The following is a 56581-nucleotide window of genomic DNA, read 5'->3' as shown; positions in this document are numbered from 1 at the left end:
AGGTGCCCGGAGCGTCCGAGTTCGCCTACCCGATCGCCACGCTGGAAGAGGCGCAGCGGCTGCGGCCGGTCCTGGACACCGCGTACGCGACGGCCGCGGTGACGGTGGTCGGAGCGGGGATGCTCGGCATCGAGGCCGCCGCCGAGCTGGCGGAGGTGGGCCGTACCGTGACCCTGGTGTGCGGCGGGGTGCTCGGCCCTTACCTGCATCCTCGGGTTCGACGCTCGGTGGCGAGGCGGCTGGCCAAGCTCGGTGTGACCGTGCTGGAAGGCCCCGGCACCAAGGTGACGGCGGTCACGGGTGATGCCGTGCGGCTCGGTGACGGCCGCGAGCTGCCGAGCGCGGTGACCATCTGGACCGCCGGATTCGGCGTGCCGGACCTGGCCGCCCGCAGCGGACTGGGCACCGATGCCCTGGGCCGCCTGCTCACCGACGAGACGCTGACCAGCGTGGACGACGTGCGCATCATCGCGGCCGGGGACTCGGCGGCACCGTCGGACCTGCCGCTACGGATGAGCTGCCAGTCCGCGGGCCCGCTGGGCGCGCACGCCGCCGACACGGTGCTGGCCCGGATCGCGGGTGAGCAACCCGCATTGATCAACGTGGGGTTCTTCGGCCTGTGCGTCAGCCTGGGGAGCCGGGCCGCCACCGTACAGCTCGCCTCCAGGGACGACACCGCCAATGGATTCTCCCTCGGTGGCCGCCTCGGCGCGAAGATCAAGCACAGCAGTTACACGGGCCTGGTGAAGCATCTGGCGGACGAGGGCCGCAAGCCCGGTTCGTACACCTGGGCGTTCAAGGACGGCAAACGCCAGCGGTCGGTGCGGGCCAAGCACGGCCAGGCACCGGCCGCCGCCGAACGAGCGGTCTAGCCGGGCACCCGTGGCCGACCGACCATCAACGGGTCCTGACCGCATGTCGTGCCACAGCGCCACCAGTCGCAGAGCCGCCAACGAAAGGGGCCGTGCTGTGGAGGCACGTTTGAAGATCGTCGGCAACCAGGGCCGGCCACGCGGCGAAGGGGCCGAGGCATGAGCGGCCAGCCCGCCAACACCGCGACCGAGGCGTTCGTCGCCCACCGCAACCTGCTGTTCACCGTCGCCTACGAGATGCTCGGATCGGCGGCCGACGCCGAGGACGTCCTGCAGGAGACCTGGCTGCGGTGGGTCCAGGTCGACCTGGAGCGGGTGCGCGACCAGCGCGCCTACCTGGTACGGATCACCACCCGCCAGTCACTCAACCAGCTGCGCGCCATGAGGCATCGCAGGGAGTCCTATCTCGGCTCCTGGCTGCCCGAGCCGCTGCTCACCGCGCCGGACGTGGCCGAGGACGTCGAGCTCGCCGAGAGCGTGTCGATGGCGATGATGCTCCTCCTGGAAAGGCTCTCGCCGACCGAGCGGGCGGTGTTCGTGCTGCGCGAGGTGTTCGACGTCGACTACGACGAGATCGCCGAGGCCGTCGGCAAGAGCCCCGCGGCCGTCCGCCAGATCGCCCACCGCGCCCGCCGGCACGTCGAAACGCACCGTCCCCGCCAGGCGGCCTCCCCGAGCCAGACCCGGGCGGCTGTGAAGGCGCTCCAGCGGGCACTTGAGGCCAGGGACCTGCAGGGCCTGCTCGACGTTCTCGCCCCGCGGGTGGTCCTGGTCAGCGACGGCGGCGGCGTCAAGCAGGCCCCGCTGCGACCGGTCATCGGCGCCGCGAAGGTGGCCCGCTTCCACCTCGGCGGTTCCGGCAAGACCGAAGGCGCGATCACCTGTGCCCCCACCGTGGTCAACGGCAATCCGGCACTCCTGGTCCGCCTGGACGGCGAGCTGGAAGGCGTCCTGGCGGTCCAGGTCGAGGAGGCCCGCATCACCGGCCTGTACTTCGTCCGCAACCCCCAGAAGCTGACCCACCTGGGATCCGAGACCCCGCTCACCCTGCGATGACCGGGCCGGAGCATCGCGATCATGCGATCGCGGCGGTCGCGGCGCCCGCGCGAAGGCATCAGCTCATCGACACAGGCGCGTACCGGCCCGGTCCCCGCCCACGTAAGGCACACCACCGTTCTGTTCGAGGAGTAGGAAATGGCCGCTCGGGCCTCGCTTGCAGCCGACGCACCACCGTCCCCCTGGCCGGCGGTGGCCAGGGCGGTCGTATTGCTCACGGCGATCATCAGTGTGCTGCTCACCGCCTTCGCCTGGCCGTCGGTGCGGTCGTCGGTGCACGATGTGCCGATCGCCGTCGCCGGGCCCGACGCCGCGGTCGAGCAGGTCACCGCCGCCCTCGGCCAGCGCCTGCCGGGCGGCTTCGCGATCACCGAGGTCGCCGACACCGCCGCCGCCCAACGGTTGATCCGCGACCGTGAGGTGTACGGGGCGATCGACGTCAGCTCCGGCACCCCACAGGTCATCACCGCCTCCGCCGCCAGCACGGCGGTCGCCCAGACCCTGCAGAGCGTCGCGACAGCGCTCGGCCAGGGCACCGGCACCACGGCCGCCGCCCGCGACCTCGTCCCCCTGCCGGCCGACGACCCACGCGGCGCCGGCCTGGCCGCCGCAGCCCTGCCCCTGGTCATGGGCGGCCTACTCGCCGCGCTGCTGCTGACCCGGCTCATCCGCGGCACCGCCCGCCGGATCACCGGCGCGCTCGCCTTCGCCATGACCGGCGGCCTGGCCATAGCGGCGATCCTGCAGTTCTGGCTCGGCTCGCTCGACGGTTCCTACCTGGCCAACACCGGCGCCATCGCCCTGACCATCGCGGCCACGTCCCTGAGCATCCTCGGGCTGGAGTCACTGCTCGGGTACGCCGGCCTGGGTCTCGGCGCCGCCATCATGATGCTCATCGGCAATCCCCTGTCAGGCACCTCGACCGCACCCGAGATGCTGCCCGGCTGGTCCGGCGCGCTCGGCCAGTTGCTGCCGCCCGGGGCGGGGGGCCGGTTGCTGCGCTCCGCCGCCTTCTTCGACGGCCGCGGCGCCACCCACTCCCTCGTCGTCCTGGTGACCTGGCTCACGCTCGGCGTGATGCTGTGTCTGGCCGGTGACCTGCGCACCCGCCGTACCGCCGCCGTCGCGGACACCACCGCACGACCGACCGCGCCGAGGCCATGAACGGACAGCGGAGAGGCAGGCTTTAGACTCCACGCGCTTGACTGCGAGAGTGAGGCCGTGAGGGGGCGATGTGGCAGGTGACGGCGGCAGCTCTCGCAGAGCGCGGCGCGTCGACTTCGGCACGACGATGTTGTTCGGCGCGGTGTATGCCGGCGCGTTGTTTCTCGTGGTGACGGGCTTCGCCGTGGAACCGAGCGGCTGCGGGGGGGCGCTTCCGGCCTTCGTGTTCGGGTGAGGCGTACTGGCGCATCGGCATCGGCTTCGGTCTCGTCGCGGTGGCACCTTTGCTTCACAAAGTCGTGCCGGATGTTCCGTTCGAGCAGGGTGTCGGCCGAACGGCTGGTGTCGCCGCCCTGCTCCTGGGCGCAGCGGGTGGTGTCGCCCTGGCCGTGATGGCATTTCGCTTGGCGGGTTGAGACGTTCGGATCACCGCGCGGCGGCGGTGAGGCGAGGGGACCGGCCGGGTGCGGTGGGGCGGTGGCGGTGCCGCTCCCCTGATCGCCGCCGCGCCGCCGCGGCCCGGCCGGTCCCGTGCCCCCGCGTCCGCCGGCGGGCGCGCCCGGTCCCCCCTCGTCCCCGGTTCCGGCCGGTGCCCCTGGCGGGGGTGAACCGCTCGGACATCCCGGCGGCCCTCCCGCGGACGCGGAGCACGGCGATGCGGGTCATCGCCGTGCTCCGGACACGGACGGGGGGCGCCGCCGGTTCAGCCGGTCAGCCGAGGATCTTGGCGAGGAACTGGCCGGTGTGGCTGGCCTCGACCTTCGCCACGTCCTCGGGGGTGCCCTGGGCGACGACGGTGCCGCCGCGCGAGCCGCCCTCGGGGCCCATGTCGACGATCCAGTCGGCGGTCTTGATGACGTCGAGGTTGTGCTCGATGACCAGGACCGTGTTGCCCTTGTCGACCAGGCCGTTCAGCACGCCGAGCAGCCGCCGGATGTCCTCGAAGTGCAGGCCGGTGGTCGGCTCGTCCAGCACGTAGATGGTGCGGCCGGTGGAGCGCTTCTGCAGCTCGGCGGCGAGCTTCACGCGCTGGGCCTCGCCGCCCGACAGGGTCGGGGCGGGCTGGCCGAGGCGGACGTAGCCGAGGCCGACGTCGTTGAGGGTCTTCAGGTGCCGGTGGATCGCGGTGACCGGCTCGAAGAACACGGTGGCCTCCTCGATCGGCATGTCGAGGACCTCGGCGATCGTCTTGCCCTTGTAGTGGACCTCCAGGGTCTCCCGGTTGTAGCGGGCGCCGTGGCACACCTCGCACGGGACGTAGACGTCCGGCAGGAAGTTCATCTCGATCTTGATGGTGCCGTCGCCCGCGCAGTTCTCGCAGCGGCCGCCCTTGATGTTGAACGAGAACCGGCCCGGCTGGTAGCCGCGCACCTTCGCCTCGGTGGTCTGGGCGAACAGCTTGCGGATGTGGTCGAACACGCCGGTGTAGGTCGCCGGGTTGGACCGCGGGGTGCGGCCGATCGGCGACTGGTCGACGTGCACGACCTTGTCGAGCTGGTCGACGCCGGTGACGCGGCGGTGCTTGCCGGGCACGGTGCGGGCGCCGTTGAGCTGCTTGGCGAGGGAGTTGTAGAGGATGTCGTTGACCAGGGTGGACTTGCCGGAGCCGGACACGCCGGTCACCGCCGTGAACACGCCCAGGGGGAACGCCACGTCGACGTTGCGCAGGTTGTTCTGCTGGGCGCCCTTGACGGCGATCTCGCGGCCCTTCTGGCGCGGGCGGCGCACCTCCGGGACGGGGATCTCGCGGCGGCCCGACAGGTAGGCGCCGGTCAGCGAGCGCTCCGCCTGCATCAGCTCGTCCACGGTGCCGGACACGACGATCTCGCCGCCGTGCTCGCCGGCGCGGGGGCCGATGTCCACCACCCAGTCGGCGGCGGCGATGGTGTCCTCGTCGTGCTCGACGACGATCAGGGTGTTGCCCATGTCGCGCAGCCGCAGCAGCGTCTCCAGCAGCCGGTGGTTGTCGCGCTGGTGCAGGCCGATCGACGGCTCGTCCAGCACGTACAGCACGCCGACCAGGCCGGAGCCGATCTGGGTGGCCAGGCGGATGCGCTGGGCCTCGCCGCCGGCCAGGGTGGCCGAGGCGCGGTCCAGGGTGAGGTAGTCCAGGCCGACGTCCAGCAGGAAGCCGAGCCGGGCGTTGACCTCCTTGAGGACGCGTTCGGCGATGTGCTTCTCGCGCTCGTCCAGCTCCATCGACAGCAGGAACTTGGCGGCCTCGCCGATCGGCATGGCCGAGACCTCGGCGATCGACCTGCCGCCCATGGTGACGGCGAGGACGTAGGGCTTGAGCCGCGCGCCCTCGCAGGAGGGGCACGGGATCTCCCGCATGTAGCCCTCGAACTTCTCGCGCGTGGAGTCGCTCTCGGACTCGGAGTGCCGCCGCTGGATGAACGGGATCACGCCCTCGAAGGACGTGTAGTAGGAGCGGGTGCGGCCGTAGCGGTTCTTGTAACGGACGTGGACCTGGGTCTCGTGGCCGTTGAGGATCGCCTTGCGGGCCTTGGCGGGCAGCTTCTCCCAGGGGGTGTTCAGGTCGAAGCCCAGGGCGTCGCCGAGCGCCGACAGCAGCCGCAGGAAGTAGTCGCTGACGTGGCCGTTGGACCAGGGCTGGATCGCGCCCTCGGCGAGGGTCAGCTCGGGGTCGGGGATGACCAGCTCGGGGTCGACCTCCATACGGGTGCCGAGGCCGGTGCAGTCGGGGCAGGCGCCGTAGGGCGAGTTGAACGAGAACGAGCGCGGCTCCAGCTCGTCGAACGACAGGTCGTCGTACGGGCAGTAGAGGTGCTCGGAGTACATGCGGGTGCGGTTGGGGTCGTCCTCGGCCAGGTCGACGAAGTCGAGGACGATCGTGCCGCCGGCCAGGCCGAGGGCGGTCTCCACCGAGTCGGCCAGCCGCTGGCGGGCCGTGTCCTTGACCGACAGCCGGTCCACGACCACGGAGATGTCGTGCTTCTCCTGCTTCTTGAGCTTGGGCGGCTCGTCCAGCCGGACCGTCTGGCCGTCGACGATGGCGCGCGAGTAGCCCTTGGACTGCAGCTCGCGGAACAGCTCGACGTACTCGCCCTTGCGGCCGCGGATCACCGGCGCCAGCACCTGGAACCGGGTGCCCTGCTCCAGCTCCAGGACGCGGTCGACGATCTGCTGCGGGGCCTGGCGGCTGATCGGGCGGCCGCAGATCGGGCAGTGCGGGTGGCCGATGCGCGCGTACAGCAGGCGCAGGTAGTCGTACACCTCGGTGATGGTGCCGACGGTCGACCGGGGGTTCTTGGAGGTGGACTTCTGGTCGATCGACACCGCCGGGGACAGGCCCTCGATGAAGTCGACGTCGGGCTTGTCCATCTGCCCGAGGAACTGGCGGGCGTAGGCCGACAGCGACTCGACGTAGCGGCGCTGGCCCTCGGCGAAGATCGTGTCGAACGCCAGACTCGACTTTCCGGAGCCCGAGAGCCCGGTGAACACGATCATGGCGTCCCGCGGCAGGTCGAGCGAGACGTCCTTCAGGTTGTGCTCGCGTGCTCCACGCACGATGAGTCGGTCATGCACGGCGTCTATCCGGTTCCTCTTCTGGGCGCGGTGGGAGACCGTCGGTCTCAGGGTAACGAGGGGGTGCGACAGACTCCCCCGGGTTCATAACGACGGCGGAGGCCGCCGCATTTCTGCGGACGCCACACGCGCCTCACCAGAGGCGGCGGCTCACTCCGAAACCGTACACGTGTTCGAAGATCTGCCGCCACCGGAACGCGCGGCCACGGTTCGATCGCGCGCGGTGAACGCCTCCCGCGTCATGACCCAGACCAGGCCGCGCCCGGTTTCGCGGGGGGCCTCCACGGGCCGGTCCACGACCCGGTCGAGCCGGTAGCCGAGCTTGCGGGGCACGCCGGCGCTGGCGGTGTTGGCCTCGTCACAGCGGATCTCGGTCCGTTCGACGCCGGGCAGCGCGAACGCCCCGGCGGTGAGCGCCCCGGCGGCGGCCGTCGCCAGCCCGCGCCGGGTGTGGCCGGCGCGGACCCAGTAGCCGATCTCCCGCGTCCCGGGCTCGTCCCGCCCTATCAGCGAGGCGGCGCCGAGCATCGTCCCGCCGGGTTCGAACATGCCGTAGCAGTACCGGGAGCCCTGCTCCCATTCCCGGACGCCGCGCCGCAGGAACTCCGCCTGGCCCGCGGGGGTGGGGGGCTCGGCCGCCCAGTCCATCCACGCGTGCAGGTGGGGGAACGACTCGGTCACGGCCTCGTACACGGCCTCGAGGTCGGCCTCGGTCATCCGCCGCAGCACCACCGGCGGCGGCGCCGTCCGCGGCAGGACGATCCGTTCGGGAGGACGCGCGGTTTCGGGGTGGTCTGTTTCCATACGTGATCCTGACCGCTCCGAGCGGGGCCGGGCAAACGGATATCAGCGCGATCGCAGCCCCTCGAAGACCAGCGCCAGGGGGCGGCGGCGCAGGTCGGCGTCCCACTCCCCCGCCAGGGCCCCGGCAGGCGGCCGACAGCAGGGCCAGGACGTCGTCGGGACGGGCGTCCGGACGCCCTGACCGGCTTACCCCTCGTCGTCCAGCGCGTAGGACAGGTAGCGGTCGGCCGAGCGCTGGACCGCCGCCTTGCCGTCGGTGTAGACGACGCGCTTCCACCAGGCCCCGTAGACGCGGGTGAACGCGTACGGCTCCAGCAGGCGGAGGGCGCGGCGGACGGTGCAGGGGCGTTCGGGGATGAAGTTGGGGTAGCTGTACATGAAGCTGACCCAGTCGCGGTCCTGGACGACCTGGAGGATGTCGCCGGAGAACAGCGCTCCCCCGCCCTCCTCGCCGTCGCGCCAGTGCAGGACCTGGCCGCCGTCGAAGTGGACGCCCGCGTTGATCAGGGTGAGGCCGTCGAGGATCTCCAGGGTGTCGCCGTCCCAGAAGCGCACCGCGTCGTCGGGGCGGGCGACCCAGCGGCGGTCGGCCTCGTGCAGGTGGACCGGGGCGTCGAACGCGCGCGCCCACTCGATCATCGAGCCGTAGTAGTGCGGGTGGCTGATCGCGATCGCGTCCACGCCGCCCAGTTCGCGGACCCGCCGGACCAGGTCGTCGTCGATGTGGGTGATCATGTCCCAGAGGACGTTCCCGGCGGGGGTGCGCACCAGCAGGGCGCGCTGGCCGATGGCGGTGGGCGGGTCCGCGCCGACGCCGACCACGTCCGGGCCCTCCTCGGCGACCCTCCCCCGGTGGCCGGCGGCGCGCAGCTCCTCCAGGGTGGTCCAGCGCTGGCCGTCCCAGCCGACGTACTGCCGCTCGTCCTCGCAGATCGGGCAGTCGGGGCGCGGCGCGGCGTACTGGACCCCGCAGGTGACGCAGATCGGATGGCTCACGAGGGGAACGTTACCTCCGGCGCCTCCCGGCTTCTGGTGCGGAGGGCCGCCGTGGGCCAGGATGGAGCCTCCTGCGGGCGCGGAGGTGAACGACATGGCGGAGACCGGCATGGACGACTGGCGCAAGGTCCTCGAACACCTTGAGGCGGGAGCCGAACGGATCCTGGCCACCCTCGCGGGGCTCACCGACGCGCGGCTGCGCGAGCCGTCGGCGCTGCCGGGGTGGACGCGCGGGCACGTGGTCACCCATGTCGCGCGCAACGCCGACTCGCTGTGGAACCTGCTGGAGTGGGCGCGGACCGGCCGGGAGATCCCGCAGTACCCGAGCCTCGCGGCCCGCAACGCCGCGCTGGAGGCCGGCGCCGGGCGGGGCGTGGCCGAGCAGGCCGCCGACCTGCGGGACTCGGCGGCGCGGTTCGTCGAGCAGGCGCGCGCGCTGCCGGAGGAGGCGGCGCGGGCGCGGGTGCGGGCGATGGCGGGGTGGGAGCATCCCGCCTGGTACGCGGTCTACCGCCGGTGGCACGAGGTGGAGGCGCACCACGTGGACCTGGCGGCGGGGTACGGGCCGGCGGACTGGCCGGACGCCTACGTGCGGTGGGCGCTGCGGGAGACCCTGGACGGGCTGGTGGGGCTGCCGCCCGGCGGGCAGGGGTCGCTGGCGGGCTACCGGCTGGTGTCGACCGACTCCGGGGACGGGGTGGCGCTCGGCGACGGGCCGGAGGCGACCGGGTCGTCACGGGCGCTGCTGGCATGGCTGAGCGGCCGCTCGCGCGGCGCGGGCGTGGTGGTACGCGGCGAGGGCACCCCACCGGTACCACCGCCGTGGCCCCCGCCCGCCCGGTTCTAGGTCGTGTTGTAAAAGCCCTGGCCTACGGCGCTCGCCCGGGAGGGCTCGCTTCGCGCCGGGTCCCGGGTCCGGTCCTCGCCCCGTCCGGTCCGGCCGGGGCAGGGGGTCAGGCGGGGTCGGTCTCGTCCAGGAGGCGGCGCAGGTCCGCCGGGGACCGCACGGTGATCACGTTGCGGGTGACCGCGACGCCGCGGAACGGCTCGCCGGCCAGCAGCTGCGCGACCTTGCGGCGGCCCATGCCCGACCAGCGGCCCAGGTCCTGCTGGCACAGCGGGACGCGGATCACCACGCCGCCGCCGGGCAGGTCGGTGCCGAGCCGGTCGGCCAGCCGCAGCAGCCGCGCCGCCAGCCGGCGGGCCGGATCGTCGGGGAAGTGGCCGGTCTGCAGGTCGTCGGCGGCGCGCAGCCGGTCGGCCAGCACCTCGGCGACCGTCCACACCGACCCGGCGCAGGAGTCCAGCACCGCGCGGAACCGGTCGGCGGGCAGGCCCAGCGCCTCCACGGCGGTCAGCGCCTCGGCGTTGGCGTAGCGGACGCCGCCGTCGGCGGCCTCCAGCTCCCCCAGCACGTCGCCCGGCCCCAGCACGTCCAGGATGACGACCTCCCCGGCGCGGTCGACCCAGACCTTCACGGCGCCCGCGAACAGCACGCACACCTGGGAGGAGCGGGTGTGCTCGCGCATCAGGAACGTGCCGGGCCGGACCAGCGAGTACGACCCGGCCTCGCGCAGCGCCCCGCGGGCCCGTTCGGGCAGCCGCTCCCAGAACGTGCCGGCCATCTCTCCTCCTGCCCGGGGCGCCGAGGAGGCGGTCGTGTCCGCCTCCTCCAGTGAAGGCGGCGCGGTCGCCATCGACCGTGTAGCACGACACATCCCGCTCGGGCGGCCCCTGTGAGCCGTGTCACCGCCGGAGCCGTGTCACCGCCGGGGGTCGCCGGCCGACTCCAGCCACTGGTCGATCGCCCGGATGTGGCGGACGCAGTCGGCGGCCTCGGCGTGCTCGCCGCGCGCCAGGTCGGAGGCGCGCAGGCGGTTCAGGGCCAGGCGCTGACCCCGATGGTCGCCCATGTCGCGGCGGATGTCGATCTCGTGGCGGGAGTGCCGGACGGCCTCGTCGTGGCGGCCCAGGCGCTGGCAGGCGCGGGCCATGCTGGACAGGGCGTTGGCCTGCTCGTAGGTGTCGCCGAGCTCGGTGGTCTGCTCCAGGGCGCGGCGGCCGGTGGCGAGGGCGGCCTCGGGGTCGTCCAGGTCCAGGTGGATGGCGGCCAGGTGGACCAGGGCGGTGCCCGCGCCGTACCGGTCGCCGACCTCGTCCAGCAGCCGCAGGGCCTCGTGCTCCCACTCCAGGGCCTCGACGGGGCGGCCGCTGCGGCGCAGCACGGTGGCGAAGGTGTCGGTGCCGATGCCCTTGCCGTAGCTGTCGTTGATCTCCTCGCGCAGGCGCAGCGCCTGGCGGGCGGCGCGTTCGGCCTCCTCGTGCAGGCCGAGGCGCAGGTAGGTGCGGGCCAGGCTGCCCAGCGTCCCGGCCAGCCGGCCGCGCGCGCCGAGGCGGTGCCACAGGTCCAGGGCCTCCAGGCCGAGCACGAACGCCTCCTGGTGGCGTTCCAGACGGCGCATGACCATCGACAGGTGCTCCAGGTCGTGGGCCTCGCCGTGCTGGTCGCCGATCTCGCGGCGGATCTCCAGGGCGCGCACCAGGTGCTCGTGGGCCTCGCGGTAGCGGCCCAGCCGCCAGTGCACGATGCCGATCTGGGCGAGGGTCTCGGCCTCCTTGTGCCGGTCGCCGATCTCGCGGTGCAGCCGCAGCGCCTGCCCGCAGTAGGTGAACGCCTCGGCGAACCGGGCCGCGTCGCACATCAGCCGTCCCAGCGTGGTCAGCGTGCCCGCCTCGCCGCCGCGCCCGCCCAGCTCCTGGTAGATGCGCAGGGCCTGCCGGGCGTCGTGCAGGGCCAGGTCGCGCAGGCCCAGGTTGGCGTTGATGCGGGCCAGCTCGGTCATCGCCTGGGCGGTGCCGGGCCGGTCGCCCTCGCCCTGCCGGATGAACAGGGCCTCCAGGCCGTGGCGGGCGGCGTCGTGGAGCGTCCCGCGGCGGCGGTGCACCTGCGCCAGCGTCAGCAGGGACTCGGCGACGCCGGGCGCGTCGTCGGCCTGGCGGCGCAGGGTGAGGGCCTGGTCGGCGTGGTGCTGGGCGGCCGGGTAGTCGGCCAGGCTCAGGTAGGCGCGGGCCAGGGTCTCGTGGCCGCGCGCGATCCCGGCGACGTCGCCCAGCTCGCGGTGGGCCTCCAGCGACAGGCGGGCGTGCTCGATGGCGGTGACGTACCGGCTGAGCGCCACGTGCACGTCGGCGAGGGTGGCCAGCGCGACCGCCTCGCCGAACCGGTCGGGCGGGTCCACCGAGCGGAAGCCGCGGCGGGCCTCCTCGGCGTACCCGATGGCCTGCACGTTGCCGCCGAGCCCGGCGTAGGAGACGGCCAGGTTGTGCAGCATGACGGCGGCGGCCTGCCAGTCGCCCTCGGCGCGGGCGGCGCGCAGCCCGGCCAGGTGGATCCCGATGTTGTCCTCGGTGTAGCGGCGGAACTCCTGGAAGTCGAACAGCGCGTCGGCCAGCTCCCAGCAGGTGCGGTGCAGGCCGAGGCGCCCGGCCTGGTGGGCGGCGGCGACCAGGTTGCGGCGCTCGGTCTCGAACCACTCCAGCGCGGCGTGGCGCCCCTGGGCGGCGCGGTCGGCGGTGGTCCCGGCGTCGGCGTCGTCGAGGGTGGGGCGGCGGTGGCGGGCCAGCGCGCGGCGGGCGCGGCGGGCCTCGGCCAGGTAGTGGGCCAGCAGCCGGCGCTGGGCGGCCAGGCGGTCGTTGTCGGCGTCCTGGATGAGGCCGCGTTCGCGGGCGAAGTCGCGCAGCAGGTCGTGCATCCGGTAGCGGCCCGGCGAGACGTCCTGGACCAGGAACGCCTGCCGCAGGTCCTCCAGGCACTCGCGGGCCCCGGCGGCGTCGCGGCCGGTGAGCGCCGCCAGCGCGGCGGCGGTGAAGTCGGGGCCGGTGGCCAGCCCCAGCGCGCGGAACGCCGCCCGCCGGTCGGGGTGCAGCCCCCGGTAGGCGACCTCGAACGTCGGGCTGAGCGCGGTGTGCAGGGCGGGCGTGGCGGTGGCGGGCGTCCCGCCCTCGGGCAGCGCCGCGGCGGTGAGGGGCGTGGCGGTGAGCGGGACCGTGAGGGGGGCGCCGTTGAGGACGGGGTCGGCCGGCGCGGTGCGGTCCGGTGGCCTGCCGAACGGCACGGGCGCGAACGGCACCATGTACGACGACGTCATGTACGACGACGCCGTGTACGACGACGCCGCGGGGATGTCGCTGGTCTCCAGCTCGCGGACGGTGTCGCCGATGGGCGCGGCGGGGTCCTCGGCGAGCTTGCCCGCCATCACCGCCAGCGCCAGCGGCAGGAAGCCGCACTCCTTGGCCAGGCGCTCGACGGCCTTGCGTTCCCGGCGGACGCGGGGGTCGCCGGGGCCGAGGACGGCGGCGACCAGGGCGACGGCCTCGTCCAGCGCCATCTCGGCCAGCTCCAGGACGCGGATGTCGGCGTCGTCCAGCGAGATGGGCAGCCGCCGCTGGGTGGTGACGATCGCCAGGCCCGCGTTCAGCGCCGCCAGCAGCGGCCGCACCTGCGCGGCGTCGGCGACGTCGTCCAGGATCAGCAGCATCCGCCGGTCGGCCAGCAGCGACCGGCACTGGGCGGCCAGTTCCGCCTCGGTGCGCGGGAGCTGGTCGCCGGGCACGCCCACGCCGCGCAGCACCTGGCCCATCGCCTCGGCGGGGGCGACCGGGCCGCGGGTGCCGCGCAGGTCGGCGAAGACCACCCCGCCGGGGAACCGGTCGGCGGCCCGGTGCGCCCAGTGCAGCGCCAGCGTGGTCTTGCCGACGCCCGCCATGCCCTGGATGACCACGGCGCGGGGCATCTCGGTCTGGACGACGAGCAGGTCGAGCTTGTTGAGGCTGACGTTCCGGCCGGTGAAGAACGGCTTGTCGGCGGGCAGCCGCACCACCGCCGGGGTCGTGGCGGGCGTCCCGGCGGGCTCCAGCCGCACCGGCGACCGGGCCGCGAGCCCGGCGCGGGGGACGCGGTCCGGGACGGCCGGGTCGGGGCGGCCGGCGGCGGGCCACTCGTCGCCCCAGGGGCTGGCGGCCAGCCGCAGCGCCTCGGGGTCCAGGATCGTCAGCGGCCGGGTGCGCCCGTCGAGGATGCCGCGCGCCCGCCAGCGGCGGAACCAGCGCACCAGCGTCTCGCGGGAGATGCCCGCCCAGTTCGCCAGGTCGGCCTGGCTGAGCCGCAGCGGGATCTCGACGCCGTGGGCGGCGGTGTCCCCGAACCGGTGCGCCAGCTCCAGCAGGTGGTAGGCCAGGCGCTGCTGGTGCTCGGCGACGCGGACGGCGTGCCGCCGTCCGCCGAGGGTGCCGCTCTCGGCGACGGTGTGCATCATCGCCTCGGCGACCTGCGGGTTGGCGGCCAGCAGGCTGCCGAACTGGCGGCGGTCGATGCGCAGCACCGCCACGTGGTCCAGCGACCGCACCGACGCGCGCTGCGGGTGCCCCCACGGGGCGAGCGCGCCGACCAGGTCGCCCGGCCCGAACAGGTCGATGATCGATTCGTCGCCCTCGCTGGAGTCGACGAACTCCTTGGCCAGCGCGTTGCCGACGGTGCGGGTGCCCGCCCGGAACACCACGCACACGCCGGACGCGGCCACGCCCTGGTGGCACAGGAACCCGCCGGGCGGCACGTCGGTGCGGCGTCCCATCGCGCGCAGCGCCTGCCGGTCGGCGGGGGTGAGGCGTTCCCAGAAGCTTCCGGGCCGTACGTCGTGGTCGATCACTCCTCACCATCCGGGGGGTCGTCCGGTGCCGTCGGAGCCATGGTGAGACATCCCGGCCGGGTTGTCCGCCAGAAAGTACCCAGATGCTCTGCGTCGGGCGACCCATTCGGAGGTCCGCGCCGCGCGGCGGAGACGGCCGATGGGGAAAGATGGTGCCGTCCACGAGTGGAGGTCGACATGAGCTACACGGGACACGTCGAGGTCGGCGGCCGGCCCGACGTGCGGGAGCTGCCGGGCCTGACCGTCACGAAGGTGGCGGTCGGCCCCTACGACAACAACGCCTACATCCTGCGCTGCGCGGCCACCGGCGAACGCCTGCTGGTCGACGCCGCCAACGAGGCGCCCCGGCTGCTGGAGCTGGTCGGCGACGGCCCCCTGGCCCGGGTCGTCACCACGCACCGGCACCAGGACCACTGGATGGCGCTGGCGGAGGTGGTGCAGGCGACCGGCGCGCCCGTGGCGGCGCACCCGCACGACGCCGAGGCGCTGCCGGTGCCGGTGGCCGAGCCGGTGGAGCACGGCGACACCGTCCGGGTGGGGCGGGCGGCGCTGGAGGTGATCCACCTGCGCGGCCACACGCCCGGGTCGATCGCGCTGCTGTACGACGCGGGCGGCGAGCTGGCCGACCGCCCGCACCTGTTCACCGGGGACAGCCTGTTCCCCGGCGGGGTGGGCAACACCTGGGGCGATCCGACGCTGTTCAAGCAGCTGCTGTCGGACGTCGAGGAACGGATCTTCGACCGGCTGCCGGACGCGACCTGGTTCTATCCGGGGCACGGCGCGGACTCCACGCTGGGCCGCGAGCGTCCCGGCCTGCCCGAGTGGCGCGCCCGGGGCTGGTAGGGCTCACCGCCGGGCGCGGGCCGGGACGAGCGGCACCGCCAGCAGCGGGGTCAGCGCCGCGAACGCCCACACCGCCTCCCAGGGAGCGACCTCCAGCAGCGCCGGGACGACCAGCGGGGTGACGAACGCGGCGCCGAACAGCGTGGTGCCCGCCAGCCCGAGCGCGCTGCCGGCCCGGCCCGCGCCCGCCATGACGGCGGCCTCGGTGTAGAGGACGCCGTGCCAGGCGTTGGCCAGCAGCCCGCCGAGGGCCAGCGCGGCGACGGTCAGCGCGACGGGCGCGGAGGTGAGCACGGCCGCGCCCGCCATCGCGACCGCGGTCGCCAGCGCGATGACCCGCACCAGCGCGCGGCGGTCCCGGCCCCGGTCGCTGAGCAGCCCGGTCCCGATGCGCGCCGCGCCCCCGCCCACCTGGGCGACGATGACGGCGACACCGGCCAGCAGCGTTCCCTGGCCGCGCGCGTCGTGCAGAAAGATGCCGGTGAAGGTCAGCACGGCGAACTGCGGGACGGTCAGCAGCCCTCCGGCCAGGGCGAGCCGCCACACGTCCGGGCGGCGCAGCGGCGAGGGCCCGGCCGCGGGGCGGGCGCCGGGCGCGGCGGCCCCGCCGTCGTGCTCGTGCAGCCACCGCCAGGTCGCCGCGACGCTGAGCAGGCACAGCAGGGCGAGCGCCAGGTAGGCGGCGCGGAAGCCGTACGTTCCGGCCAGCCAGGGCACCAGCGCGACGCCGACGGCTCCCCCGGCGGGGATCGCGGCCTGGCGGACGCTCATCGCCAGCCCGCGCTCGCCGTCGGCGAACCAGGTCATCACCGCGCGCCCGGAGGCGCTGTTGACGCTGGCCCCCAGGGCTCCGAGGGCGAACACGCAGCCGGCCAGCAGCGCCGTCCCCACCCCGTCGCCGGGCGCGGCCACCGCCGCCATCAGCGCCAGCAGCGCCCCGGTCGCGGTCAGCCCGGTGATCAGCGTCCGGCGGTCCCCGAGCCGGTCGGTGAGCATCCCCCACAGCAGGTCGCAGGTCGCCACGCCCAGGCTCAGGCAGCCCAGGACCAGCCCGAGCCCGGCGGTGGACAGCCCGTAGTCGGCGCGCATGACGACACCGGCGACCGGCAGCCCGGAGAACATCGCCGAGAAGCCGGCCTGCGCGCCCACCCCCACCGCCAGTACCACCCACCGATGCCGCGACGCGCTCCGCGCCTCCCCTGCGACGAGCGTGGCCATGCGTCCCCTCCCAAAAATAACCGCCTCAGACGGTTACGAACGATGGCAGCCGTCGAAGTAACCTGTCAACTCGGTTACCATCGAGGGGTGGACTTCACCTTCGTCAGCGGCAACCTCGGCCTGGACCTCGCCGGAACGGTCGGCCAACGCCGCAACGAGCGGGTCGAGATGCTGGCCTCACCGCGGGACCTGGGCCGGTGGGTCGTCGCCGCGGGCCTGCTCGACACGCCGCCCGCCGTGACCGGGGACGACCTGCGCCACGCCGTGGCGCTCCGCGAGGCGATCTACCGCCTCGCCACGGCCGCGCGCCGCGGGGAGCCCCTCCCCGGGCCCGACCGCGAACGGCTCAACGCGGCCGCCGCTCCCCCACCGACCGGCGTGACGCTCGCCGCCGACGGCCTGGAACGGACCGGCGACCTGTCGGCGGCGCTGTCCAGCGCCGCGCGGGCCGCGATCGAGCTGCTCGGCGGCCCCCTGCGGGACCTGATCCGCGAGTGCGAGGCGGCCCCGTGCACGAGGCTGTACGTGGACGCCTCACACCGCCGCACCCGCCGCTGGTGCGACATGCGAGGCTGCGGAAACCGCGCCAAGGCCGCCGCGTTCCGCGCCCGCCACCAGCAGTGACCCCCACCTGGACGGGACCGGAGCGCACACCGGGGAGCCGGCGGCGCGGGTCTCGTTCACGCGGCCGGACGGCGCCCGGCACACGACTCCCTGCGCTCCCGCAGATGGAGCCGAGCCACACGACAGAAGGCTGACGACCAGCGCGGCAACGGATGAGATCTGGGCCCCTTCCACGCGGTCCGGGCGGATCTGACGCGTGGAGCCTCGCGTTCTCGCAGATGGGGCCGGGGTGGCCGGAGATCGTTGGTGGTGCCGGGCGGCGGGGGTGCGGCGGTGTGGTCCGCGTGTTCTCGCGGACGGGGACAGGGCTCGCGCTGCGGGGCCGATGTCCGTGTGGGGCGGCCGCGGTCATCGCGTGTCGGTGGGCGGAGGTCGCCGACCGGATCCGTGACCACGGCCGCCTTGGGCGACGGTGTGCCGTATGCCCCGGCGGGGCGGGGCATACGGGGCGGCGTTCGTTGGTAGCTGCGGCGGTTGGGTTCGGGGACGTGGGAGGATCACGCTCCGGTCGCGGTGACCGGAACGCGGGTTCCGGGCGCGGGTCCCGGCGCCGGTGCGCCGGATCGGCCCGGACGGCGGTTACCGTGGGGTCAACCGAAGATGCTGACGCCGCCGGGGCCGATGAGCAGGCCGACGACGATCAGGATGATGCCCCACAGCAGGTCGCGGCGCGCCACGAGGACGTAGACGCCCGCGATGACCAGTACGACGGCGATGATCCACAAGAGAGTAGCCATGTGCCGGTGGTCCCCCCAGAGAAAGAAGACAAACTACTCATGCGGGGATGGGCAGGAAACATCTCGGTCACGGATCCGCCAAGAACGGAACGGAGTCGCACGGATGTTCGTTGTCTCCGTCACACCGCATCAGGTCAGCCGCATCCGCTCAGACCGCGTTCGGGGCCGACACCAGGGAGATGCCATCCACAGAGCCGACCCGACCGAGACCACCAACGAACTGCGCTACCCCCGGGGAGCGCTGGTGCTCGTCGCCGGGCTGCCCGGCGCGGGCAAGAGCACCCTGCTGGACCGGCTGTACGGGCTGCGCGGCGACGAGAAGCTGCCGGTCCCGGCCGGGCCCGCACTGGTGATCGACTCGCGGCAGGCGCGCAACTGGTGGGCGCGGTTCCTGGGGCCGGTGCCGCCGCGCGCCCGCGTCCCGATCGTGCACACCACGCACGTGTGGCGCATCACGCGGGCGGTGCTGGGCGGGCGCAGCGTCGTCGCGCACACGCGCGGGACCTGGCCGCACATCCTGCGCGGCTTCGCCTGGCTGACGCGGCGGCGCGGCACGCAGGTCCACATGGTCCTGCTGGACGTGGACCCCGGGACCGCGCGCGCCGGGCAGTACGCGCGCGGCCGCATCCTCACGCCGGCGACGTTCGCGCGGCACGTGCGGCTGTGGCAGCCGATGATCGCGCGGGCCCGCGCCACCGGGACGCTGCCGCCGGCCGCCGGGGTCACGGTGCTGGACCGCGCCGCCGCCGACCGGCTGAAGGCGATCTGCTTCGACGAGGTCAGCGCAGCGTCCTGAACCAGCGCGCCGTCAGGGCCGTGCCGGTCAGGTTCGAGCCGAGGTGGCGGGACTCCTCGTAGACGCGGTCCCCCACGTCGATCACCGGGGCGCGCACGCCGCGGGCGCGGAACGCGGCCGCGAGGCGGTCGGTGTTGCCGGTGACGGCCTGCTCGTCGTCGCTGATCTTGTAGAGGCGGACCGGGACGCGCGGCGCCCAGCCCATGACGGCGGCGGCATCCTGGCGGAGGGCCGCGGCCAGCCTCCCCCCGGGGGCCCGCAGCATCTCCTGGCCGCGCGGGGTGAGCAACTCGGGCAGCGTGCCGGGCAGCCCCTGGAACATCTCCGCGCCGGGCGTGGTGCCGTCGAAGTACTTCTCGACGCGGTCGGCGTAGGGCCGGCGGAACACCTCGTCGGGCGTCCGGTAGAGGCCGTGGGTGCGGTTCCAGGAGGTCAGCAGGTAGGAGGCGTACACCACGGCGTACTTGGCGGGGATCTTCCCGCCTACAGTGGCGGGCAGCTGGGTGCCGCCGAAGTCGTAGGCACCGCTGATCGGCGCGACGGCCCGCACCCGGAACCACGGGTCGGCGCCCTCCTGCAACGCCCGCGCCAGGCCGAGCGCCGCCGAGGCGCCCTGGGAGAAGCCGGTGACCAGGACCTGGCGTTCCAGGGTGCGGCCGGTGCGCGGGGCGAAGTTCCGGGCGGCGCGCAGCATGTCCAGCGAGGCGGTCGTCTCCGACGGCACGTGCATCCACGGGTGGGCGCCGGGCCCCTTGCCGAGCCCGAGGTAGTCGGGCGCGACGGCCGCGAAGCCCGCGCCGCCGTAGGTGACGGCCGCGCCGGGGCCCCACACGTCCTTGGTGACGGACGGGGCGTCCTTCTTGTAGCTCATGGTCCCGTGCGTGTAGGAGACGGTCCGCAGGCTGCGGTCGCCGTTGCGCGGCAGGACCAGCAGCCCGCTGGCGGTGGTGGGCCGTTTCCGGACGTCGACGGTGCGGTAGACCAGCCGGTAGGCGTCCACGCCGTACCGGACGGCCTCGGCGTCGAAACCGTCGGAGGCCAGCCAGGCCCGGGTCTGCTTGGCCGACATGCTCCTGACGCGGGCGAAGGAGACGACCTCGCCCCGCGCGTCCGCCCGCGTCGCGGCGTGCGTCCGGGCGGCGGTGTCCGCGTGCGCGGCGAGCCCGCCGACCGCGCTGGCCGCCAGTCCCGCCGTGAGGACGACCACGAGGCCGCGGCGTGCGCTGAAGTTCATCAGATGCTCCTGAGATGTCCTGAGATCAACGAGCTCCAGCGTGCCGACCGGCCCGCCGGACCGGCATCGCGCGCGGCGGTGATCTCCGGGGTCCCTCTCAGGTAGCGGGCGGGACCGCCGCGGGCGCCGGTTCCACCAGCACGTCCCCCTCCTGCAGCGGGGCGGAGCAGACGTCGCAGACCAGGCGGGGGACGAACGCCCGCCCGCACCCCCGGTGCGTCGAGACGAGGGCGGGGCCGTCGGGGGCGCGGAACCAGCGCTGCCCCCAGTCGATCGCCGTCATCACCACCGGGAAGAACGCGCGCCCCTTGCCGGTCAGCCGGTACTCGTTCCAGGCGGCGCGGTCGGCGCTCGGGCGGCCCGCCAGCACCCCCAGCCCGGTGAACGCGCGCAGCCGGTCGGCGACCATCGCCGGCGGCGCGCCCATGGCCTGCTGGAACTCCCCGAACCGGCGCGCGCCCAGGAACGCCGCGCCCAGCATCACCACCGACCACCGGTTGCCGATCAACGCCATGGTCTCGGGGAACAGTCCGGCGCCGCCCGCCCCGGCGGCCCCCGAACGGCGGCGGGTCGTCGCGGCGGGCACCGAGCGCCCGTCGCCGCCGCTCGGCCCCAGGCGGCCGGCGATGTCGCGCGGCCGGACGCCCTGGCCGCACTCCGCGCAGGTCAGCAGCGGTTCCATGCGCTCGCCGCAGGCCCGGTGCCGCATCCACGGCAGGGTTTCGTGGTGCCCGGCGACCCACCGGTACTCCCACGCCCAGATCGACACCAGGACCGGCCAGAACTCCCGGCCCCGCCGCGTCAGCCGGTACTCGTACCGGGTGGGCCGCTGCCGGTAGGCGGTGCGCTCCAGCAGGCCGCTGTCGGTGAGCAGCGCCAGGCGGGCCGACAGCACCGAGTCGGAGATGGCCAGGTGCTCGCGCCAGTCCGCGTAGCGCCGCACGCCCTGGTGGGCGTGGCGCAGGATCAGCAGCGTCCACTCGTCGCCCATCAGGCCCATGGTGACGGCGATGGCGTTCCGCCCGCCGGGGGGCAGCGGGGTCGGCGTCGCCTCGTCCACCCCGCGCTCCCCCTTCACAGACCGATCGCCTCCGCGGCGGTGTCGGTGTCGCGCCAGCGCGGCAGGGCCGGGCCGGGCGCCCAGGCGGAGTGGGTTCCGCTGGAGATCCGTTCCGGGAGCCGCAGGCGGGCCACCGGGCCGTCGGTCAGCCGGGCCGCGTCGAACACCAGGCACTCGGAGGTGTCGGTGTTCATGTCCGTCGTCAGTGTAATGAGGTAGCCGTCGTCCTCGGCGGTGGAGCCCGCGCGCGGCGCCATGGCGGTCTCGCTGCCGTAGACGCCCTCGGGGAACGCGTACCGCTCGTGCGCCCCGGTGCGGGTGTCGTGCCGGACGATCCCGTCCATCAGGAACCAGCCCGGCTTCTGGGTGACGGCGTAGGTGTAGCGGTGGGGGCGTCCGCCGTGCCCCGGGTTGATCGTGCCGAACTCGGTGTACCGCTCCGCCAGGTGCTCCTCCCTCACCTGGCCGGTCGCCAGGTTCAGCCGCCACCGGTGCAGGCGGGTCTGCAGGCGTTCCAGCGCCAGGAAGCGGAACATGCGCTGGTAGACGCCCTCGCCGCGGGGGTCGGGCGGTTCGGGGCGGCCCTGGAAGAACCCGTCGAGGACGATCTCGTCGCCGTCCTCGTAGGCGTTGGCGAAGTGCAGCACGTAGGTCGGCTCGGCCTCGAACCAGCGGATCCGCGAGGCGTCGCCGCGCCGCGGCATCACGCCGAGGCGGGAGGGCAGGTCGGGGTGGAAGCGGGAGGCGTACCTGCCCCGTTCCAGCAGCTCCGGGTCCCAGAACAGCGGGAGGTCGTTGAAGATCGCGTAGTTCTCGGTGAACGCCATGTCGTGCGGCAGCCGCGCGCCCGGCAGCGGGACGTCGGTGTGGTGGACGAGGCGGTCCCGGTCGTCGACCACGCCGTACCGCAGGTGGGGGGCCTCGGTGGAGTAGCTGAAGAACAGCAGCTCGCCGGTGCGCCCGTCGGTCTTGGTGTGCGCCGAGACGCCCCAGTCGGAGGGGAAGCCGCCGCCCCAGGTCGCCTTGCCGACGGTGTCGAGGGTGAGGGGGTCGAGCCGGTAGAGGTCGCCGCACTGCCAGAAGCTCGACAGGACGTGGCCGTTGTGCACGACGACGTCGGTGCTGGAGGCGTCCTTCATGCGGGTGCGCGCGCCCCAGCCGCCTGGCCGCCGCGACAGCTCGGGACGGTCGGCGATGCCCGCCCACAGCGCCTCGCCCGCCTCCTGCTCGGCGAGGAACCCGTCGGTGCGGACGAACCGGTTGCGGTAGAACGCCCTCCCGTCGCGGAACCCCACGACGTGGACCATGCCGTCGCCGTCGAACGGGTGGTACAGGCGGATCGCCGGGTGGACGGGGTTCTCGGTGTTGCGCAGGTAGACCCCGTCGAGGTCGGCGGGGATCCCGCCCTCGACCACCGCCAGGTCGTCGGCGCGCCACTCGGTGGTCTGCGGGCGCCACGGGCCGGTGCGGTAGGGGTGGTCGTCGTCCTCGGGGAGGGTGGACAGGACCCGTCCCACGACCTCAACGTCCATCGGTGCCCTCCTCGATCTGGTGCGATCCGGGCGAGCCGCCGGCCCCGGGCGGCCCCGGGGCGCGCGGCCGGCCGGCGGTCGGTGACCAGGACGACGCCCGCGCCGCCGTCGGTCATCTGCGCGCGGTCGTAGCGCCCGGCCTCCAGGTCGGCCATCGCGGCCAGCACCGCGACGCCGCCGGACGCGCAGGCGGCCTCGTGCCGCGCGGCGGGAACGCCCCACAGGCCCGGCTCGACCGTCGCGGGCATCCCGCCGAGCCGGCCCTGGCCGGTGAACAGCCGGCCGAACGCGTTGCCGACGTGGATCACCTCGACGGCGTCCGGGCCGACGCCCGCCGCGGCCAGGGCGCCGTCCACCACCTCGCGGGTGAGGTCGGCGAACTCCAGCCCGGCCCGCGCCCGGTTGCGGGCGAAGTCGGTCTGGTGGCCGCCCAGGACCCAGATGCCGGTCCGTTCCATCGACGCCTCCCCGGTAAAGCCCGGTCTGCGATACTACAACTAACAGAGTTACCGGCCGAGGGGGCAGGACGCGCCCGCGCCGCCCGTCAGCCGACCTTGCCGATGCCGAGGGTGTTCTCGGCGGGGAGCAGGCCGCTGCCGACGGCGGCCGCCCAGACCGGCGCGATCACCTCGGTGAAGCGGTCCGCCCCCGCCTCGCCGAGGGTCTCCCACGGGCCCGCCGCCAGCGCGTCGGTGCGCTCCTCGATCCGCTGCCGCAGGGCGCGGCCCGCCTCGGTGAGCGTCCCGTCCGCCGCCAGGAGGCCGCGGGAGCGGAGGCGGTCCCCGGCCTCCTCCCACTGCCCGGGCGTCCACCCCCGGCTGTCGAAGACCTGCCTGCGGGCCGCGCCGAACGCGGCGAACGACACCAGCGCCTCGACCGGGTCCAGGCCCTCGGTGAGCAGCGACGCGACATGGCCGTCGCCCCGGTGCTCGCGCAGGATCGTGGCGGCCTGCCACAGCACCAGGTGCGGCTCGTCCGGCCAGGGGAGGTCGGCGTTGGCGGCGGCCAGGGGGCGGCCCGCGGTCGCGGCGGACTCGGCCGCGCGGCGGGCCAGCTCGGCGGCCTCCCTGACCTCGGGCGAGGCGAGGGCGTCGCCCAGCAGGGTCCGGTACGTCGCGTCGATCGCGCGCAGCCGGGACGCCAGGACGGTGCCGGGGTCGGCGACCCGCCAGGCGGCCGGGACGTGCTCGGCCACCATGGCGGGCGAGAAGCTGTAGAACGCCGCGGCCACCGCGTTCGGTCCGGCCGCGCCCAGCGGGGCGGGGCGCCAGGCGAAGTAGGAGGGCCAGCGGGTGTCGGTCGCGTAGCCGAGGGCGGCGGCCTCCGCCAGCACCTCAGGGGCGTAGTAGAGAACGGCGTGCACGGGCTCGGTCAGGTGCCACAGGTTGCGGACCCGGCTCGGCGGCAGGCTCATGGTCGACTCCTCGCTTGAACTTGTCACCGACAAGATGCCATGCCGGACCGAAACTTGTCAATGACAAGTTTCGGGTGGAGCGGAGCCGGAGGGCCTGGTGCGCGAGGAAGGCCAGGCCCGCGACCAGGTAGCAGTTGGCCACCAGCGTCAGCGGGCCGCGGAAGCCGTACTGGAGGGGGTGGCCGTTGTGCGGGGTCCACCACAGCGGGGCCAGGACGAACAGGACGTAGGCGCATCCGGCGGCCCGGCGGTGGCCGTCGCGCAGCAGCAGGAGCAGCGCCGGCATGACCCAGACCCAGTGGTGGGCCCAGGAGATCGGGGAGACCAGCAGGCCGGTCACCCCGGTCACGGTCGCGGCCGCCGGCCAGTCGCCGCGGCGCGCCCACGCCGCCGCCAGGGCCAGTCCGGCGACGGCGAGCACCACCGGCACGACGGCGAACCACTCCCCCACCCGCTCCGGGCTGCCCATGATCCGGCAGGCGGCCCCGTAGGGCGACTGGTTGCTGATGTAGGTCCTGCCGACGCGGGAGGCGTCGTAGAAGGTGTGCAGCCAGTACTGGCGGGAGGCGTCCGGCGCGACCGCGTGGGCCAGCGCCGTGCAGCCGAGGAACGCCGCGCCGGCGACCATCGCGGATGTCGTCCTGCGTGTCAGCAGGAGCATCGGGATGAAGATGGCCGGGGTCAGCTTGACGGCCGCCGCGATCCCGATGCCGATCCCCGCCGTCCTCCCCTGGGAGACGCGGTGGACGTCGGCCAGGACGAGCGCGAGAAGGAAGACGTTCACCTGCCCCTGGAACAGGGTGTGGTAGACGGGCGCGAGGAGCAGCCCGGCGGCCACGACGGCGAGGAGCACCCCTCGGGTGGGGCGGTGACCGGCCAGTTTCAGCGCGGTCGCGCAGGCGGACGCGAACGCCGCCACCGTCGACAGCTGCCAGAGCACCCGCGCGGCGGTGAGCGGCAGTTCCGACCAGGGCGCGAAGAGCAGCGCCGCGAACGGCGTGTTGGTGAACCAGAGGCCCGACCACTTCCGCAGGTAGAGCGAGGCGTCGTCGGTCAGGGCCTGGCCGCCCAGCATGTAGATGCGGAAGTCCAGCGAGTCGTACCGGACCGAGAAGACCACCACCGCCGCCAGCTCGACGGCCAGCAGCGTCTTGACGATGTTTTCCGTTCGTCGGTTCACGCCGTCGACGGTGGCGGGGAGGGCGCTCCGAAATCGTCGGGCCGTCGGCCACATTCGCGGGAGCGGGCGGTGGCCCGCGGGCGTACGCCCGCGGGCCAATACCGGGCGCCGGGGCCGCTCGTTACGATCGCGGCATGCCCGCCTCCGCCTCCCCCGCCTCCCCCTGGCCCGGCCGCCTGCGCCGGGCCGCCTGGACGCTCCTGTCCTGGTGCGGGGTCACGGCCTGCACGACCGTGATGTTCGCGACGCTGCCGCGCCACGCCGCCGTCGCCGGCATCGGCGCGTACGTCGCGCCCGCGCTGCTGATGGCGCTGCCCGTGCTGCTGTGGCGGAGGCGGCCCGAGGCGCTGGTCCCGCTGATGCTGCTCGGCTGGGTCGCGGTGGTCGCGGTGGAGGTGACGTGGCCCCTGGGCTACCTGAAGGTGGCCGCCGACGACCTGGCCGTGGCGCTGGTCGCCGCCACCCGCTCGCGGCGGGCCGCCGCCGCCCTGGCCGTGCCGACGCTCGGCGCGCACCTCACGGTCGCGGCCCTGTTCGCCCACGGCCCGGCGCTGCTCTCCACCGCCACCTCCGTCGTGCTGGCGTTCGCGGCGGCCCTGGCGACGGGACTGTCGGCGCGCCAGCGCCGCGAGCACGCCGCCGCGCTGCACGCGCAGGCCACCTCCCGGGCCGTCACCGCCGAGCGGCTGCGCATCGCCCGCGAGCTGCACGACATGGTCGCCCACAGCATCGGCGTCATCGCGATCCAGGCGGGCGTGGGCGCGCGGGTCATCGACTCCCAGCCCGCCAAGGCCCGCGACGCGCTCACCGCCATCGAGGGCACCAGCCGCGAGACCCTGGCGGGGCTGCGGCGGATGCTGGGCGCGCTGCGCCAGGCCGAGCCCGGCGAGACCGCGGCCCCCGCGCCGCTCGACCCCGTCCCCGGCCTGGCCGACCTCGACCGGCTGGCCGCCACCACCGGGAACGCCGGGGTGCGGGTGGAGGTCCGGTGGGAGGGCGGCCGGCGGGCGCTGCCCCCGGAGGTGGACGCGGCGGCGTTCCGCATCGTCCAGGAGGCGGTCGCCAACGTGGTGCGGCACGCCCGCGCCGACGAGTGCCGGGTCACCGTCGGCTACCGGGACGGGGACCTGACCATCGAGGTCGTCGACGACGGGCGGGGATCCGGCGGGGGCGAGGGCGGCTTCGGCATCGTCGGCATGCGGGAACGCGCCGGGCTGCTGCACGGCACCCTGGACGCCGGGCCGCGCCCCGAGGGCGGTTTCCGCGTGGCGGCCCGGCTGCCGGTCCCGGCGGCGGCCCGATGACGGACCCAACAACGGAGCCGGCGGACCAGACGGCGGAGATCCGGCTCGTGCTGGCCGACGACCAGCCGCTGATCCGCGCCGGGCTGCGGACGCTCATCGCCGACCAGCCCGGCCTGACGGTGGTCGGCGAGGCCGGGGACGGGGCCGAGGCGGTCCGGCTGGCCGCCGGGCTGCGGCCCGACCTCGTCGTGATGGACATCCGCATGCCCGGCATGGACGGCATCGCCGCCACCCGCCGGATCGTCGCCGCCGGCACGGCGAAGGTGCTGGTGCTCACCACGTTCGACGACGACGAGTACGTGCACGCGGCGCTGCGCGCGGGGGCGAGCGGGTTCCTGGTCAAGGACATGGCGCTGGAGGACATCCTGGGCGCCGTCCGCGTGGTCGCGGCGGGCGACGCGCTGCTGGCCCCGGCCGTCACCCGCCGCCTGATCGCCGAGTTCGTGTCCCGGTCCGCGCCCGCCCCGCCGCTGGACGGGATCACCGGGCGCGAGCGCGAGGTGCTCGCCCTGGTCGGGCGCGGCCTGTCCAACCACGAGATCGCCGCCGAGCTGACCATCAGCGTGGCGACCGCCAAGGCGCACGTCGCGCGGCTGCTGACCAAGCTGGGCGCGCGCGACCGCGTCCAGCTGGTCATCATCGCCTACGACACCGGCCTGGCCACTCCCCGGTGAGGGCGGCGCGTCGCGGAGTTCCAGGCGTTCGGGCAGCCTGAGGGCGCGCCTCCCCCACCAGCCCGCCGCCGTGCACTCGGCGACCCGTTCGGGCGGATGCAGCCTGCGTGCGTTCGCCGCCGGGGTCGGCGTCCACGCTGGCGGGGACGACGACGACCTCGTCCACGCCCGCAGCGCCGATCGCGACGTCGACGCGGTGGCCGGTCAGGTCCGCCACCGACGCGACGCCGCGCGCGATCGTCATCGGGTCGCGGACGGCGAAGGCGAGGGGGCCGAGCGTCAGGGGGATCCGCCCGGTGCGGTGCGCGACCGCCGTCGCGAGCGCGAAGACGTCGGAGGTGGCCATCTCACCGAGCCACAGCCCGGTGCGGCCGACAGGACGGGCGGTGGGGAGGGCGGCACGGCGGTGCCCTTCCGGGTGCGGACGGCCAGGTCGCACGGAACTACAATAAACGAAGTCACCCTGTCGGCCCCCTCGTCCCCTAAGGTCGGAAGAGGGAGACGATCGGCGAGAGGGGCCGCCATGGCACAGCAGGTACGCGGGGTCATCGCACCGGGCAAGGGGGAGCCGGTCCGGATCGAGACGATCACCGTTCCCGATCCGGGGCCGGGCGAGGCGGTGGTGAGGGTCCAGGCCTGCGGGGTCTGCCACACCGACCTGCACTACCGCCAGGGCGGGATCAACGACGAGTTCCCCTTCCTGCTCGGTCACGAGGCCGCCGGCACCGTGGAGAGCGTCGGCGACGGCGTCACCGAGGTCGCCCCCGGCGACTTCGTGGTCCTGAACTGGCGGGCGGTGTGCGGCCAGTGCCGGGCGTGCCGTCGCGGTCGCCCCTGGTACTGCTTCGCCACCCACAACGCCGGGCAGAAGATGACCCTTCAGGACGGCACCGAGCTGTCCCCGGCGCTGGGGATCGGCGCGTTCGCCGACAAGACCCTGGTGGCCGCCGGGCAGTGCACCAAGGTGGACCCGGCCGCGCGCCCGGAGGTGGCCGGGCTGCTGGGATGCGGGGTGATGGCCGGGCTGGGCGCGGCGATCAACACCGGCGGCGTCGGGCGCGGCGACAGCGTGGCCGTGATCGGCTGCGGCGGGGTCGGCGCGGCGGCGGTGCTGGGCGCCCGCCTGGCCGGCGCGGCGAAGATCATCGCGATCGACCTGGACGAGCGCAAGCTGGCCACCGCCCGGGGGCTGGGCGCCACCCACACCGTCGCCGCCCGCGACACCGACGTCGTCACGGCCGTCCAGGACCTGACCGGCGGGTTCGGCGCCGACGTGGTCATCGACGCGGTGGGGCTGCCGCAGACCTACAAGCAGGCGTTCTACGCCCGGGACCTGGCCGGGACGGTGGTGCTGGTCGGCGTCCCCACCCCCGACATGACCCTGGAGCTCCCCCTGCTGGACGTCTTCGGGCGCGGCGGGGCGCTGAAGTCGTCCTGGTACGGCGACTGCCTGCCCTCGCGGGACTTCCCGATGCTGATCGACCTGTACCTCCAGGGCCGCCTGGAGCTGGACGCCTTCGTCTCCGAGACCATCGCCCTCGACCAGGTGGAAGAGGCCTTCACCAAGATGCACCACGGCGACGTGCTGCGCTCGGTGGTGGTGCTGTGATGGCCCGGTCCCACGGAGTCCGCGTCGACCACCTGGTCACCTCCGGCACCTTCTCCCTGGACGGCGGCACCTGGGAGGTCGACAACAACGTCTGGATCGTCGGCGACGACGCCGAGTGCGTGGTGATCGACGCCGCCCACGACGCCGACGCCATCGCCGCCGCCGTCGGCGACCGGACCCTGCTGGCGATCGTCTCCACCCACGGGCACGACGACCACATCGACGCCGCCCCGGCCCTGTCGGCCCGCACCGGCGCCCCGGTGCTGCTGCACCCGTCGGACCTGATGCTGTGGAAGCAGAGACATCCCGAGACCTCCCCGCAGGGGGAACTGGCCGACGGCCAGGTCATCACCGTGGCCGGAACCGGCCTGACGGTGCTGCACACCCCCGGCCACTCCCCCGGCGCGGTGTGCCTGCACGCCCCCGAGCTGGGCACGGTGTTCTCCGGCGACACCCTGTTCCAGGGCGGGCCCGGCGCGACCGGACGGTCGTTCTCCGACTTCCCCACCATCATCGACTCCATCCGGCGACGGCTGCTGACCCTGCCGCCCGACACGGTGGTGCGCACCGGTCACGGCGACTCCACCACCATCGGCGCCGAAGCACCCCACCTCGACGAATGGATCGCCCGGGGCCACTGACGGCGCCCCGGGGTCACCGACGCCTCACCGCGCCGGGACCGTCCACCGGAGCCGGATGCGGCATAGTGTCCTTCGGTGCTTCCGGTGACGGGGAGGTGGGATGCGGCCCAAGGGACCGCAGGCCGCTGTCGTGACGGCATGTCTGGCCATCGCGGGATGCGGCACCGCGTCGGGGGCGCCCACCGCGAACGTCCCCCCGCCGACCGCCCCGCCCGCGCCCGCCGCCTCGACGGCCGCGCCGCTTGGGGACGCCCCCCGGGCGGCGCCGCCGGAGGCGACGCGGAGCGACCGCCCGCTCAGGATCCTCGGCAAGCGCGCCTCCTGGCGCATCACGACGTACTACACGGCGGTGCAGTCGTTCCACGGCGGACGGCCCACCGAGGTGCGCGGTTGCCCCCGGCTGCACTGCAAGTGGGGGAAGACTCCCCTCGGGAAGTACCCGGCGGACTTCCTGAAGGTGATCAAGATGGAGGGCAGCGGGCGGATCACCGAGGGCCCCACCAGGGGCCGCTACCTCAACTGGTCCTCCACCGTCGGCTGGTGGCTGGACTCCAGCACCCGCGACTCGCGCGCCAGGCCGCTGCGCGCCTGGTCGTCGGCGGCGGCCGACCGGGACGTGCTGGCGCGCGGACAGCGCTTCACCGTCGCCGACTGCGGCAGGACCGCCGGGGGCAGGCCCCTCCCGGCGAAGGTGTGCGACCGGTTCCGCTCGGCCGCCTGGACGGTCACCGACGTGTTCCGGCCCGGCTGGGGCGGCGAGCACCACGCCGACGTGTACATCGGCGAGGAGACCGGGCCGGGCTTCGCGCGTTCGCCGTACTACACGACGCTCAAGGGAGCGACGATCGGCGCGCCGTGACCCGCCCCGGACGAGCGAGGTCAGTGCTCGGCGGCGGGCTCGACGGGCTTGACCGCGCGCTCGGCGGCGGGCCCGGGAACGCCGGTCCCGGCGCGGCGTGGACCGGCCAGCCGTGTCGGGCGGGTACGGCCCCGCAGGGTGACCTCCTCGCCGAGCCACCAGTGGGCCGCCTCCTCGGCCCCGGCGGCCTCCACCACCGAGCCCGCCGCCAGCACCCGGCCCTCGGTGGACTTGGCCAGGTCGGTCAGGCGGGCGGCCTCGTTGACCGGGTCGCCGATGACGGTGTACTCGAAGCGCTCCTCGGCGCCGATGTGCCCGGCGACGGCCTCGCCCGCCGAGACGCCCACGGCGGCGCGCAGGCCGGGGACCTCGGCGCGCAGCCGTTCGGCCAGCACCCGCCCGGCGGCCAGGGCGCGGGCGGCCGAGCCGTCCAGCTCCAGCGGCGCGCCGAAGATCGCCAGTGCGGCGTCGCCCTCGAACTTGTTGATCCATCCGCCGTGCGCGCCGACGACGTCGACGACCACGGCGAAGAACTCGTTGAGCAGCTGCACGACCTCGGTGGGCGGGCGGTCGGCGGCCAGCCGGGTCGAGCCGACGATGTCCACGAACAGCACCGCCACCTCGCGCAGCTCGCCGCCCAGGTCCACGCCCTGCTCCAGGGAGACGCGGGCGGCGTCCGGGCCGACCTGGCGGTCGAACAGGTCCGCCAGCCGGTCGCGTTCGCGCAGCCCGGCGGCCATGTGGTTGAACCCGGCCTGGAGCAGCCCGATCTCGCTGGCGTCGTAGACCGGCACCCGCACGTCCAGGTCGCCGCGTTCCACGCGGGCCAGGCCGAGCCGCACCGACTCCACCGGGTCGGCGATGGCGCAGGCCGCGCCGTAGGTGACGCCGAACCCGACGACCAGGGAGGTGCCGCCGAGCGCCAGCACCGCCCCGACGAACGCGTTCAGCGACACGTCGGCGAACAGGAACGAGCCGACCGCCAGCGCCATCAGGCCCAGGATCGGCACGGCGGTGCCCAGCGCCCAGGCCAGCACCGACCGGGCGACCACGCCGGGCAGCCCGGTGCGCTGCGGCATGCGGTCGGCCAGCGTGGTGGTCAGGGCGCGGCGCAGCAGGCGTTCGGTGAGCAGGTACACGATCGCGCAGGTGGTCAGGCCGCCCAGCAGGCTCGTCAGGCCGAGGCGGACGGCCTGCAGGGTCGAGAACGGGGCGTTGACCGCCACCCAGCCGACCGTCCCGATACCCCACAGGCTGAGGTGGACCCCCATCAGCCTCAGCGGCCCGTACAGCAGCAGGGAGCGTTCGCGGCGGTCGGGCTCCTCGTGCCGTTCCACCAGGCGGCGCACCCGGCGGAAGAAGCGCTCGCCCAGCAGCAGGCCGACCGGGACGGCCGCGACCACGTAGGCCATGAAGATCCACAGGTTGAGTTCGGCGAGCCAGGGGGAGACCGGGCCGTCGGGGTTGGGCAGCAGCACGCTGAACAGCAGCACCACCAGCGCGCCGCCCAGGTTGGCCAGGCCGGTGGCGACGGTGACCAGGACCCGGGCGCGGCGGGCGATCTGGGCGCGGGTGTCGTCCGGACCGCCGTCGATCAGCCGCCACAGCAGGCGGAAGGGGTGCCGCCAACGCCGCGCGGCAGCCTTCGCCTCGTCGAGTCGCATGAGGCTGGAGACTAGCCGGTCACACCCGGTGTTCCGTACATCACATCCGATTTCCACCCGGAGTAATGAAAGGGTCACACCTGGGTCCAAACCGGTGAGCCCCCTCGCTCAGGGGCGGATCGGGTCCAGCAGCCGGTGCGGGGCGCGCAGGGCGAGGGAGACCGGGTCGTCGCGGCGGTCGCCGTCCAGGGCGGGGCCGGGGTGGATCTCCAGGTCGGTGGGGACCGGGACCTGCCCGCAGGAGGAGCACCCGCCGCCGACGCCGACCAGGCCGCCGCATCCGACGTGGCGGAACAGGCGGCAGGCCCCGGCGTCGGAGAAGTTGCGCGCCCCCCAGTCCGACAGGGCGTGCACGGCGGGCCACAGCTCCAGGCCGGTGCCGGTGAGGACGTACTCGCCGTCGCGCTTGTCCAGCACCCCGGCCTCGACCAGGGCCCCCAGCCGGGCGGTCAGCACCGCGCGGGGGATGTCCAGGTGCGCCTGGAAGTGGCTGAAGCGGCGGACCCCGTAGAACGCGTCCCTGATGATCAGCAGGGTCCAGCGCTCCCCCACGACCTCCAGCGCCCGCGCCAGGGAGCAGACCTGCCGCGTGTAGTCCTTGCCGAGTGCCATGGGCCAAGACTACCCGCGAGGTGGTTCATTCACCGAACCGAACCGTGTTAGGGTCGCCGTCGCTCTGGTTCATTCAACGAACTGAGGAGACCGGATGACGGCCACGGCGTCCCCCGACGCCCGCTCGGACGCTCCGCGAGGGGCGCGGCACGCCCGCGCCGCGCTGGTGCTGTCCAGCGCCGCGACGCTGCTGTCGGTGATGAACTACACCGCCCCCATCGCGACGCTGTCGCTCACCTCGGCGGAGCTGCGCGCGGGACCGACCGCCCAGATCTGGATCATGAGCTCGGTCAGCCTGGGCATGGCGGCGGTGATGCTGGCGATCGGCGGGCTGGCCGACGACCACGGCCGCCGCCGGGTGTTCGGGCTCGGCGCCGCCCTCATGGCGGCGGCCAGCGTGGTGTGCGCGGTCGCGCCGAACGCGACGGTGTTCGTGGCGGGCCGCCTGGCGCAGGGTGTCGCCGGGGCCGCGTTGCAGGTCACCGGCCTGGGCATGCTGGCGGTGGCGTTCCCGGCCGGACCCGGACGCGCCCGCGCCACCGGCCTGTGGGGCTCGATGCTCGGGCTCGCCATCGCGCTCGGCCCGATCGCGGCGGCCGGGATCGCCGTCGTCGACTGGCGGGGGTGGTACTGGGCGTGCGCCGTGGTGGCGGTGCCGCTGGGGCTGGCGGGGCGGTGGCTGCTGCCCGAGTCCCGCGCGGCCGTGCGGCGCGGCGCCGACCCGGTCGGCCTGGTCACGCTGACCGGCGGTGTCGCCGCGCTGCTCGCGGCCGTGACGCTGGGCCGCGACGGGTGGGGCCGTCCCCCGGTCCTGGCGCTGCTGGCCTCCGCCGCGCTGCTGCTGGCGGCGTTCGCGGTGGCCGAGGCCCGGCACCGCGCGCCGCTGCTGGACCTGCGCCTGCTGGCCCACCGGCCGTTCCTGCTGTCGGTCACGGGCGCGCTGGTCTACGGGTTCGCCATCATCGGGATCATGAGCTACCTGGCGACGGCGCTGGACGTGGCGATGGGCATGACGCCGCTGGTCGCCGCGCTGGTGCTGGCGGTCTGGTCGGGCACCTCCTGGCTGGCCGCCCTCCAGGCCCGGCGGCTGCCCGCGCGGCTGCCCGCCGGGCACCTGCTGGCCGGGGCGCTGCTGCTCAGCGCGGCCGGCGAGCTGGCGCTGCTGGGGCTCGCCCCCGAGGTGCCCTGGTGGCGGCTGGTCCCCGGCCTGCTCGTCTGCGGGATCGGCAGCGGCCTCGGCAACGCGGTGCTGGCGCGCGCCGCCGTGGACAGCGTTCCGCCGGAACGGGTCAGCATGGGCTCGGGCGCCAACAACACCGCCCGCTACATCGGCGCGGCGCTGGGCGTGACCGCCATGGTCGCCATCGTCACGACCACGGGCGGGGGCGGCCGTTCGACCGCCGAGGCCCTCACCCACGGCGCCAACGTCGCCCTCGCGGTGTCGGCGGCGCTGGCCCTGCTCGGCGCGGTCCTGGCGGTGCTGCTGCACCGCCCGGTCAGGCCAGCCTCTCGATGAACTCGGCGAGCTGGGTCAGGTTGCGGCACTCGTGCATCGGGACGAGCTCGCCGTAGCGGGAGGCCGCCGAGTCGCCGGTGTCCCACTGGGAGCGCGGCTCGGGGTTCAGCCAGTACGCGTGCCGGGCCCGGTCCACCAGGCGGCGCAGGACCGGCAGGGACAGCTCGCCGTAGTTGGACCGGGCGTCGCCGAGGATCAGCAGCGACGTCCTCGACGTGATCGCGTCGGCGTACTTCTCCTCGAAGACCTTGATGGCGTGGCCGTAGTTGGAACGGCCGGTGATCCAGACCAGGTCCGCCTCGCGCGCCATCCGGGTCATCGCGTCGGCCACGTCCACGCCGGGCGCGAAGTACTTGGTGATCTCGTCGGTGGCGTCGATGAACGCGAACGCCCGCACCTTGCTGAACTGCTCCCGCAGCGCGAACGTCAGCAGCAGCGTGAAGTGGGCGAACGCCGACACCGAGTCGCTGGCGTCGCACAGGATCACCAGCTCGGGGCGGTGCGGGCGGCGGGGCCGGTGCCGGGTGGTCAGCGGCACTCCCCCGCTGGCCAGCGAGGCGCGAACGGTGCGGCGGAAGTCCAGGCGGCCCCGGTTCCCGGCGCGCTGCCGCTGGACCAGGCGGGTCGCCAGGCGGCGGGCGAGGGGGTGGACCTCGCGGCGCAGGGCGGCCAGCTCGGCGCGGCCGGCCCGGTTGAAGTCGAGCCTCTCCAGCGGCGGGCGCACCGACAGGCGGGCGGTGCGCTCCACGCCGGTGTCCTCGGCGATGCGGCGGCGGACCTCGGTGGCGACCAGGTCCTCGAACCGGGAGATGCGGGCGCGCAGGTTCTGGCGGGCGACGCGCTCGGCCATGCCGCCGCGTTCCCGCCCGTTGAGGACGGCGGTCAGCAGGCTCGCCATCAGCGTCTCGGGCGACAGGGCGCGCAGCACCCCGGAGGAGAACCACGACTCCTGGCCCGGGGTCTGGCCGTACTCGGCGACGGCGGTGCGGGCGAACTGGGTGAGGCCCGCGTCGTCGCCGCCCAGCAGGAGGTCGAACAGTTCGCGGCGGCGCTCCTGGACGCGGGGGTCCAGCGGCGCGGGCACGGGCCTGCCGTCGTCGCCGGTCGTCCGGGCCGGGCGCTCGGGGTCGGCGGCGGCCCCGGCCCCCAGCGCGGGCGGGAACCACAGGTCGAACAGGACGTCGAACTGGGGCCGGTGCTGGGGACGTTTGACCAGGGTGGCGGCGTAGGCGGCGCGCAGCGACTCGCGGTCCAGCAGGTCGATCGCCCGCATCGCGCGCACCGCGTCCAGGCCCTCGGCGACCGACACCGGCAGCCCGGCCTCGCGCAGCGCGGCCACGAACGCGGCGTGCCGGTCGACGAGCGAGGCCACGGTCAGCCCTTCGCCTTCGGGGAGGTGAGGCCGAGTTCCCGGGCGGCGCGCTCCTGGTCGGAGACGTGCTTGAGGACCACGCCCAGGGTGCGGGCCACGGCGGCCTCGTCCAGCTCGTCCAGGCCGAGGGCGAGCAGCGTGCGCGCCCAGTCGACGGTCTCGGCGATCGACGGGGCCTTCTTGATCTCCAGGGAGCGCAGGGTGCCGACGGCGCGGACCAGCTGCTCGGCGAGCTCGGCCTCCAGGCCGGGGACCTGGGCCAGCACGATGTCGCGTTCCCGGTCGGGGGCCGGGTAGTCCAGGTGCAGGTACAGGCAGCGGCGCTTGAGGGCCTCCGACAGCTCGCGGGCGGCGTTGGAGGTGATCAGCACGAACGGGCGGCGGACCGCGCGGACCGTGCCGAGCTCGGGGATGGTGACCTGGAAGTCCGACAGCACCTCCAGCAGCAGGCCCTCCACCTCGACGTCGGCCTTGTCCGCCTCGTCGATCAGCAGCACCGTCGGGTCGGCGCGGCGGATCGCGGCCAGCAGCGGGCGTTCCAGCAGGAACTCCTCGGCGAAGATGTCGTCGTGGGTCTCCTGCCAGGAGCGGTCGCCGCCCGCCGCCTGGATGGCGAGCAGCTGCTTCTTGTAGTTGAACTCGTACAGCGCGCGGGCCTCGTCCAGGCCCTCGTAGCACTGCAGGCGGATCAGCTCGGAACCGGTGGCGGCGGCGACGGCCTTGGCCAGCTCGGTCTTGCCGACCCCGGCCGGGCCCTCCACCAGCAGCGGCTTGCCGAGCGCCTGCGCCAGGAACACCGTGGTGGCGATCGCGTCGTCGGTGAGGTAGCCGACCCCGTCCAGCCGGGCCGCGGCCTCGGCGGGCGAGCCGAAACGGCTCGGGTCGGCGGGGGCTCCCGTGGTGGCTTCCCCGGTGGTGGCTTCCCCGGTGGTGGCTTCCCCGGTGGTGGCTTCCCCGGTGGTGGCTTCCCCGGTGGTGGCTTCCGCTGTCATGCCTTCGCCTTCGTGTAGGTCTGGTTCGTTCCGGCGAACACCAGCTTGCCGCCGGTGAGGGACACCCCCCAGTAGGAGGCGGTCCTGGGGTCGCCGCCCTGCCAGGAGAAGCGGAACCGGTCGCCGCCCTCGGGGATCGCCAGCCCCTTCCAGAGGGTCTGCCTGTCCTTCACCCACACCCCCGTGCCGTCGGCCCTGAACTCGAAGTAGTCCTCGGCCGTGCCGACCCACCGGCCCACCAGCGGCTTGACCTCGGCCGGTCTCACCTTCGGCAGCGGGGCCAGCGGGGGCTGCGCGGCGGTCCCGGCCGGGGCGGGCCTCTTCTCCCCGCCGCAGGCGGTCAGGGCGAGCGCGGCGGCCAGTGCCGTGCCCGCGAGGGCCAGGGGCCGACGAACCCGCGCCGGACGAATCCGCACCGTCACGTGCACCTCCGGAAAGGGGAGAAGCGGGAGTTTACCGACCGGTACCGTATCCGACCCCGACGCGCCTCCGGGGGCCGTCGTCCCCGGGGTGGAGGCCCGATCTACTCCCGGCGAGGGACGACACCGGCGCCTCCCCCGGCTTATAACCGGTTCATGAGTACTCCACTGCCCCGCGAGGACCTCGTCGCGGCGATGGCCGCCCGCCGCGAGCTGGGGCCCGACTACGACGACGCGTTCGTCGAGAGTCTCGCCGACCGGATCGAGGAGACCCTCCGCACGCGCATGGCGATCCAGCAGCGGGAGGACCACCGCGTCGCCCGCACGGCGGACCGGCAGGCCAGGAGCGAACGCGGCTCGACGCTCGCGCTCGCCATCGTCTCGCTGGTGGCGGCCGTCCCGCTGTCGGGCATCGGGGCGGGCACCGAGGGCCTGGCGGGGCTGCTGACCGTGTGGATCGGCATCGTGCTGGTGAACGTGGCGTTCGCGGTCCGGTCCCGGATCCGCTGACCCGGGACCGGACCGCCTCCCGGCACCGACCGCGCCCGCCGCTACTTGCCGGGCTCGGGGTCGCGGGGCAGGCCGAGCAGCCGCTCGCCGATGATGTTGAGCTGCACCTCGGTGGTGCCGCCGTAGATCGTCATCGCGCGGCTGAACAGCATGGCGCGCGCCACGATGCCGCTCTCGGCCAGCGCGACCTCGGTCGCGGCGGCCGCGCCCTGCGCCGCCCAGCAGTAGTCGGCGACGTCCTGGTTGAACTGCACGCCCAGCAGCTTGCGCACCGACGCCTCGGCGCCGGGCTCGACGCCGTTGATCTGCTTGAGGGTGGTGCGCAGGCCCAGCAGGTCGATGGACTGGCCCTGGGCGACGAGCTTGCCGACGTCGACGGCGGCGACCGGGTCGAGCTCCCGGTCCTTCAGGAAGGCGAGCAGCTCGGGCACGCCCATGCCGAGGCCGCCGCCGGTGGACAGCGACACGCGCTCGTTGGACAGGGTGTTGCGGGCGACCTGCCAGCCCTTGTCGACCTCCCCGACCACGCAGTCGTCGGGGACGAACACGCCGTCCAGGAACACCTCGTTGAACAGGGCCTCGCCGGTGAGCTCGCGGAGCGGGCGGACGTCCACGCCCTCCGCCTTCATGTCCACCAGGAAGTAGGTGATGCCCTCGTGCTTGGGCGCCGAGGGGTCGGTGCGGGCGATGCAGAAGCCCCACTGGGCGTGCTGCGCGACCGAGGTCCAGATCTTCTGGCCGGTCAGCCGCCAGCCGCCCTCGACGCGTTCGGCCCTCATCGACAGCGACGCCAGGTCCGAGCCCGCGCCGGGCTCGGAGAACAGCTGGCACCAGACCATCTCGCCGCGCAGCGTCGGGCGCAGGAAGCGCTCCTTCTGCTCCTCGGTGCCGTAGCGGACCAGCGACGGCACCAGCCACGCGCCGATGACCAGGTTGGGCGCCTTGACCCTGGCGGCCCTCAGCTCCTGCTGGATGAGGATCTGCTCGACCGGCCCGGCGCCGCGCCCCCAGGGCTCGGGGAAGTGCGGGACGGTCCAGCCCTCGTCGCCCATCCGGCGGTTGCGCTCGGTCCGGTCCTCGATCGCGGCGAGTTCGGCGATCTCGGCGCGGATGCGCTCGCGCAGCGGCCCGGTGTCCTCGTCGAGTTCGAGTTCGACCTCGCGGCGGCCCCCGGCCAGGGCCAGTTCGGCGACCTTGGCGGCCCACTCCTTGGCGGGGCCGAGCAGGGCGCGCAGCGTCAGGGCGCGGCGCAGGTAGACGTGGGCGTCGTGCTCCCAGGTGAAACCGATGCCGCCGAGGATCTGGATGGCGTCGCGGGCGGTCCGCACGCCCGCGTCGGCCGCGACGACGGCCGCCACGGCGGCGGCGAACCCGGCCTGCTCGGTGCCCTCGTCCAGGGCGCGGGCGGCGTCCCAGGCGGCGGCGCGGGCCTGCTCGAGCTGGATCAGCATCCGGGCGGCCTTGTGCTTGACGCCCTGGAACTGGCCGATCGGGCGGCCGAACTGCTCGCGGACCTTGGCGTACTCGGCGGCGGTGGTGACCAGCCAGCCCGCCGCGCCCGCGGCCTCGGCGCCGAACAGCGCGGCGGCCAGGTCGCGGACCCGGCCGGTGGTGAGGCCGTCCAGGACGCGGTCGGCGGTGACGGCCACGTCCCGGGCCTCGACCCGGGCGACGCGGCGGACCTTGTCCAGGCTCTCCACGGGGGTGACGGTGACGGCCGAGGCGTCCACGGCGACCCACTCGGTGGTCCCGTCGACCTCCACCGGCAGCACCAGGACGTCGGCCAGGCCCGCGCCCAGCACCGGGTCGGCGGTGCCGGTGACGGTCAGGCCGTCCTGGTCGCGGACGCCGGTCAGGGCCCCGGCCAGGGCGACCGCGCCGGTCAGCGAGCCGTCGGCGAGCTTCGGCAGCAGTTCGGCGCGGGCCTTGGCGTTGCTGGAGGCGTTGACCGCCGTGCTGGCCAGCACGGTCGGCAGGAACGGGCCGGGCGCGGCGGCGCGGCCCAGTTCCTCCAGCACCACGGCCAGTTCCAGCAGGCCGTAGCCCTGGCCGCCGTGCTCCTCGGGCAGGTGCAGGCCCAGCAGGCCCTGCTCGGCGAGCCCGCCCCAGAACGCGGGACGGGTCTCGGCGTCGGCCTCCAGCGCGGCCCGTACGACCGTCGCGGGGACGTTGCGCTCGGCGAAGCCGCGTACCGACTCGGCGAGGGCCTCATGCTCTTCGGTCAACCCGATGGCCATGCGTCACCTTCCTCAGACCGCTGTGATGCAGATTCTAGAACAGCATTCTGGTCCCGTGCGGAAGGCGACCCTATCCCTTACGAGCGGCGCGTCTCCACCTCGGGGGCGATGTCGCCGCGGACCTCGTCCGCGGTCCCGTCCCCGGCCCCGTCCGCGCCCTTGCCCGCGACCCCGGCGGCCTGCGCCTTCTTCTTCTGCGGGACGGTGAGGCTGGCCACGGTGACGGCGACGAGGGTGCCGACGATCACCGACAGGGACAGCCAGATCGGGACGTCGGGGGCCCAGTGCACGCCGTACTCGTGCAGCGCGTGGAAGACCAGCTTCACGCCGATGAAGCCGAGGATGAACGCCAGGCCCTTGTTGAGGTAGACCAGCCGGGTGGCCAGGCTGTCCAGCAGGAAGTACAGCTGCACCAGGCCCATCAGGGCGAAGGCGTTGGCGGTGAACACCAGGTAGGGCTCGGTGGTCAGGCCGAAGATCGCGGGGATGGAGTCCACCGCGAACAGCACGTCGGTGGAGCCGATGGCGACCATGACGATCAGCAGCGGGGTCGCCAGGCGCTTGCCGTCGACCCGGGTGAACATCCGGTTGCCGTCGTAGGAGTCGGTGGTGGGGATGACCTTCTTGGCCCACCGCAGCAGGGCGTTCTCCTTGAACTCCTCGTCCTCGTCCTCGCTCTTGGCCAGGCCCCAGGCGGTCCAGATCAGGAACGCGCCGAACAGGAAGAACACCCAGGTGAACGCGCCGAGCGCCGCCGCGCCGACCGCGATGAAGGCACCGCGCAGCACCAGCGCGATCACGATGCCCGCCATCAGCACCGTGTGCTGGGAGTGCTTGGGCACCGCGAACCGCGCCAGGATCACCATGAAGACGAACAGGTTGTCGACACTGAGACTCTTCTCGGTGACGAACCCGCCGAAGTACTGGGCGGCGTACTCGCCCCCGGAGAACGCCCAGACGCCCAGGCCGAACGCGATGGCCAGGCCGATGTAGACGGCCGACCAGAACGCGGCCCGGCGGGTGGTGAACTCCCGGGTGTCGTTGCGGTGGATCACGAACAGGTCGGTGGCGATGATCACGAGGATCGCCAGGATCGTCAGGCCCCAGACCACGGGCGAGACATGCAAAACGCACCTCCGACGGCACAGGTCAACGTCGGAGGTCTCTCCCGCCCTTCAGAAAGCGGGCCGACGGCCCCGGGCCGGTACGGACCGACCGTATTGACGAGACCGACGCGCAGGGATACTCCCCTCCACTGCCTACTTCAACGCGGCGCCCCCCGGATCGGTTCCGCGATCCCGAAGAATTTTTAGTTGATCTTGAACAAGGGCGTCCCGGCGAGCGTCTAAGGGCCGAACGCGGCCGCCCCGCCCGGCCCGTCCGGGGCCCGGCGGTCAGCCGCGCAGCTCCCGGTACAGGTCGGCGAGCTGGGTGACCGCGTCGGCCTCGGTGGGCAGGGCGGCGGCGCGCTGGGCGGCGGCGGCGCCGAGCCGGGCGGCCAGGGCCGGGTCGTCCAGGACGCGGGCGACGGCGCGTTCCAGGGCCCGCGGGTCGCCGGGGGGCACCAGCAGGGCCGCCTCGCTCTCGGGGCCGTGCAGCAGGGGCCCGCCGCCGGAGCGGTCGGCGGTGTCGGCGCCGACCATGACGGGGATGCCGCCGACGCGGGTGGCGACCAGGGGGCGCCCGGCGCGCAGGATCTCCTGCACGATGAGCGGCTGCCCCTCCCACACGCTGGAGACCACGGCCACGTCGGCGGCCGCCAGCAGCGCGGGGACGTCGCGGCGGCGGCCCAGCAGCCGCACCGGCAGGTCCTCGGCCTCGATCCGGGCCCGCAGCGTCCCCTCCAGCGGGCCGTCGCCCACGACCGCCACCAGCGGGCGCGGGGTGCGTCCGGCCCAGCCGCGCGCGGCGTCCAGCAGCGTGGGGTAGCCCTTCTGGTCGGCCAGGCGTCCCACCGTCACGATCAGCGGCCGCTCCCCCGCGCCCAGCTCGGCGCGCAGGTCGGCGCGGGCGGCCGGGCCCGGCTGGGAACGCGGCACGGGCGCGGGCACCAGCGCGTACCCGACCCGGCGGGCCCCGAGGGCGCGCATGCGTTCCTCCAGGTCCGGGGAGACGCCCAGCACGCAGGTCGCGCCGCGCGCGACGACGCGTTCCAGCGTCCCGTGGATCGCGGCGGTCCGCCCGCCGGTGATGACGGCGTTGTGGAGGGTGACGACCAGCGGGACGCGGCCCCGGGACAGGCGCAGCGGGCCGGGCGCGACGCGGGCGCAGGCGGCGACGGCGAGCGCGCCCGCGCGCAGGCCGTGGGCGTGGACGACGTCGGCGTCGCGCAGCAGCGTCCGCAGCCGCGCCACGGCGCGGGCGTCGCCGGCCGGGCGGGGCCGGTCGGCCAGCTCGACCGCGGCGAACCGCGCGCCGACGCCGGTGAAGCCGAACAGGTCCTCGGTGGCGGCGGGCCCGCAGACCAGCACGCGGGCGCCGCGCTCGACGAGCCCGGCGGCGACCGACCGCACGTGGCGGCCCACGCCGCCCGCGCTGGTGCCCAGCACCAGCGCCACCCGCGTCTCCTTGAGGCTCTCAGACATCCCGTGTCACCCTCCGGCTGAGGACGGCGCGGAGGTCCCGGCCGTCGATCACGAATGCGACCAGCAGGAACACCGCCCCGGCGACGGCCGCCGCCAGGATCCCGGTTCCGGCGTTGCGCCACTGCGCGCCGGTCCCCAGCCAGGCGGCGACGGCGTACCCGGCCGCGCCGCCCGCCCCGGCCCCGGCCAGGCCCGCCGCCAGCACGCGCGGCACCCCCCGCACCGCGGCGCGGCCCCGCGCCCTCACCAGGGCGCCCAGCAGCAGGATCCCGGCGACGGTCATGCCGGCGGCGTTGCCGAGGCCGAGCGCCGCCACCACCCACCGGCGTTCGGCCATCGACACCAGCGCCAGGTCGGCGGCCATCACCACCAGCCAGCCCGCCACGGTGGCCAGCGCGCCCGCCCTGCCGTGCCGGGCCGCGTACAGCACCCGGCCCAGGTGGGCGACCAGCCCGTAGCCCAGCAGGCCGGGCGCGAACGCCAGCACCGCGCGGGCCAGCACCTCCTGCTGCCCGACGTCGCCGGGGTTGAACACGGCGGCGGCGGGCAGCGCGACGGCGGCCAGCGCGGCGGCCCCGGCGCAGGACACGAGGATGACCGCGCGGGTGGTGCCCGCGGTGACCCGGTCGAACTCGGCGGCCCGCTCCCCGCCGGCGCGGGCCGACAGCATCGGGAACGCGCTGGTGGCGATCGGGACGGCCAGGATCGCCCACGGCAGCAGGTAGATCGCCCAGGCGTACTGGTAGTTGGCCAGCGCGCCGCCGGTGCCCTCGTAGCTGAGCCGCACCACCAGCAGCGCCGACAGTTGCTGGGCGACGACGGTGGCGAGCCCGGCGACCGCGAGCCTGCGCACCCGCCGCGCCACGCCCGGCGGGAACCCCAGCGCCGGGCGCAGGCCGAGGCGCAGCCGCCAGGCGGCGATCCCGGCGGTGGCCGCCATCGCGACGCCGCCGAGGGCGGTGCCGACCGACAGGGTGAGCTCGGCGTTCGACGGCAGGTGCGTCAGGTCGTTCTCGTGGCCGCGGCCCAGCGGCGCGTACGCCAGGTAAGCGACGATCACCACCAGGCTCGACATCAGCGGCGCGAGCGCGGGCGCGGCGAACCGGCGGTGCGACTGCAGCACGCCGTACAGCACCACCGCCAGCCCGTACATGACCATCTGCGGGGCCATGACGGCGAGCATGTCGCCGCCGACGCGGACCACGTCGCCGCGCGAGCAGTCCGCCAGCGTGGGCCCGACCAGCACCTCCATGATCGGCCCGGCGAGCGCCGCCATCAGCAGCGACAGCGGGACCATCAGCAGCACGACCCAGGTGACCAGCGCCGAGGTGATCTGGCGGACCTGGGCGCGGTCGCCGCGTTCGGCGGGACCGGCCAGCACCGGCACCACCATGCTGGCCAGCGCGCCGCCCGCGACGATCTCGTAGACGATCGCGGGGATCTGGGTGGCGGTGAAGTACGCCTGGCTGAGGCAGGAGGTGGTGACGGTCTGGGAGAAGGCGTAGGTGCGGCCGAACCCCGCCAGCCGGGACAGCACCGTGATGATCCCGATGACGACGGCGGCGCCCGCGAGACCGCCGGTCAGGCGGCGCAGACGTGGGCTCACGGGGCTGGGGCTTTCCGGGTGGCGGGGGGGTGGGCGGGTCAGGAGGCGGCGGGGGCCGGCCGGTCGGAGGGCGCGGGGTCGGCGGGCGCGGGCGCCGGGACGGGCGCGGGCGCGCGGCGGCCCAGCATGTCGATCCGGTGCAGCGCCGGGGTGCTCGCGATGACCTTGGTGAAGCTGACGAACTCGCTGGCGAGGTTCAGTCCCGCGACGCCCGCGAACGCGGCCAGGCGGGGGCCCCGGCCCAGCCGGGCGGCGGCCAGGCCGAGCAGCGCGCCCAGGGCGTTGGCGCCGGTGTCGCCGAGCATGGCGCGCTCGCCGAGGTCCTCGGGGAGCAGCGCGACGGCCGCGCCCAGCGGGGCGGCGACGACGGCGGACCCGGCGGTGGCGGCCAGCGGCGCCCCGGTGATCAGCCCGACCTTGATGGCGCGGCCGGGCCGCAGGTCGAACAGGTTCATCAGGTTGGCGCTCCCGGCGACCAGCGCGCCGTTGAGCAGCACGTCGAACGCGCGTCCGGCGCGGGTGGGCGCGGGCGACCCGGCGAGCGCCGCCGCGCCCAGCCCGACCGCGCCGATGCCGAGCAGCTTGACCGCGCCGGTGGTGACCTCGCCGCGCGCCAGGGCCTTCAGGTGGCCCTTGAAGCCGCGCGAGGACGCCGAGCCCGACAGGTCGTCGTAGCCGCCCAGCACCCCCGAACCGGCCCCGGCCAGCAGCGCGGCGGCGCGGACACGGCCGGTGGCGCCCGGCGCCAGCAGCCCGGCCACCGCGGCCCCGGCGGCGAACGCGGGGCCCTCCAGCAGGGTGACGGGCTCGCCGCGGTGGTTGGTGCGTCCCCACACCTCCGCTCCGGGGCGGCCGTCCAGGCCGGGCGGGCGGCGGGTCAGGGCGGTGTAGGCGGCGCGGGCGGCGGCCGCGCCGAGCGCCGCGCCGGCCAGGGCCCGCAGGGTCGTGCCGGTCGGGATGGAGGTCATGGGGTCACCCGTTCTTCCCCACGGCGGGCACCGGGGTGGGCAGGTAGCCGCTGGCGCCCGAGCCGGTGCCGTACTGGCCGGACTTGCCCGCGAGCTCGTTCTGCAGCGCCAGGACGGTCACGACCTGGCCGGAGGCGGTGTCCACCGCGTCGGTGGAGGAGATGGTCTTCTCGGTGTCGGAGTCGCGCAGGGCCGTGATCAGGCCGCCCTCTTGGGCGGCGGTGGCCGGGCCGCCGACGACGGCGCCGCGTCCGGCGGCGTCCAGCCCGGTGGCGACCGAGATCAGGGCCTTGTTGTCCTCGTCCCCGCCCTCGGTGGCGTAGGGGACCGACGGTGCGATCACGACGGCGAGTGTCGCATGCGAGCCGGGCTTCCCGCTGGTGGTCAGGTAACCCATCTCGCGGAAACCGTTGAGGATGGTCCCTCCGGCGGCGTCCTCGCGGCCCGCCTTCGCGGCGTCGCGGGTGACCAGGGCGCTGGCCAGCACCGCCGCGGCCTTGTCGTAGGGGCCGGCCCCGGCGGGGAAGTTCATGCCGCTGGGCCGCAACTGGGTGGCCAGCTCGTCGACGGTGGTGCGCTGGTCGTCGTCCAGGAACTTCTTCTGCACGGTGACGCGGCCGGTGACGGTCGCCCCGGCGGCCTTGAGCAGCTCGCCGACCTTCTCGATGGAGTCGTTGGAGGCGCCGGGCGTCTCCACCAGCACCACCGACTGGCCCTTGAGCCGCTCGGCGACGAACTGCGGTCCCAGCGCCTCGGCGAACTGGTCCTCGCCCTTCAACTGGCTCTCCAGCTGCCGTTGCTGGCGTTTGAGCTGCTCGTTGGTCTGCGCCACCGACTGGGCCTGGCGGCGCAGCCCGGCGGTCACCGACTGCGACAGGGTGGTGGAGCCCAGGATGATGCCGAGCGCCAGCGCGAGGAAGATCGCGACGATGGAGACGAGGTGATAACGGAAATCGATCACGTGAAGAGTCCGGTCAGCCAGAAGAGGAAGGAGTGCCAGCGTTCGGCCAGCAGCGGCCGGATGACGTCGCCGGCCGGCGACATCACGACGGCGGTGGTCATGGCGATGAACGCGCCCAGCACCAGGAACAGCAGCGACCAGGAGGAGATCCGGCTGCGGTACAGCCGCGACACGCCCTTGGCGTCGACGAGCTTGGAGCCCACCCGCAGCCGGGTGAGGAACGTCGAGGCCATGCCCGCGCGGCCCTTGTCGAGGAACTCCACCATGTTGGCGTGCGTGCCGACCGCGACGATCAGCGTGGCGCCCTTGTCGTCGGCCAGCAGCATCGCGATGTCCTCGCTGGTGGCGGTGGCGGGGAACACCACGGCCTCGCGGCCCAGCTCCTCCACCCGCGCCAGGCCGGGCGCGCGGCCGTCCCGGTAGGCGTGCACGACGATCTCGGCGCCGCTGGTGAGGGCGGCGTCGGACACCGAGTCCATGTCCCCGACGATCATGTCGGGGCGGTAGCCGGCCTCCAGCAGCGCGTCGGCGCCGCCGTCCACGCCGATCAGGACCGGGCGGTACTCGCGGATGTAGGGCCGCAGCGTGGCGATGTCCTCGCGGTAGTGGTAGCCGCGCACCACGATCAGCGCGTGCCGTCCCTCGATCCTCGTCCTGACGTCGGGGACGCCCACGCCGTCGATGAGCAGGTCGCGCTCGCGCTTGACGTACTCCATCGTGTTGGCGACGAACGCCTCCAGCTGGTGCGCCAGGCCCGCCTTGGCCTCCACGAGCGAGGTCTCGACCGACTCGGGCGTCTGCCGGGTGCCCTTGGCGACCACCTCGTCGCCCCGGTAGACGGTGGCGTCGTCGACGCGGAGCTGGTCCCCCTCACCGATCTTGACGAAGATCTCGGGGCCGACGTCGTCGACCAGCGGGATGCCCGCCTCGACCAGGATCTGCGGGCCGAGGTTGGGGTAGCGGCCCGAGATGCTGGGCGCCACGTTCACCACCGCGCCGACCTGGCAGGACACCAGCGCCTCGGCGCTGACCCGGTCCAGGTCGACATGGTCGATCACGGCGATCTCGCCGGGCTGCAGCCGTTTGGTGAGGTCCTTGGTGCGGCGGTCCAGCCGCGCGACCGCGGCGATCGCGCCGTCCTCCTCCCGGCCCCGCCCCCGCGGCAGGCCCAACGGCAGTCGCCGCGGCAGCCGGGACGACAGGCGGGCGCGGCGGTCGGTGATCGGAGACGGGTCGTTCATCGGTTGACATCCTGCCAGAGCGCGGGAGGGGACATCGGTAACGACGAACGGCGAGGCGTGTCCGTTCGCGCACTGTCGGTGGTTATGGGGTCGACGCCCCTGCCGGGGCGCGGATCAGCCGCGTTCCTGCGCGGCCATCTCCAGCAGTTCCTCGGCGTGCGCCCGGCCCAGTTCGGAGTCCTCCAGTCCCGCCAGCATCCGCGACAGCTCGCGGACCCGGCCCTCGCGGTCCAGCGCGGTGACGCCGCTGCGCGTGACGGTGCCGTCGTTGGACTTCTCCACCAGAAGGTGCTGGTCGGCGAACGCGGCGACCTGCGGCAGGTGCGTGACGACGATCACCTGGGCGTTGCGGGCCAGCCGCGACAGCCGCCGCCCGATCTCCACCGCCGCCTTGCCGCCGACGCCCGCGTCGACCTCGTCGAACACGAACGTGGGCACCGGGTCGGCCCCGGCGAACACCACCTCGATCGCCAGCATGACGCGCGACAGCTCACCGCCGGAGGCGCCCTTGTGCAGGGGCAGCGGCTGCGCGCCGGGGTGCGGGGCGAGCCGGACCTCGACCTCGTCGGCGCCGTGCGGGCCGTGGTCCCCGGTGGGGGTGACGGTGACGTGCACGCGGGCGTGCGGCATCGCCAGCGCCTTCAGTTCCTCGGTGACGGCCTTGGAGAACCGCTCGGCGGCGCGGGTGCGCACGGTGGTCAGCTCGGCGGCCTCGGCCGCCAGGCGCTCGGACAGCTCGCCGTGCTCGGCGCGCAGCTCCTCGATGCGGTCGTCGTCGCCCTCCAGCTCGGTCAGGCGGACGGCCGAGTTCCGCGACCACGCCAGGACCTCGTCCAGCGTCTGGCCGTACTTGCGGGTCAGGGCGGTCAGCTCGGCGCGGCGCTCCTGGACGGCGGCCAGCCGGACCGGGTCGGCGTCGATCGACTCGGCGTAGGCGGCCAGGTCGGTGGACACGTCGGCGATCAGGTAGCCGGCCTCGGCGAGCCGGTCGGCCAGCGCCGCCAGCTCGGGGTCGTGGTCGCGCACGGCGTCCAGGGCGTGCCGGGCCTGGCCGAGCAGGCCGGTGACGTTGGGGGCCTCGATCGCGGCGGCCGGGTCGCCCAGCAGCGCCTCGTGGGCGAGGTCGGCCGCGCCGCGCAGCGCGTCGGCGTGCCCGAGGCGCTCCTCCTCGGCGGCCAGCTCGGCGTCCTCGCCCGGCTTGGGGTCGACCTTCTCGATCTCCTCCAGGCCGAACCGCAGCATGTCGGCCTCCTGCTGCCGTTCGCGCGCCCGCGTGGTCAGCTCCTCCAGCAGCGCCGACACCTCGCGGTGCCGCTGGTAGGTGCGGGTGTAGGCGCGCAGCGGCTTGGTGAGGGCCGACCCGGCGTAGCGGTCCAGGGCGGCGCGCTGCCGCCCGGCCTGCAGCAGCCGCTGCTGGTCGGACTGGCCGTGCACCGCCACCAGCTCGTCGGCCAGGTTGATCAGCATGCTGACCGGGACCGACCGGCCGCCCAGGAACGCCCGGGAGCGCCCCTCCGCCGACACCGACCGCATGACGATCAGCGTGTCGTCGTCGAGCTCGCCGCCGGCCTCCTCGACGCGTTCCACCACCCGGCCGCCCGGATCGACCACGATCCGGCCCTCCACGGTGGCGCGGTCGGCGCCCGGCCGGACCCGCTGGGGGTCGGCGCGGCCACCGAACAGCAGGCCCAGGCTGGTGACCACCATGGTCTTGCCGGCCCCGGTCTCGCCGGTGACGACGTTGAAGCCCGGGGACAGATCGAGCACGGCCTCGTCGATCACACCGAGGCCCTGGATCCGTACCTCATCGACCATCGGACGCACCAGCGTCACAACCCCTCGCAAAAACAGATCCCGGTTCAGCGCCTGAGGAGATTATCTCTCTTGTCCCCCCGCCGCCTCCTCCGAGCGCGCCCGGGCGCGGCCCCGCCAGCCGGTCACCGGCAGCCCGAACTTGGTCACCAGGCGGTCGGTGAACGGCGTCAGGTGCAGCCGTGCCAGGCGAACCGGCGCGCTGCCGCGCCGTACCTCCACGCGCGCGCCCGGCGGCAGGTCGAGGGTGCGACGTCCGTCACACCACAGCACCGCGCGCGGCGTGTCGGGCAGCACCTCGACCGCCACGACCGACCGCGGCGACACCACCAGCGGGCGCGCGAACAGGGCGTGCGCGCTGATCGGCACCACCAGCATCGCCTCCACCTCCGGCCACACCACCGGTCCCCCGGCGGAGAACGCGTAGGCGGTGGAGCCGGTGGGGGTGGCGCACACCACGCCGTCGCAGCCCCAGTGCGACAGCGGACGGCCGTCGATCTCGGCGACGACCTCCAGCATCCGCTCGCGCTCGGCCTTCTCGATGCTGGCCTCGTTGAGCGCCCAGGTGGTGCCGGCGACGGTGCCGTTGAGGCGCACGGTGACGTCGACGGTCATGCGCTCCTCGACGTCGTAGCGGCGCGTCACGACCCGGTCGACGGTGGCGGCCAGGTCCTCGCGCTCGGCCTCGGCGAGGAACCCGACGTGGCCGAGGTTGACGCCGAGCAGGGGGGTGCCGACGGGGCGGGCCAGGTCGGCGGCGCGCAGCAGGGTGCCGTCGCCGCCCAGCACGATGACCACCTCGGCGTCCTCGGCGGCGGCCGAGGTGGCGGGCAGCACGTCGGCGCCGGCGCAGCCGATGTCACCGGCCTCGTCGGACATGACGCGGACCGCGATGCCCGCCTCGGTGAGGCGCTCGATCACCAGTTGCGCGCTGCGCACCGCGCCGGGCCGACCGGTGTGCGCGACGACCAGCACCGTCCGTTTGCTCACTGCGGGCCCTCCGTGACGGCCTTCCCAAGGTCGGCCTCGTTCAGGGGCGGCGCTCCGGCGCGCAGCCACAGGAAGTACTCCACATTGCCCGACGGACCGGGCAGGGGGCTGGCGGTCACGCCCCGCACGCCCAGGCCGAGCGTGGCGGCGTGCTCGGCGACGCCCCGGACGGCGTCGGCGCGCAGCGCCGGGTCGCGGACGACGCCGCCCGCCCCGACGCGGTCGCGGCCGACCTCGAACTGGGGCTTGACCATCATCGCGTAGTCGGCGTCGGGGCTGACGCAGGCGCGGATCGGCCCCAGCACGAGCTTCAGCGAGATGAACGACAGATCGCCCACCACCAGGTCCGGCGGCACGGCCTCGGGCTGGCCGAGCATCGCCGGCGTCAGATCGCGGATGTTGACCCGCTCCAGCACGGTGACGCGGTCGTCGGTGCGCAGCGACCAGGCGATCTGGCCGTAGCCGACGTCCACGGCGTACACGCGGGCGGCCCCGGCGCGCAGCAGCACGTCGGTGAACCCCCCGGTGGAGGCCCCGGCGTCCAGCGCGGTGCGGCCCGGCACCTTCAGGTCGGTGAACGCCGCCAGCGCCCCGGCCAGCTTGTGGCCACCGCGCGAGACGTACTCGGGGCCGGTGTCGGCGGTCTCCACGACGATCGCGGCGCCGGTGTCGACCTGGGTGGCGGGCTTGGCGGCGATCTGCCCGCCGACCTTGACCCGCCCCTCGGTGATCAGCTGGGCGGCGTGCTCGCGGGAGCGGGCCAGCTTGCGGCGGACGAGTTCGGCGTCCAGCCGGTGGCGGCTCATGCGCGCGGTCCCGGGAACGGGCCCCGCGGCGGTCCCGGGCGCGGCGGGGCGGTCCCCGGGCCGGGCGGCCGGGGGACGGGCGGGCCGCCCTCCTCCTCGTCGGCCGCCACCAGCAGTTCCTGTAGCCGCTGGTGGACGTCCTCGAAGACCGCCACGTGCGCGGCGACCGGCGCACCGCCCAGGGCGTCCAGCCGGGCCAGCGCCTCGTCCACGCGGGCGTCGCCGGTCCCCCGCGCGGGGGCCGGGGCGGGCGACGGCGTCGGGGACGGCGGGGGCGCCGCCGTTGGCTCCCCCGCTGCCTCGTCGGACATCACGTTTACCTCCAAGAAGACCCCCGGCCGAGCGCCGGGAGTCGCTTCGGGCTCAGTCAGAACGCTACCGTCCCTCCACGACATCGTTGCCGACCGAACGGGGAACGGCCTGACCATGGCGAACGAGGAGGACTGCCGCACCGCGCTCACGCGCGTCGCCGAGCGGCTGGCGGAGGTGGACGACGACAAGCTCGCCGAGCACGTCGTCGAGCGCACGATCAGCGTCCGGATCCCCGATCTGGACGTGGCGTACCGCACCCGCCTGCACCAGGGCGGACTGGACGGCTTCACCCCCACCGACAAGCCCAGGAGCGCGCAGGTGCGGCTGACGGTGACCAGCGACGACCTGGTGGCGCTGGCCAACGACGAGCTGAATCCGGCCAGGGCGTGGGCGTCGGGCCGGCTGAAGATCGAGGCGAGCATCTTCGACCTGCTGCGGCTGCGCAAGCTGTTGTGATCGTGGCCCCCGTGACGGGGCCCGGCGGCCGGGGTCCGGTGAGAGGCCGGAGGACGCGCGCGGCGTCCCCCGGCCGATCCATTCCCCGCTCCGTCCGTACGGGCGGGAGCGGGCGGCGGTTCAGCCGGGGCTCGGATGACGGGCTCGGATGACGGGCTCGGATGACGGGCTCGGATGACGGGCTCGGCTACAGGCCGAGGCGTCCCAGGGCGTCGGTGACGGCCTCGCGGGGCGCGGGTGTCTCCGAACGCCAGGCCGCCGCCGCGAGGGCCCGCAGGCCGTCGTAGGCGTCGCCGTCGCCCTCCAGCGCGATCCGGTCGCCGTTCCAGCGGGCGGTCCAGCCGCCGCAGGACCGGGTGTCGCCGTCGCCGCCGACCTCCGGGTGGGGGACCAGCAGCCCGGTCAGGTCCGGGGCCAGGTAGGTCGGGCGGTGCCGGGGCCCGGCGGTGAGCGCGCCGAGGGGGTCGGTGACGCCGGTGAACACCAGGAGGCTGTCGGCCCCGCCGTTGTGGGCGCCCTCGATGTCGGTGTCGAGCCGGTCCCCGACGACCAGGGGCCGCCGCGCGCCGGTGCGCAGGATCGACTCGTGGTGCAGGGGCCGCTCCGGCTTGCCGGTCACGATCGGGTCGATCCCGGTCGCGTACCTGATGACCTGGAGCAGCGACCCGTTGCCGGGCTTGGGCGGGCCGTCGCCGCCGGGGATGGTGTAGTCGCCGTTGGAGCCGACGAACAGCGCGCCCTCGCGGACCGCCTTGGCCCCCTCGGCGATCAGCCCGTAGGACAGGCCCGGCTCGTAGCCCTGCACGACGGCGGCGGGCCGTTCGGCGGCGGTCGACACCGGCCGCAGGCCCCGGTCGTAGAGGGCCTTGCGCAGCCCCATGCCGCCCACGACCAGGACCCCGGCGCCGGCGGGCAGCCGTTCGGCCAGCAGCCGCGCGGCGGCCTGCGCGGAGGTCACCACGTCCCGCGGGTCGGCGGGCACCCCGACGTCGCGCAGCAGGCCGGCGACGGCGGCGGGGGTGCGGGAGGCGTTGTTGGTGACGAACGCCAGCCGCTGCCCGGCCGCCCGCGCCTTGGCGAGGGACTCGGCGGCCGCCGGAACGGGCCGCCTCCCGATGTAGACGACCCCGTCCAGGTCGAGCAGGGCCACGTCGTAGGCCTCGCTCAACGGCAGGTCACTGGCTCTCATGTTCCTTCTCTCTCATCGGCGGGCCTCCAGCGTGGCCCGGACGTGCCGGAGCGCCCGCACGTAGTCCTTGTTGTCGGGGCGCATCGCCACCGCCAGGGCCAGCGGCTCCACCGCGCCGGTGAAGTCGCCCATGCGGCTCAGCGACAGCCCCAGCCCGAACAGCGCGTAGTCCTCGGCCGGATCGCGCTCCACGATCCACCGGAAGCTCCCGGCGGCCTCGTCGAACAGCCGCGCCCCGAACTGCGCCCGCCCCAGCGCCTCGCGGATGCTGCGCGAGTGCGGTTCGGCCTCGGCGGCGCGGGCCAGCAGCTGCACCGCCGCGGCGGGACTGCCCGAGCGCAGCAGCTCCAGCCCCCGGGTGTACCACTCGTAGACGCCGCCTTCGGGGGCGGCGGGTTGCTCGCCGGGTTCGTCGTGCGGGGAATCGTCGCGGCCGCCTGGTCCTTGAACACTCATATGGACCTCCCCTCGGACCTCGATCGTCTTGACCGTACCCGCCCCGAGCGCGGGCATCCGTCGGGGATTACCATGCCCATGGTGAAAGACGATCTCCCCTCCGGCCCCTCGCCGGAGGAGTTCAGCGCCCAGATCTTCGGATCGGCCGCGCCGGGCGGGGGCGGCGGGCTGGTGCTGGCGCCGTTCCGGGGCGTGCGGTTCGACCCGCGGGTGGTGGGTGATCTGGCCACCGTGACGACCCCGCCCTACGACCTGATCGACCAGGCGGAGGTCGCGCGGCTGCGGGGTGAGGACGGTCACAACATCGTGCGGCTGATCCTGCCGCGCGCCGCCGGGGAGGGCTACGGCGAGGCCGCCGCGACGCTGCGCCGCTGGCTGGCCGACGGCGCGCTGGCCGCCGACCCCGAGCCGGGCCTGTACGTCTACGAGGCGGCGTCGGGCGGGCGGGTGCTGCAGCGCGGCCTGATCGGCGCGCTCGGCCTGCGCGCCGAGTCCGACGGCGTGGTGCTGCCGCACGAGAACGTCTATCCCGGCCCGGTCCGCGACCGGCTGGCGCTGATGACCGCCGCCAACGCCAACCTCGAACCGATCTTCCTGATCTACGAGGGCGGCGGGGACGCCGCGCGGATCGTGGACCGCACCGCCGACCGGACGCCGCCGGTCATGCAGTTCCGCGCCGACGACGGCCTGACCCACCGCCTGTGGCGGCTCGCCGATCCCGCCCTGCACGCCCGGATCGCCGCCGACCTGCGCGACCGGCAGGCGCTGATCGCCGACGGGCACCACCGGTACGCCACCTACCGGGCGCTCCAGGCGCGCCACCACCGCGCCGGGGACGGCCCCGGGCCCTGGGACCACGGGCTGGCGCTGCTGGTGGACTCCACGCGCTATCCGCCGCATCTGGGGGCCATCCACCGGGTGCTGCCCGGCCTGCCGCCGGACACGGCCGCGGAACGCGCCGCGGAGGTGTTCCACACCACCGCCTTCGCCGGTCTGGCGGAGGCGGTCGCGGCGCTGGCCGAGGCGCCGCGGCCGGCGTTCCTGCTGGGCGGCGGGGACGCCTTCCACCTGCTGACCGGCCCGGACCCCGCCCGGCTGGCGCAGGTGATGACGGACGGCCACTCCGAGCGCCGGCGCGCCCTCGACACCGCCGTGCTGGACCGGCTGCTGGTCGAGGACGTCTGGAAGGTCCCCGAGGACGAGCACAGCGTCGAGGTCGTGCACGACGACCCGGCCGCCGCCGACGCGCGCGCCCGCCGCACCGGCGGCACCGCCGTGATCCTCAACCCGCTGCGCGTCGAGGACGTCCTGGCGGTGGCCGCAGGCGGGGAACGCGTGCCGCGCAAGTCCACCTCGTTCGGCCCCAAGCCCCGCACCGGGCTGGTGCTGCGCCTGCTCGACCTGGGGTGACGCCGCCGGGGATGGCGGGCGGGGGCGGTCCGGGGCGATGATCGTCCCATGGACACCACGACCACGATCACGCCGCTCGGCGGGGACGTCTACGAGATCGACACCCGGATGGCGGGCTACAGCGGCATCACCGCGGGCTACCTGATCCTGTCGGACCGGCCGTGCCTGGTCGAGCCGGGCACCGCCGGGTCCGCGCCGGTGGTGCGACGGGCGCTGGAGGAGCTGGGCGTCGGACCGCGCGACCTGGCGACCGTGGTGGTGACCCACATCCATCTGGACCACGCGGGCGGCGTCGGCGACATCGCCGAGATGTTCCCCGAGGCCGAGGTCGTCGTGCACGAGAAGGGCGCGCGGCACCTGGCCTCCCCCGAACGCCTCATGCGCAGCGCCCGGATGGTCTACGGGGACGCCCTGGACACGTTGTTCGGGGAGCTGAGGCCGACCGACGCGGTGCGGATCCGGGCCGTGGAGGAGACCGGCGTCATCGACCTGGGCGGCGGGCGGCGGCTGGAGTCGCACTACTCCCCCGGGCACGCCAAGCACCATGTCGGGCTGGTCGACTCGGCGACCGGCGACCTGTACGTCGGCGACGCCGCCGGGATCTACATCCCCGAGACCGCCGACGTGCGGCCCGCGACGCCGCCGCCGGACTTCGACCTGGACACGGCGCTGGCGTCACTGCGCAGGTTCGGGGACCTGGGGCCGCAGCGGCTGCTGTTCGCCCACTACGGGCCGGTGAGCGAGGTGGAGGAGACGCTGGGGCGTTCGGCGGAGGAGCTGCGGATCTGGGTGGACACGGTGCGGGCCGCCAAGGACGAGGGCCTGGACCTGGACCACGCCGTCGCGATGGTCCGGGAACGCACCGACGAGCGCTACGCCATCACCCGCGAGGGCGCGGAGCTGACCGCCAAGTACGAGCTGCTCAACGACGTCGAGAGCAACGTCGCCGGGATCATGCACGCCCTCAGCAGGCACGCCTGACCTGCGTCGACGAAAAAAGGGCGCTCCCCGTGCGGGGAGCGCCCTGTTCTCGGTCGCGTCACTCGGCGGGTGGCTCGTCCCGCTCGGGCTTCGGCTCGGGCTCGCGGAACACCACCGGCTCCGGCGCCTCCTCGGGGGTCTCGACCTGCTCGACGACCTCCGGCTCGGCCGGCTGGAACGCGATCGCCGTCGCCGGGACCGGCCCGGCCCCGGCGGCGTCCTCGTCCTCCTCGGCGGCGTCCTTCTCGGCCTCGATCTCGGCGAGCGCGACGGCGGCGGCGTCATCGCCGGTGTCGGCCGCGGCGGCCTCGGCGAACGCGTCCGCGTCGTCCCCGGCATCGCCGTCGGCGTCGTCGGCCTCGTCGTCGGCCTCCTCGACCGCCGTCAGGGCCTCGGCGACCGCGACGGCGGCCTGCGCCTCCCGGATCGTCCCGTCGGTCTCCTCGGTGTCGAGGATCTCCAGGCCCTCCAGCTCGGCGTACCGTTCGGCGGCGTCGGTCTCGCCGTCCCGGTCGGCGGCGGCGGCGCGGGCGAACCAGTCCGACGCCTCCTCCTCGCGTCCGGCCTCGACCAGCGCGTCGGCGTAGGCGTAGAACAGCCGCGCCGACCACGGCCGCAGCCGCCGGTCCCGCAGTTCGGGGATCTGGAGCGTCACCACGGCGGCGTCGAGCTGCCCCAGGTCACGGCGCACGCCGGACTCGACGATGCGCAGCTCCACCCGGCCCATCTGGTCGAGCCGGTCGGCCTCCGCCGACTTGATCAGGTCCAGGGCGCGTTCGGGGCGGCCGAGGCCGCGTTCGGCGTCCGCCATGATCGGCAGGTAGGCGTCCTCGGCGGTGCTGAGGCGCCGCGCGGCCCGCAGTTCGGCCAGCGCGTCGGCCCACTCCCCGGCGTGGTAGGCGGCCAGCCCGGCGGCCTCCCGCACGATCCCGACCCGCGACGCCAGCCGCCGCGCGGCCTTGGCGTGCTTGTAGGCGAGCTCCGGGTCCTCCTCGGCCATCCGGCCGGCCATGACCAGGTGCCGCGCCACCCGGGCCGCCAGGTCCTTCGGCAGGCCGCGCAGCTCGGCACGGGCGTCGGCGTCCAGTTCCTCGCCCGTCACGTCCTCGGGCAGCAGCGGATCGTCGTGCTTGGGCGCGGGCCGCTCCTCGGCCGCCTCCCGGCGCCTGCCGGAGAACGAACGGCGCTCGTCCCGCCCCTTGTCGAAGCCACGGCCACCACCGGAACGGCGGTCGTCACGGTTGAACCCACCGGAGCGACGCTCGCCGCCACCCTGCGCGTCGTTGAACCGACGCGGAGGACGACGGTCATCACGGTTGAACCCACCCGAACGCTGCTCACCGCCACCCTGCGCGTCGTTGAACCGACGCGGAGGACGGCGATCGTCACGGTTGAACCCACCCGAACGCTGCTCACCGCCACCCTGCGCGTCGTTGAACCGACGCGGAGGACGACGGTCATCACGGTTGAACCCACCCGAACGCTGCTCACCACCACGCTGCTCATCGTTGAAGCGACGGGGAGGACGGCGATCGTCACGGTTGAACCCACCCGAACGCTGCTCACCGCCACCCTGCGCGTCGTTGAACCGACGCGGAGGACGACGGTCATCACG

Annotated in this window: 51 protein-coding genes and 1 pseudogene (1 of these 52 cut by a window edge); 19 read left to right on the top strand and 33 right to left on the bottom strand. The window is 74.6% G+C overall.

The window, feature by feature from the left end; genetic code table 11:
• The 4 genes from HNR61_RS33660 to HNR61_RS33645 form a co-directional block, all read left to right on the top strand.
• A protein-coding gene (locus tag HNR61_RS33660) for an NAD(P)/FAD-dependent oxidoreductase (RefSeq protein WP_182847189.1) crosses the window boundary here: on the top strand, window positions 1–872 show its 3' portion. 328 nt of this gene lie to the left of the window's left edge; 872 of the gene's 1200 nt are visible here — the last part of the coding sequence; the start codon falls outside the window, past its left edge; its stop codon occupies window positions 870–872.
• Between the two features lie 159 nt (window positions 873–1031).
• Window positions 1032–1928 (top strand): RNA polymerase sigma-70 factor, encoded by an 897-nt coding sequence (locus HNR61_RS33655; protein WP_182847188.1) that lies wholly within the window; start codon window positions 1032–1034, stop codon window positions 1926–1928.
• Between the two features lie 210 nt (window positions 1929–2138).
• On the top strand, window positions 2139–3092 hold the full coding sequence (locus HNR61_RS33650; protein WP_220510121.1) for a hypothetical protein: 954 nt from the start codon (window positions 2139–2141) through the stop codon (window positions 3090–3092).
• A 70-nt stretch (window positions 3093–3162) separates the two neighbouring features.
• Complete coding sequence (locus HNR61_RS33645; RefSeq protein ID WP_182847186.1) at window positions 3163–3327, top strand: hypothetical protein; 165 nt, start codon at window positions 3163–3165, stop codon at window positions 3325–3327.
• Window positions 3328–3803: 476 nt separating this feature from the next.
• Here HNR61_RS33645 and uvrA read toward each other — a convergent pair whose 3' ends face one another.
• The 3 genes from uvrA to HNR61_RS33630 all read right to left on the bottom strand — a co-directional run bounded on the left by uvrA (window position 3804) and on the right by HNR61_RS33630 (window position 8441).
• Complete coding sequence (gene uvrA / locus HNR61_RS33640; protein ID WP_182847185.1) at window positions 3804–6641, bottom strand: excinuclease ABC subunit UvrA; 2838 nt, start codon at window positions 6639–6641, stop codon at window positions 3804–3806.
• Between the two features lie 150 nt (window positions 6642–6791).
• Window positions 6792–7445, bottom strand: coding sequence for a GNAT family N-acetyltransferase (locus HNR61_RS33635; protein ID WP_182847184.1), 654 nt, complete (start codon window positions 7443–7445; stop codon window positions 6792–6794).
• A 186-nt stretch (window positions 7446–7631) separates the two neighbouring features.
• Window positions 7632–8441: an MBL fold metallo-hydrolase gene (locus tag HNR61_RS33630; RefSeq protein ID WP_220510120.1), complete on the bottom strand. Its 810-nt coding sequence runs from the start codon at window positions 8439–8441 to the stop codon at window positions 7632–7634.
• Between the two features lie 94 nt (window positions 8442–8535).
• On the opposite strand from HNR61_RS33630, the gene HNR61_RS33625 reads away from it, so the two are divergent.
• On the top strand, window positions 8536–9288 hold the full coding sequence (locus tag HNR61_RS33625; protein ID WP_220510119.1) for a maleylpyruvate isomerase family mycothiol-dependent enzyme: 753 nt from the start codon (window positions 8536–8538) through the stop codon (window positions 9286–9288).
• Window positions 9289–9394: 106 nt separating this feature from the next.
• On the opposite strand, the gene HNR61_RS33620 is transcribed toward HNR61_RS33625, so the two are convergent.
• Complete coding sequence (locus HNR61_RS33620) at window positions 9395–10066, bottom strand: Crp/Fnr family transcriptional regulator (protein WP_182847182.1); 672 nt, start codon at window positions 10064–10066, stop codon at window positions 9395–9397.
• A gap of 138 nt (window positions 10067–10204) precedes the next feature.
• Window positions 10205–14146, bottom strand: a complete 3942-nt coding sequence (locus tag HNR61_RS49520) for a tetratricopeptide repeat protein (RefSeq protein ID WP_182847181.1) — start codon at window positions 14144–14146, stop codon at window positions 10205–10207.
• A 177-nt stretch (window positions 14147–14323) separates the two neighbouring features.
• Here HNR61_RS49520 and HNR61_RS33610 point away from each other — a divergent pair, with 177 nt between their 5' ends.
• A complete protein-coding gene (locus HNR61_RS33610; RefSeq protein ID WP_182847180.1) occupies window positions 14324–14989 on the top strand; it encodes an MBL fold metallo-hydrolase in 666 nt (221 codons plus the stop codon).
• Between the two features lie 3 nt (window positions 14990–14992).
• Here HNR61_RS33610 and HNR61_RS33605 read toward each other — a convergent pair whose 3' ends face one another.
• Window positions 14993–16207 (bottom strand): MFS transporter, encoded by a 1215-nt coding sequence (locus HNR61_RS33605; protein ID WP_182847179.1) that lies wholly within the window; start codon window positions 16205–16207, stop codon window positions 14993–14995.
• A gap of 87 nt (window positions 16208–16294) precedes the next feature.
• Here HNR61_RS33605 and HNR61_RS33600 point away from each other — a divergent pair, with 87 nt between their 5' ends.
• On the top strand, window positions 16295–16831 hold the full coding sequence (locus HNR61_RS33600; protein WP_182847178.1) for a CGNR zinc finger domain-containing protein: 537 nt from the start codon (window positions 16295–16297) through the stop codon (window positions 16829–16831).
• A 590-nt stretch (window positions 16832–17421) separates the two neighbouring features.
• On the opposite strand, the gene HNR61_RS33595 is transcribed toward HNR61_RS33600, so the two are convergent.
• Window positions 17422–17568 (bottom strand): GPGG-motif small membrane protein, encoded by a 147-nt coding sequence (locus tag HNR61_RS33595; protein WP_169813990.1) that lies wholly within the window; start codon window positions 17566–17568, stop codon window positions 17422–17424.
• A gap of 244 nt (window positions 17569–17812) precedes the next feature.
• On the opposite strand from HNR61_RS33595, the gene HNR61_RS33590 reads away from it, so the two are divergent.
• Window positions 17813–18364: an ATP-binding protein gene (locus HNR61_RS33590; protein ID WP_312898228.1), complete on the top strand. Its 552-nt coding sequence runs from the start codon at window positions 17813–17815 to the stop codon at window positions 18362–18364.
• Here HNR61_RS33590 and HNR61_RS33585 read toward each other — a convergent pair.
• The 6 genes and pseudogenes from HNR61_RS33585 to HNR61_RS33560 form a co-directional block, all read right to left on the bottom strand.
• Window positions 18348–19598: an alpha/beta hydrolase family protein gene (locus HNR61_RS33585; RefSeq protein ID WP_220510117.1), complete on the bottom strand. Its 1251-nt coding sequence runs from the start codon at window positions 19596–19598 to the stop codon at window positions 18348–18350. The two genes, HNR61_RS33590 and HNR61_RS33585, sit on opposite strands and share 17 nt — an antisense overlap.
• A gap of 97 nt (window positions 19599–19695) precedes the next feature.
• Window positions 19696–20658 carry a winged helix-turn-helix transcriptional regulator gene (locus HNR61_RS33580; RefSeq protein ID WP_312898227.1) on the bottom strand — a complete coding sequence of 321 codons (963 nt, stop codon included), beginning with the start codon at window positions 20656–20658 and terminating at the stop codon, window positions 19696–19698.
• 14 nt (window positions 20659–20672) lie between these two features.
• A complete protein-coding gene (locus HNR61_RS33575; RefSeq protein ID WP_182847177.1) occupies window positions 20673–22190 on the bottom strand; it encodes a carotenoid oxygenase family protein in 1518 nt (505 codons plus the stop codon).
• Between the two features lie 137 nt (window positions 22191–22327).
• Window positions 22328–22648: pseudogene (locus tag HNR61_RS33570) on the bottom strand (thiolase family protein); the annotation flags it as partial.
• Window positions 22649–22734: 86 nt separating this feature from the next.
• A complete protein-coding gene (locus HNR61_RS33565; RefSeq protein ID WP_182847176.1) occupies window positions 22735–23604 on the bottom strand; it encodes an SCO6745 family protein in 870 nt (289 codons plus the stop codon).
• Window positions 23525–24784, bottom strand: a complete 1260-nt coding sequence (locus HNR61_RS33560; RefSeq protein WP_182847175.1) for a glycosyltransferase 87 family protein — start codon at window positions 24782–24784, stop codon at window positions 23525–23527. Before HNR61_RS33560 ends, HNR61_RS33565 begins: the two co-directional genes overlap by 80 nt.
• 134 nt (window positions 24785–24918) lie before the next feature.
• Here HNR61_RS33560 and HNR61_RS33555 point away from each other — a divergent pair, with 134 nt between their 5' ends.
• Both HNR61_RS33555 and HNR61_RS33550 read left to right on the top strand, forming a co-directional pair.
• On the top strand, window positions 24919–26088 hold the full coding sequence (locus tag HNR61_RS33555; protein ID WP_246444322.1) for a sensor histidine kinase: 1170 nt from the start codon (window positions 24919–24921) through the stop codon (window positions 26086–26088).
• Entirely contained in the window at window positions 26085–26762 is a 678-nt protein-coding gene (locus HNR61_RS33550; protein ID WP_182847174.1) for a response regulator, read from the top strand. Before HNR61_RS33555 ends, HNR61_RS33550 begins: the two co-directional genes overlap by 4 nt.
• Here HNR61_RS33550 and HNR61_RS33545 read toward each other — a convergent pair.
• Window positions 26725–27201 carry an LLM class flavin-dependent oxidoreductase gene (locus HNR61_RS33545; protein WP_312898226.1) on the bottom strand — a complete coding sequence of 159 codons (477 nt, stop codon included), beginning with the start codon at window positions 27199–27201 and terminating at the stop codon, window positions 26725–26727. The two genes, HNR61_RS33550 and HNR61_RS33545, sit on opposite strands and share 38 nt — an antisense overlap.
• 84 nt (window positions 27202–27285) lie before the next feature.
• Here HNR61_RS33545 and HNR61_RS33540 point away from each other — a divergent pair, with 84 nt between their 5' ends.
• The 3 genes from HNR61_RS33540 to HNR61_RS33530 all read left to right on the top strand — a co-directional run bounded on the left by HNR61_RS33540 (window position 27286) and on the right by HNR61_RS33530 (window position 29871).
• Window positions 27286–28371: an S-(hydroxymethyl)mycothiol dehydrogenase gene (locus HNR61_RS33540; RefSeq protein ID WP_182847173.1), complete on the top strand. Its 1086-nt coding sequence runs from the start codon at window positions 27286–27288 to the stop codon at window positions 28369–28371.
• Entirely contained in the window at window positions 28371–29012 is a 642-nt protein-coding gene (locus HNR61_RS33535; RefSeq protein WP_182847172.1) for an MBL fold metallo-hydrolase, read from the top strand. Before HNR61_RS33540 ends, HNR61_RS33535 begins: the two co-directional genes overlap by 1 nt.
• Window positions 29013–29112: 100 nt before the next feature.
• Window positions 29113–29871: a hypothetical protein gene (locus HNR61_RS33530; protein ID WP_182847171.1), complete on the top strand. Its 759-nt coding sequence runs from the start codon at window positions 29113–29115 to the stop codon at window positions 29869–29871.
• Between the two features lie 20 nt (window positions 29872–29891).
• Here the strand turns inward: HNR61_RS33530 and HNR61_RS33525 are convergent, their stop codons facing one another.
• Window positions 29892–31535, bottom strand: a complete 1644-nt coding sequence (locus HNR61_RS33525; RefSeq protein ID WP_182847170.1) for an adenylate/guanylate cyclase domain-containing protein — start codon at window positions 31533–31535, stop codon at window positions 29892–29894.
• A 108-nt stretch (window positions 31536–31643) separates the two neighbouring features.
• Window positions 31644–32147, bottom strand: coding sequence for a winged helix-turn-helix transcriptional regulator (locus HNR61_RS33520; protein WP_182847169.1), 504 nt, complete (start codon window positions 32145–32147; stop codon window positions 31644–31646).
• A gap of 94 nt (window positions 32148–32241) precedes the next feature.
• Here HNR61_RS33520 and HNR61_RS33515 point away from each other — a divergent pair, with 94 nt between their 5' ends.
• A complete protein-coding gene (locus HNR61_RS33515) occupies window positions 32242–33663 on the top strand; it encodes an MFS transporter (protein ID WP_182847168.1) in 1422 nt (473 codons plus the stop codon).
• Here HNR61_RS33515 and HNR61_RS33510 read toward each other — a convergent pair.
• Genes HNR61_RS33510 through HNR61_RS33500 form a run of 3 tightly spaced genes read right to left on the bottom strand, consistent with a single transcriptional unit; the run spans window position 33644 to window position 36443 of the window.
• Entirely contained in the window at window positions 33644–35035 is a 1392-nt protein-coding gene (locus tag HNR61_RS33510; RefSeq protein WP_182847167.1) for a vWA domain-containing protein, read from the bottom strand. The two genes, HNR61_RS33515 and HNR61_RS33510, sit on opposite strands and share 20 nt — an antisense overlap.
• Window positions 35036–35037: 2 nt before the next feature.
• A complete protein-coding gene (locus HNR61_RS33505) occupies window positions 35038–36027 on the bottom strand; it encodes an AAA family ATPase (RefSeq protein WP_182847166.1) in 990 nt (329 codons plus the stop codon).
• The gene (locus HNR61_RS33500; RefSeq protein ID WP_312898225.1) at window positions 36024–36443 is read right to left on the bottom strand and encodes a hypothetical protein; all 420 of its coding nucleotides are present in this window, start codon (window positions 36441–36443) and stop codon (window positions 36024–36026) included. The genes HNR61_RS33505 and HNR61_RS33500 overlap by 4 nt, the downstream gene beginning before the upstream one ends.
• 159 nt (window positions 36444–36602) lie before the next feature.
• Between HNR61_RS33500 and HNR61_RS33495 the strand changes: the two genes are divergently transcribed.
• The gene (locus HNR61_RS33495; RefSeq protein ID WP_182847165.1) at window positions 36603–36956 is read left to right on the top strand and encodes a hypothetical protein; all 354 of its coding nucleotides are present in this window, start codon (window positions 36603–36605) and stop codon (window positions 36954–36956) included.
• A 41-nt stretch (window positions 36957–36997) separates the two neighbouring features.
• Here the strand turns inward: HNR61_RS33495 and HNR61_RS33490 are convergent, their stop codons facing one another.
• The 11 genes from HNR61_RS33490 to HNR61_RS33440 form a co-directional block, all read right to left on the bottom strand.
• Window positions 36998–39193, bottom strand: coding sequence for an acyl-CoA dehydrogenase family protein (locus HNR61_RS33490; RefSeq protein WP_182847164.1), 2196 nt, complete (start codon window positions 39191–39193; stop codon window positions 36998–37000).
• Between the two features lie 77 nt (window positions 39194–39270).
• Complete coding sequence (locus tag HNR61_RS33485) at window positions 39271–40320, bottom strand: TerC family protein (RefSeq protein ID WP_182847163.1); 1050 nt, start codon at window positions 40318–40320, stop codon at window positions 39271–39273.
• A 267-nt stretch (window positions 40321–40587) separates the two neighbouring features.
• On the bottom strand, window positions 40588–41778 hold the full coding sequence (locus tag HNR61_RS33480) for a glycosyltransferase family 4 protein (protein WP_182847162.1): 1191 nt from the start codon (window positions 41776–41778) through the stop codon (window positions 40588–40590).
• On the bottom strand, window positions 41771–43384 hold the full coding sequence (murJ, locus tag HNR61_RS33475) for a murein biosynthesis integral membrane protein MurJ (RefSeq protein WP_182847161.1): 1614 nt from the start codon (window positions 43382–43384) through the stop codon (window positions 41771–41773). The genes HNR61_RS33480 and murJ overlap by 8 nt, the downstream gene beginning before the upstream one ends.
• A gap of 38 nt (window positions 43385–43422) precedes the next feature.
• Window positions 43423–44352, bottom strand: coding sequence for a hypothetical protein (locus HNR61_RS33470; RefSeq protein WP_182847160.1), 930 nt, complete (start codon window positions 44350–44352; stop codon window positions 43423–43425).
• A gap of 4 nt (window positions 44353–44356) precedes the next feature.
• Window positions 44357–45313, bottom strand: coding sequence for a copper transporter (locus HNR61_RS33465; protein ID WP_182847159.1), 957 nt, complete (start codon window positions 45311–45313; stop codon window positions 44357–44359).
• Window positions 45310–46554 carry a putative cytokinetic ring protein SteA gene (steA, locus tag HNR61_RS33460; RefSeq protein WP_182847158.1) on the bottom strand — a complete coding sequence of 415 codons (1245 nt, stop codon included), beginning with the start codon at window positions 46552–46554 and terminating at the stop codon, window positions 45310–45312. Before steA ends, HNR61_RS33465 begins: the two co-directional genes overlap by 4 nt.
• A gap of 114 nt (window positions 46555–46668) precedes the next feature.
• Window positions 46669–48369: a DNA repair protein RecN gene (gene recN, locus HNR61_RS33455; RefSeq protein ID WP_182847157.1), complete on the bottom strand. Its 1701-nt coding sequence runs from the start codon at window positions 48367–48369 to the stop codon at window positions 46669–46671.
• A 60-nt stretch (window positions 48370–48429) separates the two neighbouring features.
• Complete coding sequence (locus tag HNR61_RS33450) at window positions 48430–49356, bottom strand: NAD kinase (protein WP_182847156.1); 927 nt, start codon at window positions 49354–49356, stop codon at window positions 48430–48432.
• Window positions 49353–50162, bottom strand: coding sequence for a TlyA family RNA methyltransferase (locus HNR61_RS33445; protein WP_182847155.1), 810 nt, complete (start codon window positions 50160–50162; stop codon window positions 49353–49355). The genes HNR61_RS33450 and HNR61_RS33445 overlap by 4 nt, the downstream gene beginning before the upstream one ends.
• The gene (locus HNR61_RS33440) at window positions 50159–50473 is read right to left on the bottom strand and encodes a hypothetical protein (protein ID WP_182847154.1); all 315 of its coding nucleotides are present in this window, start codon (window positions 50471–50473) and stop codon (window positions 50159–50161) included. Before HNR61_RS33440 ends, HNR61_RS33445 begins: the two co-directional genes overlap by 4 nt.
• Before the next feature lie 115 nt (window positions 50474–50588).
• Between HNR61_RS33440 and HNR61_RS33435 the strand changes: the two genes are divergently transcribed.
• Window positions 50589–50930, top strand: a complete 342-nt coding sequence (locus HNR61_RS33435; RefSeq protein ID WP_182847153.1) for an SCP2 sterol-binding domain-containing protein — start codon at window positions 50589–50591, stop codon at window positions 50928–50930.
• Between the two features lie 187 nt (window positions 50931–51117).
• Here HNR61_RS33435 and HNR61_RS33430 read toward each other — a convergent pair whose 3' ends face one another.
• On the bottom strand, window positions 51118–52119 hold the full coding sequence (locus HNR61_RS33430) for an HAD-IIA family hydrolase (protein ID WP_182847152.1): 1002 nt from the start codon (window positions 52117–52119) through the stop codon (window positions 51118–51120).
• A 12-nt stretch (window positions 52120–52131) separates the two neighbouring features.
• A complete protein-coding gene (locus tag HNR61_RS33425; RefSeq protein ID WP_220510116.1) occupies window positions 52132–52575 on the bottom strand; it encodes a tetratricopeptide repeat protein in 444 nt (147 codons plus the stop codon).
• A gap of 78 nt (window positions 52576–52653) precedes the next feature.
• Here HNR61_RS33425 and HNR61_RS33420 point away from each other — a divergent pair, with 78 nt between their 5' ends.
• Window positions 52654–53985 carry a DUF1015 family protein gene (locus HNR61_RS33420; RefSeq protein ID WP_312898252.1) on the top strand — a complete coding sequence of 444 codons (1332 nt, stop codon included), beginning with the start codon at window positions 52654–52656 and terminating at the stop codon, window positions 53983–53985.
• 48 nt (window positions 53986–54033) lie between these two features.
• Window positions 54034–54966, top strand: a complete 933-nt coding sequence (locus tag HNR61_RS33415; protein WP_182847150.1) for an MBL fold metallo-hydrolase — start codon at window positions 54034–54036, stop codon at window positions 54964–54966.
• 58 nt (window positions 54967–55024) lie between these two features.
• Here the strand turns inward: HNR61_RS33415 and HNR61_RS33410 are convergent, their stop codons facing one another.
• Window positions 55025–56068: a tetratricopeptide repeat protein gene (locus HNR61_RS33410; RefSeq protein WP_312898224.1), complete on the bottom strand. Its 1044-nt coding sequence runs from the start codon at window positions 56066–56068 to the stop codon at window positions 55025–55027.
• Between the two features lie 24 nt (window positions 56069–56092).
• On the opposite strand from HNR61_RS33410, the gene HNR61_RS33405 reads away from it, so the two are divergent.
• The coding region (locus HNR61_RS33405) for a hypothetical protein (protein WP_220510192.1) at window positions 56093–56581 on the top strand (489 nt) is incomplete at its 3' end.

This window comes from Actinomadura kijaniata, from assembly GCF_014138665.1.
GTDB lineage: Bacteria > Actinomycetota > Actinomycetes > Streptosporangiales > Streptosporangiaceae > Spirillospora > Spirillospora kijaniata.
Note: the sequence above shows the minus strand (reverse complement) of the source record. Positions and strands in the feature narration are given on the sequence as shown.

Excerpts from the sequence above, each read along its gene's own strand:
- HNR61_RS33420 (WP_312898252.1), top strand. The coding sequence starts at position 52,654 with ATGGTGAAAGACGATCTCCCCTCCGGCCCCTCGCCGGAGGAGTTCAGC.
- HNR61_RS33425 (WP_220510116.1), bottom strand. The coding sequence starts at position 52,575 with ATGAGTGTTCAAGGACCAGGCGGCCGCGACGATTCCCCGCACGACGAA.
- HNR61_RS33480 (WP_182847162.1), bottom strand. The coding sequence starts at position 41,778 with ATGTCTGAGAGCCTCAAGGAGACGCGGGTGGCGCTGGTGCTGGGCACC.
- HNR61_RS33585 (WP_220510117.1), bottom strand. The coding sequence starts at position 19,598 with ATGAACTTCAGCGCACGCCGCGGCCTCGTGGTCGTCCTCACGGCGGGA.
- HNR61_RS33605 (WP_182847179.1), bottom strand. The coding sequence starts at position 16,207 with ATGGCCACGCTCGTCGCAGGGGAGGCGCGGAGCGCGTCGCGGCATCGG.
- HNR61_RS33445 (WP_182847155.1), bottom strand. The coding sequence starts at position 50,162 with ATGAGCCGCCACCGGCTGGACGCCGAACTCGTCCGCCGCAAGCTGGCC.
- HNR61_RS33620 (WP_182847182.1), bottom strand. The coding sequence starts at position 10,066 with ATGGCCGGCACGTTCTGGGAGCGGCTGCCCGAACGGGCCCGCGGGGCG.
- HNR61_RS33440 (WP_182847154.1), bottom strand. The coding sequence starts at position 50,473 with ATGTCCGACGAGGCAGCGGGGGAGCCAACGGCGGCGCCCCCGCCGTCC.
- HNR61_RS33565 (WP_182847176.1), bottom strand. The coding sequence starts at position 23,604 with ATGAGCCTGCCGCCGAGCCGGGTCCGCAACCTGTGGCACCTGACCGAG.
- HNR61_RS33435 (WP_182847153.1), top strand. The coding sequence starts at position 50,589 with ATGGCGAACGAGGAGGACTGCCGCACCGCGCTCACGCGCGTCGCCGAG.
- HNR61_RS33520 (WP_182847169.1), bottom strand. The coding sequence starts at position 32,147 with ATGGCACTCGGCAAGGACTACACGCGGCAGGTCTGCTCCCTGGCGCGG.
- HNR61_RS33415 (WP_182847150.1), top strand. The coding sequence starts at position 54,034 with ATGGACACCACGACCACGATCACGCCGCTCGGCGGGGACGTCTACGAG.
- HNR61_RS33525 (WP_182847170.1), bottom strand. The coding sequence starts at position 31,535 with ATGCGACTCGACGAGGCGAAGGCTGCCGCGCGGCGTTGGCGGCACCCC.
- HNR61_RS33655 (WP_182847188.1), top strand. The coding sequence starts at position 1,032 with ATGAGCGGCCAGCCCGCCAACACCGCGACCGAGGCGTTCGTCGCCCAC.
- HNR61_RS33535 (WP_182847172.1), top strand. The coding sequence starts at position 28,371 with ATGGCCCGGTCCCACGGAGTCCGCGTCGACCACCTGGTCACCTCCGGC.
- steA (WP_182847158.1), bottom strand. The coding sequence starts at position 46,554 with ATGAACGACCCGTCTCCGATCACCGACCGCCGCGCCCGCCTGTCGTCC.
- HNR61_RS33530 (WP_182847171.1), top strand. The coding sequence starts at position 29,113 with ATGCGGCCCAAGGGACCGCAGGCCGCTGTCGTGACGGCATGTCTGGCC.
- HNR61_RS33625 (WP_220510119.1), top strand. The coding sequence starts at position 8,536 with ATGGCGGAGACCGGCATGGACGACTGGCGCAAGGTCCTCGAACACCTT.
- HNR61_RS33470 (WP_182847160.1), bottom strand. The coding sequence starts at position 44,352 with ATGACCTCCATCCCGACCGGCACGACCCTGCGGGCCCTGGCCGGCGCG.
- HNR61_RS33610 (WP_182847180.1), top strand. The coding sequence starts at position 14,324 with ATGAGCTACACGGGACACGTCGAGGTCGGCGGCCGGCCCGACGTGCGG.
- HNR61_RS33490 (WP_182847164.1), bottom strand. The coding sequence starts at position 39,193 with ATGGCCATCGGGTTGACCGAAGAGCATGAGGCCCTCGCCGAGTCGGTA.
- HNR61_RS33635 (WP_182847184.1), bottom strand. The coding sequence starts at position 7,445 with ATGGAAACAGACCACCCCGAAACCGCGCGTCCTCCCGAACGGATCGTC.
- HNR61_RS33555 (WP_246444322.1), top strand. The coding sequence starts at position 24,919 with ATGCCCGCCTCCGCCTCCCCCGCCTCCCCCTGGCCCGGCCGCCTGCGC.
- HNR61_RS33540 (WP_182847173.1), top strand. The coding sequence starts at position 27,286 with ATGGCACAGCAGGTACGCGGGGTCATCGCACCGGGCAAGGGGGAGCCG.
- HNR61_RS33505 (WP_182847166.1), bottom strand. The coding sequence starts at position 36,027 with ATGACAGCGGAAGCCACCACCGGGGAAGCCACCACCGGGGAAGCCACC.
- HNR61_RS33495 (WP_182847165.1), top strand. The coding sequence starts at position 36,603 with ATGAGTACTCCACTGCCCCGCGAGGACCTCGTCGCGGCGATGGCCGCC.
- HNR61_RS33550 (WP_182847174.1), top strand. The coding sequence starts at position 26,085 with ATGACGGACCCAACAACGGAGCCGGCGGACCAGACGGCGGAGATCCGG.
- recN (WP_182847157.1), bottom strand. The coding sequence starts at position 48,369 with ATGGTCGATGAGGTACGGATCCAGGGCCTCGGTGTGATCGACGAGGCC.
- HNR61_RS33575 (WP_182847177.1), bottom strand. The coding sequence starts at position 22,190 with ATGGACGTTGAGGTCGTGGGACGGGTCCTGTCCACCCTCCCCGAGGAC.
- HNR61_RS33430 (WP_182847152.1), bottom strand. The coding sequence starts at position 52,119 with ATGAGAGCCAGTGACCTGCCGTTGAGCGAGGCCTACGACGTGGCCCTG.
- HNR61_RS33515 (WP_182847168.1), top strand. The coding sequence starts at position 32,242 with ATGACGGCCACGGCGTCCCCCGACGCCCGCTCGGACGCTCCGCGAGGG.
- HNR61_RS33595 (WP_169813990.1), bottom strand. The coding sequence starts at position 17,568 with ATGGCTACTCTCTTGTGGATCATCGCCGTCGTACTGGTCATCGCGGGC.